The organism is Sporosarcina luteola, from assembly GCF_007991495.1.
In the GTDB taxonomy this organism is placed as follows: domain Bacteria; phylum Bacillota; class Bacilli; order Bacillales_A; family Planococcaceae; genus Sporosarcina; species Sporosarcina luteola.
Map to the genome: position 1 here is coordinate 1 of NZ_BJYL01000007.1, position 57671 is coordinate 57671.

57 protein-coding genes, 2 pseudogenes and 2 other annotated features (1 of these 61 running past the window's edge) are annotated in these 57671 nt (G+C 43.2%); of the genes and pseudogenes, 55 read left to right on the forward strand and 4 right to left on the reverse strand.

What is annotated here, in order from left to right:
* The 12 genes from SLU01_RS03065 to SLU01_RS03120 form a co-directional block, all read left to right on the forward strand.
* A partial coding sequence (locus tag SLU01_RS03065; protein WP_218029689.1) for a tetratricopeptide repeat protein occupies nucleotides 1–1128 on the forward strand: 1128 nt, incomplete at its 5' end.
* 102 nt (nucleotides 1129–1230) lie between these two features.
* The gene (tig, locus tag SLU01_RS03070; protein WP_147055237.1) at nucleotides 1231–2517 is read left to right on the forward strand and encodes a trigger factor; all 1287 of its coding nucleotides are present in this window, start codon (nucleotides 1231–1233) and stop codon (nucleotides 2515–2517) included.
* 146 nt (nucleotides 2518–2663) lie between these two features.
* Nucleotides 2664–3932 (forward strand): ATP-dependent protease ATP-binding subunit ClpX, encoded by a 1269-nt coding sequence (clpX, locus tag SLU01_RS03075; RefSeq protein WP_147055239.1) that lies wholly within the window; start codon nucleotides 2664–2666, stop codon nucleotides 3930–3932.
* A 135-nt stretch (nucleotides 3933–4067) separates the two neighbouring features.
* The gene (lon, locus tag SLU01_RS03080) at nucleotides 4068–6377 is read left to right on the forward strand and encodes an endopeptidase La (RefSeq protein WP_147055362.1); all 2310 of its coding nucleotides are present in this window, start codon (nucleotides 4068–4070) and stop codon (nucleotides 6375–6377) included.
* Nucleotides 6374–6955 carry a ribosome biogenesis GTP-binding protein YihA/YsxC gene (gene yihA / locus SLU01_RS03085; RefSeq protein WP_147055241.1) on the forward strand — a complete coding sequence of 194 codons (582 nt, stop codon included), beginning with the start codon at nucleotides 6374–6376 and terminating at the stop codon, nucleotides 6953–6955. The genes lon and yihA overlap by 4 nt, the downstream gene beginning before the upstream one ends.
* A gap of 220 nt (nucleotides 6956–7175) precedes the next feature.
* On the forward strand, nucleotides 7176–8531 hold the full coding sequence (gene hemA, locus SLU01_RS03090) for a glutamyl-tRNA reductase (protein ID WP_147055243.1): 1356 nt from the start codon (nucleotides 7176–7178) through the stop codon (nucleotides 8529–8531).
* A 123-nt stretch (nucleotides 8532–8654) separates the two neighbouring features.
* Entirely contained in the window at nucleotides 8655–9485 is an 831-nt protein-coding gene (gene ccsA, locus SLU01_RS03095; RefSeq protein WP_147055245.1) for a cytochrome c biogenesis protein CcsA, read from the forward strand.
* 24 nt (nucleotides 9486–9509) lie between these two features.
* Complete coding sequence (hemC, locus tag SLU01_RS03100; protein WP_147055247.1) at nucleotides 9510–10439, forward strand: hydroxymethylbilane synthase; 930 nt, start codon at nucleotides 9510–9512, stop codon at nucleotides 10437–10439.
* Entirely contained in the window at nucleotides 10432–11196 is a 765-nt protein-coding gene (locus SLU01_RS03105) for a uroporphyrinogen-III synthase (protein WP_147055249.1), read from the forward strand. Before hemC ends, SLU01_RS03105 begins: the two co-directional genes overlap by 8 nt.
* The gene (gene hemB / locus SLU01_RS03110) at nucleotides 11193–12173 is read left to right on the forward strand and encodes a porphobilinogen synthase (protein WP_147055251.1); all 981 of its coding nucleotides are present in this window, start codon (nucleotides 11193–11195) and stop codon (nucleotides 12171–12173) included. Before SLU01_RS03105 ends, hemB begins: the two co-directional genes overlap by 4 nt.
* The gene (gene hemL, locus SLU01_RS03115; RefSeq protein ID WP_147055253.1) at nucleotides 12174–13466 is read left to right on the forward strand and encodes a glutamate-1-semialdehyde 2,1-aminomutase; all 1293 of its coding nucleotides are present in this window, start codon (nucleotides 12174–12176) and stop codon (nucleotides 13464–13466) included.
* 155 nt (nucleotides 13467–13621) lie between these two features.
* Nucleotides 13622–14308 carry a hypothetical protein gene (locus SLU01_RS03120; protein WP_147055255.1) on the forward strand — a complete coding sequence of 229 codons (687 nt, stop codon included), beginning with the start codon at nucleotides 13622–13624 and terminating at the stop codon, nucleotides 14306–14308.
* Here the strand turns inward: SLU01_RS03120 and SLU01_RS18515 are convergent.
* A complete protein-coding gene (locus SLU01_RS18515; RefSeq protein ID WP_147055257.1) occupies nucleotides 14258–14449 on the reverse strand; it encodes a YszA family small membrane protein in 192 nt (63 codons plus the stop codon). The two genes, SLU01_RS03120 and SLU01_RS18515, sit on opposite strands and share 51 nt — an antisense overlap.
* A gap of 67 nt (nucleotides 14450–14516) precedes the next feature.
* Nucleotides 14517–14738, forward strand: a binding site (T-box leader).
* Between the two features lie 71 nt (nucleotides 14739–14809).
* Between SLU01_RS18515 and SLU01_RS03130 the strand changes: the two genes are divergently transcribed.
* Entirely contained in the window at nucleotides 14810–17455 is a 2646-nt protein-coding gene (locus SLU01_RS03130) for a valine--tRNA ligase (protein ID WP_147055259.1), read from the forward strand.
* A 103-nt stretch (nucleotides 17456–17558) separates the two neighbouring features.
* Here SLU01_RS03130 and SLU01_RS03135 read toward each other — a convergent pair whose 3' ends face one another.
* Nucleotides 17559–18353 (reverse strand): ATP-grasp domain-containing protein, encoded by a 795-nt coding sequence (locus SLU01_RS03135; protein ID WP_147055261.1) that lies wholly within the window; start codon nucleotides 18351–18353, stop codon nucleotides 17559–17561.
* Nucleotides 18350–19216: an ATP-grasp domain-containing protein gene (locus SLU01_RS03140; protein ID WP_147055263.1), complete on the reverse strand. Its 867-nt coding sequence runs from the start codon at nucleotides 19214–19216 to the stop codon at nucleotides 18350–18352. Before SLU01_RS03140 ends, SLU01_RS03135 begins: the two co-directional genes overlap by 4 nt.
* Nucleotides 19217–19278: 62 nt before the next feature.
* Here SLU01_RS03140 and SLU01_RS03145 point away from each other — a divergent pair, with 62 nt between their 5' ends.
* The 42 genes and pseudogenes from SLU01_RS03145 to SLU01_RS03350 all read left to right on the forward strand — a co-directional run bounded on the left by SLU01_RS03145 (nucleotide 19279) and on the right by SLU01_RS03350 (nucleotide 57602).
* Nucleotides 19279–20484: a bifunctional folylpolyglutamate synthase/dihydrofolate synthase gene (locus tag SLU01_RS03145; RefSeq protein WP_147055265.1), complete on the forward strand. Its 1206-nt coding sequence runs from the start codon at nucleotides 19279–19281 to the stop codon at nucleotides 20482–20484.
* A gap of 91 nt (nucleotides 20485–20575) precedes the next feature.
* The gene (locus tag SLU01_RS03150; RefSeq protein WP_147055267.1) at nucleotides 20576–22279 is read left to right on the forward strand and encodes a sensor domain-containing diguanylate cyclase; all 1704 of its coding nucleotides are present in this window, start codon (nucleotides 20576–20578) and stop codon (nucleotides 22277–22279) included.
* 29 nt (nucleotides 22280–22308) lie between these two features.
* On the forward strand, nucleotides 22309–24039 hold the full coding sequence (locus SLU01_RS03155) for a sensor domain-containing diguanylate cyclase (RefSeq protein WP_147055269.1): 1731 nt from the start codon (nucleotides 22309–22311) through the stop codon (nucleotides 24037–24039).
* Nucleotides 24040–24195: 156 nt separating this feature from the next.
* Nucleotides 24196–24609, forward strand: a complete 414-nt coding sequence (locus SLU01_RS03160; protein ID WP_170232562.1) for a prepilin-type N-terminal cleavage/methylation domain-containing protein — start codon at nucleotides 24196–24198, stop codon at nucleotides 24607–24609.
* On the forward strand, nucleotides 24599–24994 hold the full coding sequence (locus SLU01_RS03165) for a type II secretion system protein (RefSeq protein WP_147055273.1): 396 nt from the start codon (nucleotides 24599–24601) through the stop codon (nucleotides 24992–24994). Before SLU01_RS03160 ends, SLU01_RS03165 begins: the two co-directional genes overlap by 11 nt.
* Before the next feature lie 10 nt (nucleotides 24995–25004).
* Nucleotides 25005–26198, forward strand: a complete 1194-nt coding sequence (locus tag SLU01_RS03170) for a hypothetical protein (RefSeq protein ID WP_147055275.1) — start codon at nucleotides 25005–25007, stop codon at nucleotides 26196–26198.
* Between the two features lie 56 nt (nucleotides 26199–26254).
* On the forward strand, nucleotides 26255–27628 hold the full coding sequence (locus tag SLU01_RS03175; RefSeq protein WP_147055277.1) for a VanW family protein: 1374 nt from the start codon (nucleotides 26255–26257) through the stop codon (nucleotides 27626–27628).
* A 24-nt stretch (nucleotides 27629–27652) separates the two neighbouring features.
* Nucleotides 27653–29311 (forward strand): GspE/PulE family protein, encoded by a 1659-nt coding sequence (locus SLU01_RS03180; protein WP_147055279.1) that lies wholly within the window; start codon nucleotides 27653–27655, stop codon nucleotides 29309–29311.
* Nucleotides 29312–29322: 11 nt separating this feature from the next.
* Nucleotides 29323–30360: a type IV pilus twitching motility protein PilT gene (locus SLU01_RS03185; protein ID WP_147055281.1), complete on the forward strand. Its 1038-nt coding sequence runs from the start codon at nucleotides 29323–29325 to the stop codon at nucleotides 30358–30360.
* A gap of 2 nt (nucleotides 30361–30362) precedes the next feature.
* A complete protein-coding gene (locus tag SLU01_RS03190; protein WP_147055283.1) occupies nucleotides 30363–31574 on the forward strand; it encodes a type II secretion system F family protein in 1212 nt (403 codons plus the stop codon).
* A 120-nt stretch (nucleotides 31575–31694) separates the two neighbouring features.
* Complete coding sequence (locus SLU01_RS03195) at nucleotides 31695–32132, forward strand: competence type IV pilus major pilin ComGC (protein ID WP_147055285.1); 438 nt, start codon at nucleotides 31695–31697, stop codon at nucleotides 32130–32132.
* Between the two features lie 40 nt (nucleotides 32133–32172).
* Nucleotides 32173–33126, forward strand: coding sequence for a type IV pilus biogenesis protein PilM (gene pilM, locus SLU01_RS03200; protein WP_147055287.1), 954 nt, complete (start codon nucleotides 32173–32175; stop codon nucleotides 33124–33126).
* Nucleotides 33127–33128: 2 nt separating this feature from the next.
* Entirely contained in the window at nucleotides 33129–33752 is a 624-nt protein-coding gene (locus SLU01_RS03205) for a PilN domain-containing protein (protein ID WP_147055289.1), read from the forward strand.
* Entirely contained in the window at nucleotides 33745–34428 is a 684-nt protein-coding gene (locus SLU01_RS03210; RefSeq protein WP_147055291.1) for a pilus assembly protein PilO, read from the forward strand. Before SLU01_RS03205 ends, SLU01_RS03210 begins: the two co-directional genes overlap by 8 nt.
* The gene (locus SLU01_RS03215; RefSeq protein WP_147055293.1) at nucleotides 34425–35180 is read left to right on the forward strand and encodes a prepilin peptidase; all 756 of its coding nucleotides are present in this window, start codon (nucleotides 34425–34427) and stop codon (nucleotides 35178–35180) included. The genes SLU01_RS03210 and SLU01_RS03215 overlap by 4 nt, the downstream gene beginning before the upstream one ends.
* A gap of 89 nt (nucleotides 35181–35269) precedes the next feature.
* The gene (locus SLU01_RS03220) at nucleotides 35270–35950 is read left to right on the forward strand and encodes a hypothetical protein (RefSeq protein ID WP_147055295.1); all 681 of its coding nucleotides are present in this window, start codon (nucleotides 35270–35272) and stop codon (nucleotides 35948–35950) included.
* A gap of 96 nt (nucleotides 35951–36046) precedes the next feature.
* Nucleotides 36047–36652 carry a Maf family protein gene (locus SLU01_RS03225; protein WP_147055297.1) on the forward strand — a complete coding sequence of 202 codons (606 nt, stop codon included), beginning with the start codon at nucleotides 36047–36049 and terminating at the stop codon, nucleotides 36650–36652.
* Between the two features lie 20 nt (nucleotides 36653–36672).
* Nucleotides 36673–37149 (forward strand): annotated as a pseudogene (radC, locus tag SLU01_RS03230) (RadC family protein); the annotation flags it as partial.
* 558 nt (nucleotides 37150–37707) lie between these two features.
* A complete protein-coding gene (locus SLU01_RS03235; RefSeq protein ID WP_147055301.1) occupies nucleotides 37708–39519 on the forward strand; it encodes a reverse transcriptase domain-containing protein in 1812 nt (603 codons plus the stop codon).
* Nucleotides 39520–39624: 105 nt separating this feature from the next.
* Nucleotides 39625–39831: pseudogene (locus tag SLU01_RS03240) on the forward strand (JAB domain-containing protein); the annotation flags it as partial.
* A gap of 236 nt (nucleotides 39832–40067) precedes the next feature.
* Nucleotides 40068–41084, forward strand: a complete 1017-nt coding sequence (locus SLU01_RS03245) for a rod shape-determining protein (RefSeq protein ID WP_147055303.1) — start codon at nucleotides 40068–40070, stop codon at nucleotides 41082–41084.
* A 19-nt stretch (nucleotides 41085–41103) separates the two neighbouring features.
* A complete protein-coding gene (mreC, locus tag SLU01_RS03250) occupies nucleotides 41104–42000 on the forward strand; it encodes a rod shape-determining protein MreC (RefSeq protein ID WP_147055305.1) in 897 nt (298 codons plus the stop codon).
* On the forward strand, nucleotides 41997–42515 hold the full coding sequence (gene mreD, locus SLU01_RS03255; protein WP_147055307.1) for a rod shape-determining protein MreD: 519 nt from the start codon (nucleotides 41997–41999) through the stop codon (nucleotides 42513–42515). The genes mreC and mreD overlap by 4 nt, the downstream gene beginning before the upstream one ends.
* 21 nt (nucleotides 42516–42536) lie before the next feature.
* Complete coding sequence (minC, locus tag SLU01_RS03260; protein ID WP_147055309.1) at nucleotides 42537–43208, forward strand: septum site-determining protein MinC; 672 nt, start codon at nucleotides 42537–42539, stop codon at nucleotides 43206–43208.
* A gap of 2 nt (nucleotides 43209–43210) precedes the next feature.
* On the forward strand, nucleotides 43211–44008 hold the full coding sequence (minD, locus tag SLU01_RS03265) for a septum site-determining protein MinD (RefSeq protein WP_147055312.1): 798 nt from the start codon (nucleotides 43211–43213) through the stop codon (nucleotides 44006–44008).
* Nucleotides 44009–44313: 305 nt separating this feature from the next.
* Nucleotides 44314–44865 (forward strand): M23 family metallopeptidase, encoded by a 552-nt coding sequence (locus SLU01_RS03270; RefSeq protein WP_147055314.1) that lies wholly within the window; start codon nucleotides 44314–44316, stop codon nucleotides 44863–44865.
* A complete protein-coding gene (locus SLU01_RS03275) occupies nucleotides 44862–45476 on the forward strand; it encodes a site-2 protease family protein (RefSeq protein WP_147055316.1) in 615 nt (204 codons plus the stop codon). The genes SLU01_RS03270 and SLU01_RS03275 overlap by 4 nt, the downstream gene beginning before the upstream one ends.
* Nucleotides 45477–45518: 42 nt before the next feature.
* Nucleotides 45519–45592: a sequence feature (ribosomal protein L21 leader region), on the forward strand.
* A gap of 13 nt (nucleotides 45593–45605) precedes the next feature.
* Entirely contained in the window at nucleotides 45606–45914 is a 309-nt protein-coding gene (rplU, locus tag SLU01_RS03280) for a 50S ribosomal protein L21 (protein ID WP_147055318.1), read from the forward strand.
* A gap of 6 nt (nucleotides 45915–45920) precedes the next feature.
* Complete coding sequence (locus SLU01_RS03285; RefSeq protein WP_147055320.1) at nucleotides 45921–46247, forward strand: ribosomal-processing cysteine protease Prp; 327 nt, start codon at nucleotides 45921–45923, stop codon at nucleotides 46245–46247.
* Nucleotides 46248–46259: 12 nt separating this feature from the next.
* Entirely contained in the window at nucleotides 46260–46550 is a 291-nt protein-coding gene (rpmA, locus tag SLU01_RS03290; RefSeq protein ID WP_041075331.1) for a 50S ribosomal protein L27, read from the forward strand.
* A gap of 200 nt (nucleotides 46551–46750) precedes the next feature.
* Entirely contained in the window at nucleotides 46751–47269 is a 519-nt protein-coding gene (locus SLU01_RS03295) for a Spo0B domain-containing protein (RefSeq protein WP_170232563.1), read from the forward strand.
* A 12-nt stretch (nucleotides 47270–47281) separates the two neighbouring features.
* A complete protein-coding gene (gene obgE, locus SLU01_RS03300) occupies nucleotides 47282–48580 on the forward strand; it encodes a GTPase ObgE (RefSeq protein ID WP_147055324.1) in 1299 nt (432 codons plus the stop codon).
* A 46-nt stretch (nucleotides 48581–48626) separates the two neighbouring features.
* Nucleotides 48627–49082: a transcriptional regulator ThrR gene (gene thrR / locus SLU01_RS03305; protein WP_147055326.1), complete on the forward strand. Its 456-nt coding sequence runs from the start codon at nucleotides 48627–48629 to the stop codon at nucleotides 49080–49082.
* Nucleotides 49083–49227: 145 nt separating this feature from the next.
* A complete protein-coding gene (gene pheA, locus SLU01_RS03310; protein ID WP_147055329.1) occupies nucleotides 49228–50109 on the forward strand; it encodes a prephenate dehydratase in 882 nt (293 codons plus the stop codon).
* Nucleotides 50110–50290: 181 nt separating this feature from the next.
* Entirely contained in the window at nucleotides 50291–51538 is a 1248-nt protein-coding gene (locus SLU01_RS03315; RefSeq protein ID WP_170232564.1) for a LysM peptidoglycan-binding domain-containing protein, read from the forward strand.
* 7 nt (nucleotides 51539–51545) lie between these two features.
* On the forward strand, nucleotides 51546–52412 hold the full coding sequence (locus tag SLU01_RS03320; protein ID WP_147055332.1) for an aminoglycoside phosphotransferase family protein: 867 nt from the start codon (nucleotides 51546–51548) through the stop codon (nucleotides 52410–52412).
* A 131-nt stretch (nucleotides 52413–52543) separates the two neighbouring features.
* On the forward strand, nucleotides 52544–53149 hold the full coding sequence (ruvA, locus tag SLU01_RS03325) for a Holliday junction branch migration protein RuvA (RefSeq protein ID WP_147055334.1): 606 nt from the start codon (nucleotides 52544–52546) through the stop codon (nucleotides 53147–53149).
* Between the two features lie 33 nt (nucleotides 53150–53182).
* Nucleotides 53183–54187, forward strand: coding sequence for a Holliday junction branch migration DNA helicase RuvB (ruvB, locus tag SLU01_RS03330; RefSeq protein ID WP_147055336.1), 1005 nt, complete (start codon nucleotides 53183–53185; stop codon nucleotides 54185–54187).
* A 125-nt stretch (nucleotides 54188–54312) separates the two neighbouring features.
* Nucleotides 54313–55353, forward strand: coding sequence for a tRNA preQ1(34) S-adenosylmethionine ribosyltransferase-isomerase QueA (queA, locus tag SLU01_RS03335; protein ID WP_147055338.1), 1041 nt, complete (start codon nucleotides 54313–54315; stop codon nucleotides 55351–55353).
* 39 nt (nucleotides 55354–55392) lie between these two features.
* On the forward strand, nucleotides 55393–56532 hold the full coding sequence (tgt, locus tag SLU01_RS03340) for a tRNA guanosine(34) transglycosylase Tgt (protein WP_147055340.1): 1140 nt from the start codon (nucleotides 55393–55395) through the stop codon (nucleotides 56530–56532).
* Nucleotides 56533–56570: 38 nt separating this feature from the next.
* Nucleotides 56571–56843, forward strand: coding sequence for a preprotein translocase subunit YajC (gene yajC / locus SLU01_RS03345; RefSeq protein WP_147055342.1), 273 nt, complete (start codon nucleotides 56571–56573; stop codon nucleotides 56841–56843).
* Between the two features lie 117 nt (nucleotides 56844–56960).
* Nucleotides 56961–57602, forward strand: a complete 642-nt coding sequence (locus SLU01_RS03350; RefSeq protein ID WP_147055344.1) for a DUF421 domain-containing protein — start codon at nucleotides 56961–56963, stop codon at nucleotides 57600–57602.
* Here the strand turns inward: SLU01_RS03350 and SLU01_RS03355 are convergent.
* Nucleotides 57596–57671, reverse strand: partial view of a putative polysaccharide biosynthesis protein gene (locus tag SLU01_RS03355; RefSeq protein WP_147055346.1) — the end only. 1442 nt of this gene lie beyond the right edge of the window; 76 of the gene's 1518 nt are visible here — the last part of the coding sequence; its start codon lies beyond the right edge, outside the window; the stop codon is at nucleotides 57596–57598. The two genes, SLU01_RS03350 and SLU01_RS03355, sit on opposite strands and share 7 nt — an antisense overlap.

Sequence of the window (57671 nt, forward strand, 5' to 3'; positions counted from 1 at the left end):
CCCCCCGGAAAGCGTCCGCCTGAAGCGGAAATCCGTTTATATGAACACTTACTATTTGTTTTACGTATGACCGAATATTTCATTTCCGAATTGAAAATGCTATATGCTATAGTGGATAAGGGAAAGAAGGTGAGACCAATGAGACATCGATATGGAAGGATATTAAAAAAGGATAATGTAGTTGTGTTCCCTGGATCTATGGAGCAACTCATTGAAAAAGGGTTGGACGCAGTCGAAGATACGGAATACGCAGAGGCTGTGGCGGCTTTTAAACAAGTTTATCGTTTTGATCCCGACAATGCTCGGCTGTTAGCCCCTTATGCAGTTGCATTATATGAAACGAAAGACTTTGAAAAGGCGAAAGAAGTGGCTGCCAAATTACTCCATAGCGGTACGACAGAATATCTTGACGCTATGGAACTGTATTTAGCAATTAGTATCCAATTACAGCATTACGAAGAAGTCGAAATGACAATTGATGCTCTCCTCGACGAAGACATCGTACCGCCAGATATGAAAAAGAAATTCAAATATTTACAGGATCTGAACGAAAGACTGTCCTCTAGATATAGTCGTGAAGATGAAGAGCCGAGAGTATTGGTTGATGTCTTCACCTTCGAAGAATTCATGGGAAAAACAACTGAAATTCAACAAGAAATGCTAGCTGCTTTTGAAAAATGTGAATTGGATGCGGCTACGAAGAAGCTTCTTTGTCACATAGTCGAAGAAGAGGAATTACATCCGATGGTGATTTCATATGCACTTGTCCTTTTAAGAGATGCGGGTTACGACGAGGGAGTCATCGTTCCAAAATTCGGTATAGCGAAACTTGTGATCCCTGTTGAGCTTGAACTTCCAGGCCAAGATGATCGTTCTATTGAAGTAGTCGACAACATAAGCAAGCTTTATGAAAAGGATCCTTCGCGCATGCAATTGGCGATCGACGCAAGTCAGCGATATGCAATTTTCGCCTATCCATTCACTTGGGAAGGATATTCGACTGAGGAAGTCGCTGATGCATACAAACAATACATAGAGAGCATGTTCACAGGGGAACCGATGGAAGTTACAGATTTGAATTCTTTAATCAGATACGTTGATGGGCTAACCGACGAAGAGGTTCATTAAATCTGTTGAAAGATCGAAAGACTATGATATACTGTAAGGGTTGTAAATTGAGTATTAACGTGCGAAAATATACTGGTCATAATGATTCGGAGGGTTTTAATAATGTCAGTTAAATGGGAAAAAGAAGAAGGAAACAAAGGGACACTTACAGTTGAAGTTCCTGCAGAAACAGTAGACGCTGCACTTGACGCAGCATTCAAGAAAGTCGTTACAAAAGTACAGGCGCCAGGTTTCCGTAAAGGTAAAATGCCGCGTAAAATGTTCGAAAGAATGTACGGCGTTGAATCACTTTATAATGATGCATTAGACATCATTCTACCTGAAGCTTATTCAAATGCACTTGATGAGGCTGATGTAGAGCCGATTGCACAACCAGAAATCGAAATCGATGAAATGGAAAAAGGCAAAGCGCTTGTATTCAAAGCGCATGTTACATTGAAGCCTGAAGTTAAACTAGGCGAATATAAAGGCCTTGAAGTGACACGTCAAGAAACAGAAGTTACTGACGAAGAGATTGAAGAGCAATTGAAAGATCGCCAAAAGGCTCTTGCTGAAATGGTCGTTAAAGAAGACGGTGCTGTTGAAAATGGCGACACAGTCAACTTGGACTTTGAAGGATTCGTTGATGGCGAAGCTTTCGAAGGGGGCAAAGCAGAAGGATACGATCTTGAAATCGGATCTGGTTCATTCATCCCTGGATTTGAAGAGCAAGTTATCGGCATGAAACAAGGCGAAGAAAAAGACGTCGAAGTTTCTTTCCCTGAAGAATACCACGCTGCAGAATTAGCTGGAAAGCCTGCTGTATTTAAAGTGAAAGTACATGAAATCAAGTCGAAGGAAGTTCCTGAGCTTGACGACGAACTTGCAAAAGAAATCGACGAAGAAGTTGAGAGTCTTGAAGCTCTTCGTGCAAAAATGAAAGAACAAACGACTGAAGAGAAAAAAGGCGCATCTGCAACAGCTTTACGTGATGATCTCGTAGAAGCTGCCGCAAGAAACGCTGAAATTGATATTCCTGAAGTAATGATCGATTCTGAAGTGGATCGTATGATGGATGAGTTCGGACAACGCCTTCAAATGCAAGGTATGAATCTTGAACTTTACTTCCAATTCTCCGGTCAAGATGAAACAGCTTTACGTGGACAAATGAGAGACGACGCACTTAACCGCGTACGTGTTTCACTTACACTAGAAGCAATCGGCGCTGCAGAAGATATTAAAGTAACAGAAGAAGAAGTTAATGCAGAGCTTGAAAAAATGTCAGAGCAATTCGGCATGGAAATTGACCAAATCAAAACGACTTTAGGCGGAACTAAGGTCCTTGAAAACGACTTGAAATTCAACAAAACAGTTGAATTCCTCGTTGAAAACGCAAAAATCACTGAATAATTGTAGATGAATTATACAAGGTGCGGTTTTCCGTACCTTGTTTTTCATAGGTGTAATATGCCCGATGGGAAAAGATGATAAGTTCTAATTAGTTGATTATAAGCGGGGAATCTTGTAAGATTGTCACTTGAATAGGGGTGAGCTTGATGTTCAAATTTAATGACGAAAAAGATAATCTAAGTTGTTCTTTTTGTGGGAAAAACCAGGACCAAGTGAGGAAACTTGTCGCTGGTCAAGGTGTTTATATTTGTGATGAATGCGTTGAACTATGTGCAGAAATCGTCGAGGAGGAAGTAGGCCTAGATGAGCACTTCGAGCTGAAGGACGTTCCGAAACCACGTGAAATCCAAGGCATACTTGATGAATATATTATTGGCCAAGATCGAGCAAAGAAGTCTTTGGCTGTAGCTGTTTATAATCATTACAAGCGGATTAATACGAATAGCAAGGTAGATGACGTAGAAATCGCTAAATCCAATATCGTATTGATTGGACCTACTGGTAGCGGTAAAACGTTATTGGCCCAAACTTTGGCACGTATATTGGATGTTCCTTTCGCAATTGCGGACGCAACTTCTTTAACGGAAGCCGGATATGTCGGTGAGGATGTGGAGAATATCCTATTGAAGTTAATTCAAGCTGCCGATTTTGATATTGAACGAGCAGAAAAAGGAATTATTTATATCGATGAAATCGATAAGGTTGCCCGTAAATCAGAAAATGCATCGATCACTCGTGATGTTTCTGGTGAAGGTGTACAACAAGCGTTGTTGAAAATTCTTGAAGGTACTGTAGCAAGCGTTCCACCTCAAGGAGGGCGGAAGCATCCGCACCAGGAATTCCTGCAAATCGACACGACAAATATCCTTTTCATCGTCGGTGGTGCATTTGATGGTATGGAAGAAATCATTAAGCGCCGTACGGGGCAAAAAGTGATTGGATTTGGAACGAATACGGAAGAGGCGACAGGTGAGGAAGCATCATTGCTTTCAAAGCTGATCCCGGAAGATTTGCAGCGCTTCGGACTAATTCCGGAATTCATTGGCCGGTTGCCGGTTATTGCAACACTTGAGCCTTTAAGCGAAGACACGCTCTATCAAATATTGACGGTTCCTAAAAATGCCATCGTTAAACAGTATCAAAAAATGGTTGAACTGGATGGCGTTGAATTACGGTTTGAAGAAGATGCTCTTCTTGAAATTGCTAAAGAAGCGATTGAGCGCAAGACGGGTGCCCGTGGATTGCGTTCCATCATCGAAAACATCATGTTGGATATTATGTACGAACTGCCATCGCTTGATGAAGTTACAGAATGCATCATTACGAAAGATTCCGTCCTGCAGAAATCAAGCCCGATTTTGTATCGAGAAGATGGGACACAGCTGGATCTCGATCAAGAGAAGAACACGGCATGATAATTGGAGGAATAAAGCCGACTCCGGCGATGCGATCTTTTCGCTCATCGGTTGTCGGCTTTTTCCACCTTATATGAACATAATAATTGGACATACATAACTTATGGAGGTGGCTTCCGCTTGCAAAATCTTAAAATGCAAAACGTACCTTTATTACCTTTGCGCGGGTTGTTAGTTTACCCGACGATGGTTTTACATATTGACGTCGGGAGAGAGCGCTCCGTCTTTGCGGTCGAACACGCAATAGCGAATGATAATTTAATTATGCTGGCTTCCCAAAAGGATACTGCTGTTGAAAGTCCGGATGCTGATGATCTTTACAAAGTCGGTCTATTGGCACATGTGAAATCGTTGACAGCCCTAAACAACGGTACATATCGTTTGTACATCGAAGGTATTGAGCGGGCAGAATGGTCGAATTATGAGGAAGCGGATTTATATCCAGTCGTTGACGTCGTAAGGATTCCCGATGATACACGTACTGATGCAGAAAGTATTGCACTTATGCGTGCTTTACTGCCGTATTTCGAAACGTTCACAGCTTATTCGGGGAAAGTATCTGAAGAGACATTCGATTCGATCGCATCCATCGAAGAACCGGGAAGGCTGGCCGATATGGTCGCTTCACATCTTCCATTGAAGCTCTCAGCAAAACAGGAAATACTTGAAATTACTGATGTGAAAAAGAGACTGGAATTTCTAATTGCCAAACTTCATGATGAACAAGCAATTCTTGAACTGGAACGTAAAATCAATAATCGTGTGAAAGAAGCGATGGAGCGTACACAGAAAGAATTTTATTTGCGTGAGCAGATGAAAGCGATCCAGAAAGAACTTGGCGATAAAGACGGAAAGAATATAGAAATTGTGGAGCTAACCGAAAAGATCGAGAAAGCTGGCATGCCTGAAAATGTAAAACAGGCTGCATTTCGTGAGCTTGATCGATATGAAAAGGTGCACTCAGCATCAGCTGAAAGCGGAGTTATCCGAAATTATATCGATTGGCTAATCGCGTTGCCATGGTCTGTCGCTTCGAAGGATCAATTGGACATTAAAAGATCCGAAACGATATTGAACCGTGATCATGAAGGGTTGGAATCCGTAAAAGAACGGATATTGGAATATTTGGCTGTGCGTCAAATGACAAACTCTCTTCGTGGACCGATCCTTTGCCTGGACGGACCGCCTGGTGTCGGTAAAACGTCATTGGCACGGTCCATTGCGGAGTCATTGGGACGGAAATTTGTCCGGATTTCACTTGGCGGCGTCAGGGATGAATCTGAAATACGCGGACATCGTCGTACGTATGTTGGTGCGATGCCTGGCCGCATCATCCAAGGTATGAAAAAAGCCGGAAAAATCAACCCCGTTTTCCTACTGGACGAAATTGATAAAATGTCTAATGATTTCAGGGGGGATCCTTCCTCTGCGATGTTGGAAGTGCTTGATCCTGAACAGAATTCCACATTTAGTGATCATTATATAGAGGAACCGTATGATTTATCGGATGTTTTATTCATTGCTACTTCCAATGATCTAAGCTCCATTCCTGGCCCTTTAAGAGACCGGATGGAAATTATCTCGATACCGGGCTACACAGAAATCGAAAAGCGTGCCATCGCGAAAAACCATTTAATCCCTAAACAATTGAAGGAACATGGCTTAACGAAGTCTCAAGTGCGCTTCAATGATGAAGCGATTATGAATATTGTCCGGTATTATACACGTGAAGCGGGTGTGCGTGGTTTGGAACGCGAAATCGCCCGGATTTGCAGAAGAGCGGCAAAGCAGATTGTAACTGGGGAAAAGAAAAGTGTCACAGTCAGTTCGAAATCGCTTGAAACACTGTTAGGGAAAAGAAAGCATAGCTTTGGACAAGCGGAGAAGAAAAATCAAATTGGCGTAGCGACCGGGCTAGCTTACACGACCGTAGGCGGAGATACGCTTCAAATTGAGGTTTCATTATCACCTGGAAAAGGTAAATTGATACTGACAGGAAAATTAGGAGATGTTATGAAAGAATCCGCGCAGACTGCACTGTCCTATGTCCGGTCGAAGGCGGAAGAATTCAATATTGATCCAGATTTCCATGAATCAAGTGACATCCATATACATGTCCCAGAAGGAGCCGTGCCGAAAGATGGTCCATCGGCGGGAGTGACGATTGCAACGGCTTTAGTTTCATCGTTGACGAAGCGCCCGATTCGCCGTGAAGTAGGAATGACAGGAGAAATTACACTTCGGGGCAGGGTTTTACCAATTGGCGGAGTGAAAGAAAAGTCGTTAAGTGCACATCGCGCAGGGCTTACAACAATCATTTTACCAGCGGCGAATGAACGAGATATTGAAGATATACCAGAAAGTGTACGTAGTGAGCTGACATTCAAGCTTGTTTCGGATGCTGAAGAAGTTTTAGCGATTGCATTGGAGGAGGCACCCGAATGAAAGTGAACCAAGTTGAAATGATTATGAGCGCAGTGAGGCCGGAACAATACCCAGATGACGGCTTCCCAGAATTTGCGTTAGCAGGACGCTCAAATGTTGGGAAATCATCATTTATCAATAAAATGATCGGACGAAAAAGTTTGGCTCGCACTTCCTCAAAACCAGGAAAGACTCAAACGTTGAATTTTTATAAAATCGAAGAAAAACTTTTTTTCGTCGATGTTCCGGGATACGGTTATGCAAAAGTTTCCAAGTCGGAGCGGGAAGCATGGGGGAAAATGATTGAGAGGTATTTGACAGGCAGAGAACAGCTGCGTGCAGTCGTCCTCATCGTCGACCTTCGTCATCCGCCAAGCAAAGATGATTGCATCATGTATGACTTTTTGGGACATTATAATCTCCCGACAATCGTCATTGCGACGAAAGCAGATAAAATCCCTAAAGGCAAGTGGGAAAAGCATAAGAAAATTGTCAAAGACACTTTGCACATGCGCGCCGGCGATCCGTTAGTCCTCTTCTCCTCTGAAAAAGGGATCGGAATGGACCAAGCCTGGTATGAAATAGAAAGCAGAATGTAATGCATCTTTTACGTGAATGATGAGAAACCTAAAGTAGAGGAGGAATTTTATAATTCACCCTCTGCTTTTATTTTTTCACTCACATTAATTATAATCATTATAAAAACTACAGACAAACCATTGATAATTCAAGAGTTAGTCACAAACTTTAACTGAAAAACAAAAGGAAATATGTTATAATCGGATATGTTAAAAAGAACGGGAGAGGTGTGAACACCTAATGTATACAATCGTGGTCGGTGTCAACCACCGGACGGCTCCAGTAGAAATCAGAGAAAAATTATCGTTTGCTGAAGATCAATTGTCATCAGCAATGCAAGCTCTTCAAAAAGAAAAGAGCATATTGGAAAACATTATCATTTCTACATGTAATCGTACCGAAATCTATGCAGTAGCCGACCAAACTCATACAGGCCGCTACTATGTAAAACGATTTTTAGCGGATTGGTTCAAAATGGACCTGGAAGAATTATCGCCTCATTTACTTATATATGAAAACGATGCAGCAATCGAACACTTAATGAGAGTCGCTGCAGGAATCGATTCAATGGTCCTCGGCGAAACGCAAATCTTAGGACAAGTCCGGGACAGCTTTCTAAAAGCACAGGAAATCGGCACGACTGGCACAGTCTTTAATGAATTATTCAAAAAGGCCATTACGCTAGCGAAACGTGCCCATTCTGAAACAGCGATTGGAGAAAATGCTGTATCCGTTTCCTACGCTGCAGTCGAACTCGGAAAGAAGATCTTTGGTTCATTGAAACATAAACATATCGCCATTCTCGGTGCTGGAAAGATGGGCGAATTGGCAATTAAAAACTTGCACGGCAGCGGGGCGGGTAAGGTCACCGTTATCAATCGTACGTTAACGAAAGCAGAAGCGATGGCTCAGCAATTCGGCGGGGTTGCAAAGCCAATGCAAGAATTGCAATGCACTTTGTTGGAAGCCGATATATTAATCAGCTCAACAGGCGCATCCGATTTTGTCATCGATTTTGAATTGATGCAGTTTGTTGAAAAACTTCGAAAAGGGAAACCAATTTTCATGGTGGACATTGCAGTGCCCCGTGACTTGGACCCTCGCATCGGAGATTTGCCAAATGTATTCCTTTACGATATTGATGACTTACAAGGAATCGTTGAAGCAAACTTGGCAGAACGTAAACGTGCAGCCACTGAGATCGGTTTGATGATTGAAGGGGAAATCGTCGCGTTTAAAGAATGGATTGCGACTTTAGGAGTAGTACCGCTCATATCCTCATTGCGGGAAAAAGCCCTTACAATCCAGGCAGAGACGATGGAGAGCATCGAAAACAAAATGCCGAATTTAACTGAACGTGAAAAGAAAGTATTAAATAAGCATACCAAATCAATCGTCAATCAATTGTTGAAGGAGCCGATCCTTCAAGCGAAAGAGCTAGCGATGGACAGCAAGGCCGAAGAGAAATTGGCTTTGTTCAAACAGATCTTTGGTCTAGTTGAAGAAGCGGAAGAATTGGATTTGCGTCGATCGGAACATGAGACACGCAGTGAAAACGCAAGACCTACAATTGGACAACCTGATTTGACATTTTGATTTTAATCGCATTCATCCCGCGAGTTCAAAAGTCGCGGGATGAATGCTGATAATACCTTGACACAGGGTCGGCAAAAAGATTGAAATGATTTTTATCTTCTCGTGAAAGGCAGAGGTTGCCTCATGGCCGAAATGACTCTGGCGAGATTCCATGAAGTGATTATCGTCCTTTATGCGGTTAGTCTTGTATTTTATTTCATTGACTATTTGAATAGTAATAAAATCGCACATCGTAGTGCTTTTTGGATTTTGTCTGTCGTCTATATGATGCAAAGTGGATTCCTCATAGCGCAAATAATAGAAACACAGCGATTTCCGATCCTTTCCCTATACGAAGGGATCTATTTCTATGCTTGGCTGCTAATTTCATTGTCGATGATTCTTCAAGTGTTTTCGAAAGTGGGATTCGCCGTCTTCTTTTTAAATGTCATCGGATTCATTTTCATGACAATCCATACATTCGCTCCCTTGCAGATTGAAAAATCTCCGGTTGGCGAATCACTCATTTCCGAGTTGCTTTTCATCCACATTACATTTGCCATTTTGTCGTACGCGGCATTTGCGATGTCATTAGTTTTTGGGATTTTATATTTACTTGTTTATAAACTACTGAAAAAGAAGAAATGGACGAAGCAGTTCGGTCGGCTGCCTTCACTTCACCAATCCATGACGGGGATGAAAGTATCGATCTATACAGGAATACCCTTATTGTTCATCAGCCTTGTTTTAGGAACGCAATGGGCATTTATCGCATTAGATGATTGGGTGTTGTCCGATATTAAAATCATCGGGTCATTCCTCGTTATTATTCTTTATAGTTTACTATTGTTTTTGCAAAGAAACGGAAAGTTGAAAGTGAATGATTTTGCTTGGGCGAACATCTTCGCTTTTCTTTTTGTCATCATTAACTTTTTCCTTGGAAGCAGATTGTCACAATTCCATTTCTGGATTTAACTTAACAGCGGAAGGAAGATCAGATTGAGAAAAATCATCGTAGGTTCAAGAAGGAGTAAGCTTGCTTTGACGCAAACGAATTGGTTCATTGACCAAATGAAAGCTGCAGGCGCACCATTTGAATTCGAAGTGAAAGAGATTGTCACAAAAGGAGACAAAATTCTCGATGTCATGCTTTCAAAAGTGGGGGGTAAAGGGTTATTCGTCAAGGAAATACAACAAGCCCTTTTCAATAAAGAAATCGATTTCGCCGTCCATAGTATGAAGGATATGCCAGCAGTTCTTCCTGAAGGGCTGACAATCGGATGTATTCCACCACGGGTCGATCCTCGGGATGCATTCATCTCGAACGGCCATGTTAAATTCATGGACTTGCCTGTAGGAGCAATTGTCGGTACATCGAGTTTGCGCCGCAGTTCGCAACTATTATTGTTGCGTCCTGATTTGGAAATCAAATGGATCCGCGGTAATATCGATACACGATTGCAAAAATTGCAGGACGGGGAATACGATGCGATCTTGCTTGCGGCTGCCGGATTGAAACGGATGGGCTGGAGTGATGATGTCGTTACTGAGTATATGTCAGTAGAAGACTGTGTCCCTGCTGTTGGACAAGGGGCGCTCTCGATTGAATGCAGAAGCGATGATGAAGAGTTATTGACGGAGCTTGCGAAGATATCTGATGATAAAACATGGAAAGAAGTAGACGCAGAGCGGACGTTTCTTTTTGAAATGGACGGGTCATGCCAAGTTCCAATTGCCGGTTTTGCTCAATCCGTAGGCGAAGAAATTGAATTTACCGGCTATATTGCTTCTCCGGACGCAAAACAAGTGTTTAAAAAGGCAGTCCGTGGGAAAGATGCGAAGGAAGTCGGAAAAGAAGTTGCGAAAGTGCTGCGCTCAGAAGGAGCAGCGGAAGTTATTGAGAAAGTGAAGGCGGAAATGGATGCCTGAGTATGGTCCTTTAAAAGGAGAGACCGTTATTTTCACGGGGACGGCGAAATCGCTGGAAGTTTTCGATCTCGTTAAGCAATATGGAGGTGTCCCTCTCTCCATCCCGCTGATCCAAGTGAAAGAAATTAAAGATTCAACTGATGAAGTTAAGCTGAAAACTTGTGGAGACTTTGATTGGTTAATCTTTACGAGTCAAAGCGCGGTGAAAGCTTTTCATTCTAAAATGGATTATTTCAATGTCTCAGTAATTGATATTCCGTCTAAAATTGCCGCTGTCGGAACCCAGACAGCCGCAGCACTCGAGAAAATCGGATTCACGGTTAAATTTATCCCTTCTGTTTTTAGTGCAGATGTATTTGTAAAGCAATTCAAGCCTGTGGAAAGCAAAGAAATGAAAGTTCTATTCTTGAAAGGATCTCTCGCGGGTAGCATTATCCGCGAAGAATTACCATTTCATGTGGAAGAATGGACAATATATGAGACAGGTGCTAAACATGATTCAATTGAATCTCTAGTTGATATAGTGAAGACTACAGAAAAATGCAGTGTCCTATTTGCCAGTCCTTCTGCTGTCCGTGTTTTTAAAGAAAGTGCGGTGCCTGTTATCGGTTGGGAAGGTTATACAATCGGTGCAATAGGGCATGTCACTGAAAAGGCGCTGCTTGAAGCAGGGGCAAAAGTAGATGTGAAACCCGAAATTTATACGCTGAAGGAACTCGTCGAATCTTTGGCGAGAAGAAAGGATGAATTCCAATGACCCAATTACAATTCCGACGTAATCGCCGCTTGCGCAATTCAACTACTTTGCGTTCGATGGTTAGGGAAACTATTTTACAAAAAGAGGATTTCATTTATCCCATTTTCGTGATCGAAGGAGAAAATGTGAAAAATGAGATTAGCTCAATGCCCGGTATTTATCAATTCTCGCTTGACCGTTTAATGGAGGAAGTGGATGAAGTCGTTTCACTAGGAATCCCTTCCGTCATCCTTTTCGGTATCCCGGCAGAGAAAGATGATGTCGGTACTGGCGCATATGATAACGAAGGAATCGTTCAACTTGCTACAAGGTTGATCAAAGAAAAGCATCCTGAGCTTGTCGTCATTGCGGACACTTGCCTATGTGAATATACCGACCATGGACATTGTGGGGTCGTTCATGGCGATAAAGTATTGAATGATCCTTCGCTCGAATTATTGGCGAAAACTGCAGTGAGTCAAGCGGCGGCAGGAGCAGATATTATTGCGCCTTCCAATATGATGGACGGTTTTGTCATCGCCATCCGCGAAGCATTGGATGCTGCAGGTTTTGAAGATATCCCGATCATGTCATACGCGGTGAAATATGCTTCCGCATACTACGGACCATTCCGCGATGCAGCAGACTCGGCTCCTCAGTTCGGGGACCGTAAGACGTATCAGATGGACCCTGCTAACCGGATGGAAGCAATGCGCGAAGCGGAATCCGATGTCATGGAAGGAGCCGATTTCCTCATTGTTAAACCGGCATTGTCTTATTTGGACATTATGCGTGATGTAAAAAATAATGTATTGCTTCCTGTCGTTGCTTATAATGTCAGCGGGGAATATTCCATGGTGAAAGCCGCCGCACAAAATGGCTGGATCAATGAGAAGGAAATCGTTTTGGAAACTTTGACAAGTATGAAACGCGCAGGCGCGGATCTGATCATGACATACCATGCAAAAGACGCAGCGCGTTGGCTGGAGGGGAAATAATTGGGAAAAAGTTATGAGAAGTCCAAGCAAGCATTTGCCGAAGCCGTCAATTTATTGCCTGGGGGTGTTAACTCACCAGTACGGGCATTCAAATCAGTTAATATGGATCCGATCTTCATGGCAAGCGGAAAAGGGCCGATGATTACCGATATCGACGGCAATGAATACATTGACTACGTCCTATCTTGGGGACCTCTTATTTTAGGGCATACCGATCCAGAAGTTGTAGCGGCCATCAAAAACGTTGCTGAAACAGGTACAAGCTTCGGAGCGCCTACACTGTTAGAAAATGAATTGGCGAAGATTGTTATTGAGCGTGTTCCTTCCATCGAGGTTGTCCGTATGGTCTCTTCTGGGACCGAAGCGACAATGAGCGCGTTGCGTCTAGCTCGTGGATATACGGGACGCAATAAAATCTTGAAGTTCGAAGGGTGCTACCACGGTCATGGCGATTCGTTGTTAATTAAAGCCGGTTCAGGCGTCGCTACACTCGGTCTGCCGGATAGCCCGGGAGTTCCTGAAGGGATTGCGAAGAACACGATTACAGTACCTTATAACGATCTTGAAGGTGTTAAACTAGCGTTTGAACAATTTGGTGATGATTTGGCGGGTGTAATCGTTGAACCCGTTGCCGGCAATATGGGCGTCGTCCCACCAGAACCAGGATTCCTTGAAGGATTGCGCGAATTGACCGAGAAAAATGGCACATTACTCATTTTTGATGAAGTAATGACTGGATTCCGTGTCGATTACAACTGTGCGCAAGGGTATTTCGGAATCACACCTGACCTCACTTGCCTTGGCAAAGTAATCGGTGGCGGTCTTCCTGTTGGAGCATACGGCGGCAAGCGGGAAATAATGGAGAACATTGCACCGGCAGGAACTGTGTATCAAGCAGGTACGTTGTCCGGAAATCCGTTAGCGATGACTGCGGGCATTGCGACTTTGTCGAAATTGACGCCTGCTTCATATGATTATTTCAAGAAGTTGGGCGACCAGTTGGAAGCTGGTTTCCGTGAAGCAGCAGAGAAATATAATATTCCTCATACTGTGAACCGTGCCGGCTCCATGATCGGCTTCTTCTTTACAAATGAAAAAGTGCTTAATTATGATAAAGCAAAAACAGCGGACCTGGAATTGTTTGCGGAATACTACCGCTTAATGGCAGAAGAAGGGATTTTCCTTCCGCCGTCCCAATTCGAAGGCATGTTTCTTTCGACTTCCCATACGGAAGAGCATATTGAAAAGACCGTTCAAGCTTTCCATCGCGTGTTCGCAAAGCTCGCGCGATGAATTCCTGTTCCATCCATTGTCGCATTGCCGATGATGGGTGGTTTTTTTACATTGCACGGATAATCAATGAGCTTCCCTAAATAACGGCTATTCCTTCTACCCCTCACGCTAGCTGCATACAATGGCAAGTGAATGAGATAAGGAGGGAACGTGAATTGAAGAATTTACAATGGAAAATGGAAGAGACATTTTATTTCCCGACGAACATAGGGGTTCCGTCAGATGGCAGTGCTGTAAAAGTGAAAGCTGGTTTTACAGAAAAGCGCTCAGATGACTCTGTGCGGTTGAATGGCATTTACCATATCGCGGCCCAAGTGACTTTTGATGAAGGGGAGCGAACTGAAGAGCTGCCTGAAGAAGTCGTGTATGTCGATGATGTGGAGTTGGATGGACGTTCGGGATATTTTGAATATGCTGTTCCGCTTCACGTCGATTTGCCTCCGGAAGTTGAGCAGCCTTTGCATATTGAGACGACAGATGTACGGGCAACCGCAGACGGGAACGGAGCGTTGACAGTTGCTTGGTATGTCAATTGCTCGTATTCAGATGCCTCATCCGGAGAGCTTGCTGTTAAAGAAGTGGTGGAAGAAAAGCAAGACACAGCGACCGCGGAACTGCCGCCGCAAGAGAAAACCGATGTAGCGCAAAAACAGGAGTTCCTGCAAGCGACCGCAGAGCATGTCCATGAGGAGACAGTTGCAATGCATGACAGCAGCTCATGGAATGATCATGATGATATACTGTCATACATTGCGGGGTTGCCGGATGAGTGGACAACGACGAGTTTCCGTTCAAATGATGTTTTTGTAAAGCAGGAAAGCTATTCCACAGAGGAGGCATAATAGCAGGAAATCACCTGTGGTAGGGACAATCAAAAGCCTTAGCAACTGGAAGACACAGATCGGTATGATGATGGTTTTACAATAAAACCTGGTCTTTCTTAACCAAGGCGGCAATAAATAAGGGTTGTATCCTTTTCTCATACTAACTTCCTTTCGTAATATACTTGACGAAATCTCCTTGAGTAGCATACAATGTTGATAACTATATAATGATGCATTGATCGGGAGAGTACGCGATTTTCATTTATCCAAGAGAGGGCGCCATTGCTGGGAGGGCCTATAAATGTATTGCAGAAAGTCACCCGTGAGCAGTTTCCGTGAAATGTAAGTAGCGGAAGCCGGTTTGAAACCGTTATTTGTTATTGAGGCACATACGTAATTTGTATGTGCGAATAAAGGTGGTACCACGGATAACTCCTTCGTCCTTTTTGACGAACGGAGTTTTTTTGTATTCACTTTTATTCCGAAAGCTTTATGTGCAACTAAAGAGGAGGAGTTCGTATGTCAACAGAAAACATGTCAATGCCGACGAAATATGAGCCGCAGTCGATTGAAGCGGGCCGTTACGAATGGTGGCTGAAAGGGAAATACTTTGAAGCTCAGCCGGAAAGCGGGAAAGAACCTTATACAATCGTCATTCCACCGCCGAATGTTACGGGCAAGCTTCACTTAGGCCATGCTTGGGATACGACATTGCAAGATATTCTCATCCGGATGAAGAGGATGCAAGGCTATGATGCATTATGGCTTCCTGGAATGGACCATGCCGGAATCGCGACACAAGCGAAAGTGGAAGAAAAGCTTCGTGCGGATGGAAAGACCCGTTATGATCTTGGCCGCGAAAAATTCCTAGAGGAAACATGGAAATGGAAAGGTGAATATGCTGGCCATATCCGCGCACAATGGGCTAAATTAGGTCTCGCACTTGATTATTCAAGAGAACGGTTCACGTTGGATGAAGGATTATCGAAAGCGGTCCGTGAAGTTTTCGTAAAACTTTATGAAAAAGGCTTCATTTACCGCGGTGAGTACATTATCAACTGGGATCCTGCTACGAAGACGGCTTTATCAGACATCGAAGTTATCCATAAAGATGTTCAGGGTGCATTCTATCATATGCGCTATCCACTGGCGGACGGAACGGGCAGCATTGAAATTGCGACGACACGCCCCGAGACAATGCTAGGGGATACAGCAGTAGCTGTACATCCTGAAGACGATCGCTATAAGCATTTGATCGGCAAAATGGTTAAATTGCCAATCGTCGGTCGTGAAATTCCAATCGTTGCGGATGATTATGTCGATATGGAATTCGGTAGCGGAGCTGTGAAGATTACGCCTGCACATGACCCGAACGACTTTGAAATCGGCAACCGTCATGACTTGCCTCGCGTTCTTGTTATGAATGAAGACGGCAGCATGAATAAGCTTGCTGGCAAGTATGAAGGAATGGACCGTTTCGAGTGCCGGAAAGCAATCGTCAAAGATTTGCAGGATATGGATGTTTTATTCAAAATCGAAGATCATTTGCATTCTGTTGGGCATTCCGAACGTAGTGGAGCAGTCGTTGAGCCGTATTTATCCACACAATGGTTCGTTAAAATGGCGCCGTTAGCTCAGGAAGCGATCAAACTTCAGCAAAGGGAAGGAAAAGTCAACTTCGTTCCGGAACGTTTCGAAAAGACGTATTTAAACTGGATGGAAAACATTCATGACTGGTGTATTTCACGTCAGCTTTGGTGGGGCCACCGGATTCCTGCCTGGTACCATAAAGAAACTGGCGAGATTTACGTAGGGCACGAAGCGCCGGAGAATATCGATAATTGGAAGCAGGAAGAAGACGTACTTGACACATGGTTTTCATCTGCGTTATGGCCGTTTTCAACTATGGGCTGGCCGGATCTTGATAACGAAGAGTTCAAACGCTATTACCCAACAGATGCTCTTGTTACAGGATATGACATTATCTTCTTCTGGGTTTCCCGAATGATTTTCCAAGGTATTGAATTTACGGATCAACGTCCGTTCAAAGATGTTCTCATCCACGGTCTCGTCCGTGCAGAAGATGGACGGAAGATGTCGAAGTCGCTAGGCAACGGAATTGACCCGATGGAAGTCATTGATAAATACGGCGCGGATGCGTTGCGCTACTTCCTGGCAACAGGTTCATCTCCAGGGCAGGACCTTCGTTATTCAACTGAAAAAGTTGAAGCAATCTGGAACTTTGCGAATAAAATCTGGAACGCATCCCGCTTTGCTTTAATGAATATGGACGGGATGACGATTGATGAAATCGATCTTTCAGGTGAAAAGTCTGTAGCAGACGCTTGGATTTTAACGCGGTTGAATGAAACGATCGAACAAGTGACGAAGCTCTCCGATAAATACGAGTTCGGCGAAGTTGGCCGTGCATTATATAATTTCATTTGGGATGACTTCTGCGACTGGTATATCGAAATGGCGAAACTGCCATTGTATGGTGAAGACGAAGCGGCGAAGAAGACGACACGTTCGGTTCTCGCTTACGTTCTCGACAACACGATGCGCCTGTTGCATCCATTAATGCCTTTCATTACAGAAGAGATTTGGCAAAACCTTCCACATGAAGGCGAGTCAATCACAGTGGCGGCTTGGCCGGTAGCAGATGCTTCTTTGACGGATTCTGCAAAAGCATCGGACATGAAGCTGCTCGTCGACCTCATCCATGCAGTTCGTAATATTCGTGCGGAAGTGAATACGCCGATGAGCAAAAAAGTACCGCTCTATATCGCTGCAAAAGATGAAGCGACCGTTTCCGTATTGGAAGCAAATCGCAATTACATCGAACGTTTCTGCAATCCGGAGACACTTGAAATCGGCGTCGGCATTTCAGCGCCAGGCAAATCGATGTCAGCTGTCATTACGGGAGCTGAACTATTCTTGCCGTTAGAAGGATTGCTCAATCTAGACGAAGAGATCGAGCGATTGAAGAAGGAACTGGCGAAATGGGAAGGCGAAGTGAAACGCGTTCAAGGAAAGCTTTCCAACGAGCGGTTCGTTTCAAAAGCTCCAGAAGCAGTCGTTGAAGAGGAACGCGCAAAAGAGAAGGATTACTTGGAGAAGAAGGCAGCGGTAGAGCGCCGGATTGAAGAGTTGAAAGAGATTTAAGTTGAAGAAAAAAGTTGGCCCTCCGTTTGCGGGAGGCCAACTCTTTTTTTATGGTACGCTCATTTATTCTGCGAACGGCTCATTAAATTGCACAACGGCTCGTTTAATCTAATAAATTTCTTTTGATAAATACCATCAGTTTCTCCGCAATAGAAAAATCATGTGTCGCATACAGTGATCGAGCGCCGACGGGGTCTTCGATTTCATTCAACATCCAACCGCCGTCTGGCAATAAAAGAAAGTCGATGCCAATATAATCACTTTTCAGCGCTCGTGCTATCTTGTGAACCTCTTTTTCCTGCCAAGACGAAAGCGTGTATTTCTCCACTGAACCGCCGAGAGAAAAATTCGACTTAAAGGATTCATTCCCGATCCGCTTCACAGCTCCTAGTACTTCCTCGCCAAGCATGAACACCCGAACGTCCGTTGAACCGGATTCTATGTAGGGCTGGGCAATCAAACCTCTTCCAGCAAACCGCTTGAAAAACTGCTCAGCTTCCACAGCTGTTTGGCATAGAAACACTTCATTGCCGCCATGTCCATCAATTGTTTTTAAAACAATGGGGTAGGAGGGAATATCCCGAATAGACTTTACCCATTTAGTTGGAACAACGGAAATCCCTAACAAAGTGGCAAGTTCAAAAGTCCGCAATTTATCATTCGTGATTTTATTGACTTCCGAACGATTGAATATCCGGTATCCCTCTGACTCCCATTTTTGTGAAAGCGCCGCATTGCGGTGGCGGAATAAAATGAAATCCGCAACATCATCCGGTTCTTCCTCATCTACCAGCAATGTTAGTGTAATATCCAACTTTGCCGCCTGCTCCATTAAATCATCAATGAAGCCCCGATTACGCTCCGCTTCCTCTGATGAATAATAAACATGCCCTTTCATGCCAATTCACCTAAAATATACTCGATCATCTTGTCGGCAACATTAATGCCGGTTACATTGTAAATATTTCGGATATGTGCGGCTGCATTTACTTCGCAGACGAGCGGCATTTCATTGTCGCCGTACAATAGATCGACACCCGCAAATTCTGCACCGACTGCTTCGGCAGCGCGGATTGCCAATTCCTTTTGTTCTTCTGTTAACTCGATCACGCTTGCCACGCCGCCATTCGTAATATTCGCCCGGAAATCCGTCTCAGATGAGCGATACATGGCAGCGACAATTTCTCCACCAACGATATTTACGCGAATATCCCGTCCCCGGCTCGTTTCAATGAACTGTTGGAACACATAATCGACACCGCGAAGTTCATCCACTTTCGCATAGAAATCCTCTTCCGTTTCAATTAAATAAACCTTCATGCCAAATGAACCGTGTCCTTCTTTAATAATCATAGGTAGCCCTAGCTTCTCTAGAACTTTTTCATAATACCCTGATTCCGCAATCGTGAATTTTGGATAGACTTTAGGTGCGATAATCGTTTGTGGCATTGCAATATTCTTCTTCGCAAGCTGTATATACTGTTTCGCTTTATTATCACAAGTCTCGATCACTTCCGGGTCATTGAAAACCGGAATGCCAACATTTTTTAGAAATGTTGCCAGAAGAATATCCTTGTCCAAAAATACGACAAAATCTGGACGGGCAGCTACCTCTTCATCCAATATCATCATCACTTCATAGTTTTTCTTCAGTTCCGCTTTCAGTCCGGCACGCTCTGCAGCTTCCTTTAATAAATCCGCTTGATCTCTAAATTTATCACTCGTTAAACTTCCATTATAAATGACCCAACAACTTTTCATATCGTTCCCCCTGGCCGTGATATACTTTACCTATGCTGATTTTATCATAAGGAGTGAGTGTTTTGATTCCAAAATTTGACGAGTATAAAGAACGGTTTGAACTATATAGTGATGATGTCATAAAACCCGGACTCGACAGCATCCGCGCGGCGCTAAAGAAAGTCGGGAACCCTGAAAAACACTTGCAGGTCATCCATGTGGCGGGAACAAATGGAAAAGGCTCCACAATCGCTTTCATGGAATCCATTTTGAAAGAACATGGATTTTCAACAGGAGTATTTTCTTCACCAGCATTGATCGATGTTCATGACCAAATCCGCATCAATGGAATCCCAATTAGCGGAGCGGAAATGGACAAGTCATTCATTCGTATGAAAGAGGCAGGGCTAAGCGGAATGCTTACTGACTTTGAGTTATTGACAGTTGCCGCATTTCTGACGTTCGAAAGGATTTTACCTGATTATATTCTCCTTGAATGTGGAATGGGCGGCGAATTGGATAGTACGAATGTCGTAATACCACTCGTTTCGGTTATAACATCGATCGCGCTAGACCACGTCGGCTTTCTGGGTGATACGATCACAGAAATTACAGGACAAAAGGCTGGCATCATAAAAGAGAAGATGCCCGTTGTCACCGGCGTATTGCCTAAAGAAGCAGAAGTCGTTGTTCACTCGAAGGCAGCGGAAATGAACAGTGAATTATTCATCTATGGGAAGGACTTCAAGATGATTGGGGAAGTATTTGAAGGAGGCTTAAAAACCGTTATTCCTGATAGAAGAATGAAGGGGCCACACCAGGCAATCAATGCAGCTGTCGCCATCGAAGCACTTTGGATAGCTGGTGTTTCACTAGAAGAAAAACATGTGGCGAAAGGTGTTGCGAATGCATCCTTGCTTTATCGCTTCCAAGAGATTGCGCCTGGCGTATTTGTGGATGGCGCGCATAATCCTGCAGCAGCCAAGATGCTAACTGAAACGATCCGAACGGAATTTCCTGGTGAAAAAGTAGATTTTGTCATAGGCATGTTGAATACAAAGGACATAAAGAAGACGCTTGATGAATTGATTCCCGTCGCTGCTTCCTTCACTTTCGTTACTTTTCCCCATCCCCAAGCAGCTACTGCTGAGGAATTAATGGCCAGTTGTCAGTATAATAGAAAAAAGATGACAAATGACAATGGTGATACTATAATACTAAGAGAAGGAAATGATAGGAAGAAAATAGTCGCAGGTTCACTTTATTTACTCAGTAGCCTTTTGAACTAACTAGGTATATGAATGGAAATTCATAAGTTGATTGAAACAATACTTTATCATTTCTCTTATTTCTGATATATTTTGTAAGGGGTGTATCTGGGTGGCTGAAAAAAAGTGGATTACAATTGTTCATTTTATCATATGGTTACTCATCGTTCCGCCTGGAATGATTTATTTGCTTGCCAATCAGATGCCCGATGAAATCAATGTCAGTTACTTAATTCTATTTGTTATTTTTGGTGTGTTGACCGTCTTATTCCCAATCAAATTGAATGGCGAACCCGTAACTTTGGTCATGTGGGTCACATTGCCTGCATTTCTTATGTACGGTTTAGCTGTCGAATTAGTTGTCATGCAATTGGCAATCGTGGCTACTCTTTTTGCTGTGAAAAGTAAGGTCAACATCTTTCAACGATTTTTCTTTAATTCGATCATGTTGTTTATTTTATCTGTCGTTAGCGCATTGGCGTTTTACGTTGTCGGTGGAAAAATAGGTTCGATGGAATTTTGGTATGTCCTTATGAGCGCTGCAGTTTTTAGATTGATCTATACGACAACGAATATTGGCCTATTAAAAACATATTTCCAAATGAGGGGACTTAAAAATCCATTAACTATAAAAGACATTGCATATGAGTATGCGAGCATTATTCTCATTCTACCATTAGCGCTCACATTTTATTTTCTATTGAATTTAGTCGGGATTTCCTCGTTTTTATTGTTAGGATTTCCATTTTTCGTTACCATTACGATCATCCGTCTATATGGCCGTTCAGAAAAAGTCAATGACTCCATAAAAAGAGCTGGAGAAATCGGAAGCGAATTATCGGTGTTGACAGATGACAAATATGTAACTGAACAGTTCATAAAAAAAAGTACAGAGCTTTTTAACGCAAACTTTGCTTTCCTCTTCAAAAACCATAATAACTGGTTAGAACTTGAAAAAGCATACGAAAAAAACAATTTTGTAACACGTGAATTTGGTTCGATTCAGCCAGGAGAAGGTATTGCAGGAAAAGTGCTGGTAAGTAATGAGTCGGTCATCTATACGAAACGTAAAGATTGGCTGCAAAATGCAACAGTTTTTGCTCCAGACGACTTGGAAAGCATCCTTTGCATCCCATTGATTCATAACAATAAGACGAATGGCATCCTTCTATTAGGCTCCAATCGTCGATCAGCCTTTAAGGATTACCAATTAAAAATTTTGGATCTCCTCGGCTCGTATTATATCGTATCACTTGAAAAAGCACGTTATGTCCAAGAGGCATTATTGAAGAGCGAAAGATGTGCGTTGACGAAACTTTATAACTACCGCTATTTAGAAGAAAGACTGCATTACGAAATGAACCGGATGCAAAAAGGGGATATTCAGGATTTATCCGTCGTCATGCTCGATATCGATCATTTTAAAAAAGTAAATGATACGTATGGACATCAAAGTGGAAATGACATTTTATACAGCCTGGCGAGAATTCTGGAAGAGCAATTGCCTGATTACGGAACGGTTGGCAGGTATGGCGGTGAAGAATTTGTCTACATCATGCCGGACTTCACTAAACAGGAAGCAGTTGACTTTGCAAATCGTCTCCGGCTGCTTATTAGGCAACATGCGTTTTCGATTACTTCTGATTTAAGTATGGATAAGCAATCGATTGACGTTTTTATCACTTCCAGTGTCGGCGTCGCAAATGCGCCAACAGATACAGATGAAGCGATGGCTTTACTACGAAATGCAGACAGGGCCTTATATATAGGAGCGAAGCAAGCAGGGAGAGACAGAGTGGCTGAGTATGTGAAATGATATTTGTCGGAGGAAGGGGGAATTAGACGGTGAAAGTTACTAGCGAGCAAAGAAAAGTAGTATATTTACTGTGGTTTCTAATCGTGCCGGTTGCTTTTTATATTGCCTATAGCTACTTCCCATCCAATGACTACAATTATTTAAACTTGGCAATAAGTCTACTGATAATGATTGCAATTACGAGGCTGGCCATTACGGTACAAAACATGCTTATAACATTGGAAAAATGGATTATCTTTTCAATGCTTTTCCAATACGGATTATTTACTGAGATGATCTTTATGCAAATAGCTCTGTTGACTATTTTGTTCACTTCCAAATCATCTACACCAAAATTATTTCGGTACACATTCAATTCGATTCACTTCGTTATTATTTCCATAGTAAGTGGAGCGATTTATTATGCATTTGGCGGACCAATTGGACAAATTGAATTAAGTGAGCTGGTTTTAGCAGGATTTATTTATGCATCGGCATACTCACTAATCAATAGCGCACTTTTTTATATTTCCTATAAACTCTTGAAAACTGACACGTCAGTCATGAAAAAGGTCACTTTGTGGGATTACATTGTATCAATTCTTCTTTTGCCATTTGCAATCGTGTTCTGTCTTCTTCTTCAACAGTTTGGAAACGGAGCGTTCTTATTAATAGGCATTCCATTTTTGCTCGTGCTCGTTGTTACTAGGAGTTATATGGAATCCAACCAATTAAACGACATTTTAGCTTCTGCTGCAGAAATTGGACATCAGCTTGCGGATCGTCTAGGCGTAGAAGATGTCCTTCGAACATTCGTCGAGAAAATTAAAGGTGTAATCCCTTATGAAAGTGCTTACATAGTCGACTTGCGAATGGGAGAAAACCTTTTGATGCTTACTTTTATGGAAGGTGAGTTCCGTAGCGAAGAAGTAAATCGATTTTCATTTCCGTTAAAGAAAACGGAGAACGATGGATTGGATTTGGATGCTACTAAAGTGTTTTTGAATAAAAAAAGTATTTCCTCTTTAATTGGATATAAGTTTGCTCATTCAGTGGAAAGTGTAATGACAGCACCCATAAAAAGGAATCAAAAGACAGAAGGATTTTTAATTCTAACTTCCAACCAAAAATACGCATTTGAAGATGGACAAGCTAAAATGGTAGATTTGCTGACCGGGTATTTCGCTACCGCAGTGGAAAAAGCCGGATATTATGAAAGAACCGTAGAAAAAAGCATGCGCTGCGGCCTTACTCGTTTGCATAACTTCCGTTACTTGGAAACTCAACTAGACGAAGAAATGATCCGGTATCATACAAGCGAAATTTCAACGTTATCTGTCATTATGCTCGATATCGATCATTTCAAGGCAATCAACGATACATATGGCCATCAAAGCGGCAACGATCTCCTATGTGCGTTTGCGGATCTATTAAGAGGCTACCAAGCAGAGGGCGTCACTTTGGCTAGATACGGTGGGGAAGAGTTTGTAATGGCCCTACCGAATTATTCAAAGGCAGAAGCTGTGGAACTGGCTGGAATGATCCGAAAAGATGTCGAAGAATCCAGCTTCCATATCATCCCCGACTTATCAGAAGACAGGGAACCTACAATTGTTCAGATGACAGTGAGCATCGGTGTTGCTAGCATTCCAGATGATGCAATGGGTGGTAAAGACTTGTTGAGGAATGCGGACAGGGCGCTGTATATTGGAGGAAAGCAGGCAGGGAGAAATCGTGTTGGCGTCTATGAAGAAGAGAGCGAAGTTAATATAATAAGTTAAAGGCCGATGAAAATCGGTCTTTTTCTATGATTTTTTTACTATTTTTGCGGGATAGTTGATTAGTTCTTGCGATTTTTGTATGCTGTAAGTAATAGATGAGTTTTAATATTATAGGTTAGGTGTATGATAATATAAAACTTGAGAAGTGGTGAAGATGTGAAATTACTAAATAAAGAGGGCGGCTTAACTTTAGTGGAAATTTTAGTAGCGATAATACTTATTTCTATCATACTACTTTCTTTTTTTACTTTTTTTACTCAGTCAACAAAGTTTACCCAGCATAACAAGGCGAAATTAACTTCTGTTGATATTGCTGAACAAGTAGTAGCTGACCTAAGAAGAATTGATTCACCTGAAGATTTACTGCAAATGGGGTATCACAAACAAGATAACACCTATATAAAGGAAAATACTGATCTTGCTAGCAAAGTAGAAATTGATTTCGAAGAGAATACAATTGAATCTGAATTAAGGTTAGCTAAAGTCACTATATATTCTTCGAAAGAATTAAAAAGGCCGCCATTTAAAACAGAAATGTATATAAAAGAAGGGAATTCATATGAAAAATGAACGTGGTTTAACATTGGTTGAACTATTAGCATCCCTTGCGATATTTGGAATAATTTTAGCGTTAATTGGAAGTATTTTAATAACTGGGATAAAAACTGCTAATCGAAATACATTAAATCAGCAAATGCAACAGGAAGCAAATTATATTACAGAGGTTGTTCGAAAAGAGTATTTGAGAAAAAACGATAAAAATATAATGGATAATACAATAACGTTTAATGTGGATAATGATGTGTTAAAAATGAATGGGACAATTATATCTAGGGATTACCAATATACAGTATCAAATATTGTTCGGACTGATAATCCAACTCGTTTTTCACTGACAATTGAGAAGGACGGATTACATTATAATGTAAACACAACGTTCAGTAAACTCGAATAGGGGTGGTTAGATGAAGCTAATGAAAAGCGAAAATGGTGGAGCTTTAATCACTGTTTTATTAATCCTGGTGATATTTACTATATTGGGAGTTGGATTACTTGCATTAAATCTGTCTGCCGCAAAACAGTTTAATAAAAAAGGTGAAAATCTACAGGCTAGACATCTGGCTGAAATGGGTGTTATACATTACCAAACAGAAGTAGCTAGTGCGGTTGAAGAATATAATGCTGACAAAAGCTTATATACCAAATATAAAGACGGAAAGATAGATAAAGAGGCTACACGGAGGCAGTACAGAGAAGGTTTGTGTGGAGTCGTAAGCTCAACACAAGTAGACGTAAATGAGTTTAATAGCGAAATAGGTCAGTATTTATTTATGGGAAAAAGTATGAACTGCCCAGACAAAGAAGATTTTGTAGAGTTAACCTTCACTAGTGAAGGTTTAACTGAAAAAGCTTCACGGGCAATTGAGGCTAGAATAAGGGTAGTACCCAACAATTCAGGGGATGGGTCTCCAGGTGATCTTATTCCAGATGCCACACCCCCAGAACAACCGCGATTTATGGATAACGAAGCACCACAAGTCACCTACCTGCATGAAGTTGAGAATTTGCCGGCTTATAGGGTGGTTTACGGCATAACAAATAAAAACCCCTTTAGTACCAACTCGAATGTTAAACTTCTTGGAGCAGTTGACATGGCTGCCAATTCAGTTTGGACATTTAAGAAAAATTTGTTAATAGCTGGAAGTGCCAGTATGAAGACGCAAGGCATAAATAAAACTAATTTAACAGTTAATGGAGATTTATTCATCGGTGGGGCGATACACATGGCCAATCATAATGAACTTAATGTTGACGGGAATCTTTTTATTATGGGGAATTCAAAGTTTGGGACTGATTCAATAGTTAATGTAGGAGGAAATGCATTGTTCGACCTAGTCGAGGAAGTTGAACCGCATGTAAATATTACGATTCAACAAAATGCGTTTTTTAAGAAACCCTTAAGCAGAGTTAAGAATAATTCAAGTTTTTGTGTAAGAGGAGACATTTTTTTGTGGAATAATGGGTGGGCTCCTTATTTAACTGATGATGAAGGATATAGGTGGTTCGATAAGGAATGTCTAGGTACTTCCCCTATAGTATCTGAAGATGAGGAATGGATTGTCTTGCCAGAGGTAAATCCGGATTACAAAGTCGACTAAAGTTTTATTTTTTGAATTATTCGGTTGCCATACTTATAGAATAGAGGTTGACCACAATGAAAAACAAACACTATTTTTCTACGTATCTATTAGTGATAATTGTCATCTTAGCTTTTACGGTTACAAATAAAGCTTTTGCGAATAATGTTTTGTTTATAAATAATAAAGCGAAATTCGGTGACCATACTTTCATTGGGCCGTTTAATATATCAAATGAAAAAACACGTGAGGCAAAATCTAAACTCATAGCAGATTTATCTGATCTTCAAAGTAAATTGGATGTAAATTTGATATATCAAGACATCCAATTCTCACTTATACCGGAAACAATCACGTTTGATATCGACAAGAGTCTTGCAAATGTGAATTCAGGACAGGACAACCCAATCATTGCATCAGTATCACGTGGCGGATTAAATACGGTCCTTACACAACAATTGCCCCAATTTCTATTCACGGAAGAAACGGTCGATTTGATTGCTGAAGGCGTTGAAAAAGAATTGCAAACTGGCATTATGCCCAGAAACATCCATATTACAGACTATCTACCTGCCAATGAAATACCTATTGTAGAAGTCGCTTTATCTGAATATAATATTAGCGGGACATCTGGGCCTTTTAAAAATGCTATACAAGCATTAGATAAATCTGTCGTACAGCCATTAGAGATGTTTTCTATGATGGAATTGCTGACGAGCTCAGAAATTGGGATGCTTAGTGACGAGGAAATGTCATTGCTTTCTTCCATGCTGTACACGGCAGTTCTTCAAACGAATTTTCAAATCGATGAGCGCAATATAAGTACGCTTTTATCTCCAATTATCCATCCGGGTTACGAAGCGGCGATGAATCAAACATTAGGCCTTGATTTTAAGTTCACGAACCCGAACAAATCGGACTTTACAATCCATGCGAATTGGTCTAATGGAAAAATACAACTGTCCATTGAAGGTCCGCCATTCTATTACTCTTATGAACCCGTAATTGAACGCATAGATACGTACAAACCAAGAACAGTCCGCCAATACAGCGCATTTGTGAATGATGGACAAGTAATCGTTTCCCAGGAAGGCAAGGAAGGTATGGAAGTTGTTGTCCGAAGAAATATTTCACTTAATGGGAAAGTCATTAATACTGAGGATGTTTCAAAAGACTTTTATGCCCCAATTCATCGGATTGAAATGCTACCCTTGACAAAGGCTGATGCCTCTACCGGCGAATCTACTGGTGGAAGTGATGTTGGTAATGAGAGTTTTGAAAATGACGAGGTACAGTTTGATGATGGTGAATCCAACACGGAGACGGATCCCTCCACTGGAAATGGAACAGGACAGGCAACAGAATCCGGAACAACAACGACTGGAACAGAAAGTCAGAACGAAGGAAAACAAATCTATGACAAGAGCGGAATGCCTATTGGAGGCAAATGATCTTTCAGCGAAGGGGGAACTCAAATGGCAACAACACGGAAACGGCTTGGCGATTTGCTCGTCGAGTCAGGTCTAATTACCGACGCTCAACTTCAAACTGCCTTAGCAGATAAGCCGAAGGGCCAGAAAATAGGGGATGCTCTACTTCAACGCGGTTATATTACTGAACAGCAACTAATAGAAGTGCTGGAGTTCCAACTCGGAATCCCTCATGTCAATTTATTCAGGTATCCCTTTGACCCGAAACTGTTCAATATCGTACCGAAAGAGTTTGCGAAACGAAACCTTATCGTGCCATTGAAAGCGGAAGGGGACAGACTGTTTGTTGCGATGTCCGATCCCATGGATTATCTATCGGTTGACGATTTACGTCTGTCGACAGGTTTTCATATCGAAACTGCGATCGCTTCCAAAGATGATATTTTACGGACGATCTCCAAATACTATGAAGATGAACTTCTTGAAGATTTCTTCATTGAACAGCCTGAGGAAACGAGGGAACAGCAAGATGAGTTAACTGATCTTGATTCCCCGATTGTCCGTCTCGTCAATCAAGTGCTTTCTGCTGCTATAACGCAAAAGGCGAGCGATATCCACATTGACCCGCAGGAGCATCAAGTTGTCATCCGGTTTCGTGTCGATGGGATGTTGAAGACTGAACGCTATTTGCCGAAACATATGCAAGCGATGCTGACTGCTCGGATTAAAATCATGTCCAGCCTTGATATAACAGAGCATCGGGTTCCGCAGGACGGGCGGATCAAAGTAACGATTGACTTCAGGCCGATCGATCTCCGCGTATCCAGCTTGCCTACGGTTTATGGCGAAAAAATCGTCATGCGGATACTTGATTTAAGCAGCTCGTTAAATGATATGTCGAAATTAGGCTTCAGCCCGTTGAATCTGGAACGGTTCATGAAGGAAATCGAAAGGCCAAATGGCATCGTATTAATTTCCGGACCGACTGGTTCTGGTAAATCATCTACACTATATGCGGCGCTTAATAAATTGAACCAAGAAGAAGTGAATATTATCACTGTCGAAGATCCGGTTGAATATCAGCTTGAAGGCATTAATCAAATTCAAGTGAATCCAACGGTCGGTTTGACATTCGCGAATGGTTTGAGGTCGATTTTGAGACAAGACCCTGATATTGTCATGGTCGGTGAGATTCGTGACCGGGAGACGGTTGAAATCGCAATCCGGGCCTCGCTCACAGGGCATTTAGTACTCAGCACAATCCATACGAACGACTCGATTGCTTCCATCACGCGTTTGATTGATATGGGGGTGGAACCTTTCCTAGTGACGGCATCAGTCAATGCAATCATTGCGCAACGTCTGATTAGGCGTGTATGCCGCGATTGTGGACGGGAAATGCCTACTTCGAATCGAGAGAAAGAGATTTTCGCAAAACGTGGCATGGAGATCGAAACGATTGTCCGTGGGTCCGGCTGCGCATCATGTAATATGACCGGATACCGGGGAAGGGTTGCCATTCACGAAGTGCTAATTATCGATGATGCTATGCGTGAAGTGATTAATAACCACGGTACACCTGCACAACTGAGGGAAATCGCGATACGTAATCAAACTGTCTTTCTCATTGATGACGGATTGGCTAAAGTAAAACAAGGAATCACGACAACGGAAGAAGTGCTCCGTGTAGCGCTCATTGAATAGGGGTATAGGCTATGAATGAAACTATTGATCATATTTTGGCGAAAGCTTTTGAATTAAAGGCATCGGATATTCATTTGACAGTCGGTGTTCCTCCGGTGTTTCGTATCCATGGAGATTTGAAGCGTTTCGGGGATGTACCGCTTGATGATACCTACACAGAAGAAGCAGCTAAATCAACAATTCCTCAAAAGTTGTTTACTGCATTCCTTGAAAAAGGACAAATCGATTATTCCTATGAATTACAAGGAATTGCCCGGTTTCGTGTCAATGCATTCCAACAGCGGGGTTCGATATCACTTGCATTCAGGACCATTCCGACTAACGTTCCTTCAATCGATGACTTACAAGTGCCCGGCGCACTGAAGACGCTGGCGCAGACTCCGCAAGGACTTATTTTAGTAACTGGGCCTACTGGATCAGGAAAGTCGACTACACTTGCTGCGATGATTCGGTATATGAATGAAACATCTCGGAAGCATATTATCACCCTGGAAGATCCAATCGAGTATGTGCATTCGCATCAATCATCGATTATCGATCAACGTGAAGTTGGTTTTGACACAAGTTCATTCGCGGACGGATTGCGTGCTTCATTACGTCAAGATCCGGACGTCATTCTTGTCGGAGAGATGAGAGATTTGGAAACGATATCAACTGCAATAACAGCTGCTGAAACAGGCCATCTTGTTTTGGCGACGCTACATACTTGGAGTGCTGCTTCAACAATCGACAGGATCATCGACGTATTTCCGCATGGCCAACAAAGTCAGATTCGAGTACAGCTTGCTGGCGTATTAACAGCGGTTCTTTCACAAAGACTTTTCCCGACTGTCAATCGAAGTGGCAGACGGGTGGCGACGGAGCTGATGATCAATAATTCGGCGGTTTCCAATCTGATCCGCTCTGAGAAAGTACATCAAATCCCGAATATCATTCAAACGAACCGGGCAATGGGCATGCATATGATGGAAACTTCCGTGAAACAGCTGCTGGATCAAGGATTAATTACTTATGAGGCGGCAATGCCATATATCGAAGGTGTTGAATAACGATGGCGAGATTCAAATATGAAGGACGAGACGCAAGGTCTAAAAGATCAGGCGTCATAGTAGCGGTGAATAAACGGGAAGCTGCTTTGAAACTGAAAGGCCAAGGAATTCGAGTGACCGATTTGACTGAACAAGCTGAAACTGTCCTGACGAAGGAAATTCATATCGGAAATCCTATCAAACGGACACAGTTTATTATGTTTCTACGCCAGTTTTCAACTTTGCTTCGAGCAGGGGTAACTATCGTGGAATCGATCCGTATTTTATCCTTACAAGTCGAATCAAAGCCTTTCCAGAAAATTTTAGTGTCCATCGGGGATGATCTCCGTGGAGGCGGCTCTCTCTCAGAAGCATTAGTAAAGCATCCAAAAGCTTTTGAACCATTGGTCATTAATATGATCAAGGCGGGAGAGATGTCAGGAACTGTCGATGATTCGCTCGATCGTCTCGCGGAGCATTATGAAAAAGCACATATGACTAAGCAAAAGGTCATATCGGCTATGTCTTATCCAATTGTAGTTGGCATAGTAGCAATCGGAGTCGTTATATTCCTGTTGACGTTTGTCGTCCCAATGTTTGTCGACCTTTTTGCGAGCGTCGGTGGAGAATTGCCTGCGCTGACACAGTTTGTATTAGCTGCTAGTGATTTTATGGTCGACTACTGGTATGTTTTCATTCTTGTTGGAGCGGCTATAGTAGTAGGGATACTATTGATGCGTGGTAATGTGGAAGGTAAATATATGCTGGATTCATTCCTCCTTCGCATCCCGGTATTTGGAGATTTAATGAAAAAATCGGCCTTATCAACGATGACGAGAACACTTAGCTCATTATTCAAAAGCTCTGTGCCGATTTTGCAAGCATTGTCGATGACGGAAAAGATTATCGAAAATGAAGTCATTTCACGAGTTGTTGCTGAATCGAGGCTATCATTAGAACGTGGTGGCTCATTGACCGAGCCGATGGCGAATCACTGGGCGTTCCCTCCATTGATTCCCCATATGATCGCAATCGGGGAGCAAACAGGGTCGCTTGATTCGATGCTTGCTAAAGTTGCAGACTTCTATGAGAAGGAAGTTGACGCGGCAACGGATCGAATGAAGGCTTTAATTGAGCCGTTGATGATTATCTTGCTAGCTGGATTAGTAGGTACAATAGTACTTTCGATTCTACTTCCGATGTTTAGTATGTTTACCGAAATAGATAATATGTAGCGAACCTTGTCGAAAAATAAATAGTTATATGGATAGATAGGTTGATAGTTTCATTTTATCTAGTAATTTGGTATTCTTACATTGTACGATAGTAGTAGATATAATAGAGGAGGAATAGAGATGAAAAAATGGTTGAAGAAGCATTTAAAGAATGAAAAAGGTTTAACGTTGGTAGAGCTTTTAGCGGTTATTGTTATTTTGGGTATTATTGCAGCGATTGCTGTGCCGTCGATCGGAAAGGTAATTGATAATACTCGAGTAAATGCTGCAAAAGCTGATGCCATTAATGCGATAGAAGCAGCTAAACTATACTTTGTGGAACATGATACTGAAAAAGATGTTACTTTAAAAGAACTTCAAGATGAAGGTTATATGAAAGACCTTGGTACATTAAAAGCGGATGAAGCTGCTGGTCAGGTTTTTAATGGTGATTCAGGAAATGATGTTAATATTTCAGCAACAGCTAAAACATCAAATGGAAAAACAGTAAAATTCTCTAAAGCTACTATAAAAGAAATTAACGATAAAAAATCAACTAAAGTCGAAGTGAGTGAATAAGTTATACGCTTAAATTTTAATTAAGGAGATTGTTCATCTAATGCCACTATTCAACCGCCGCAAACAGCCGGCCACACTCACAATTGAACAAGACGCCGTTCGTTTCGTCCGGTTGAAGTCGCAAGACCCTCTCGTCGTCGATGTTGCGGAGGAAGTGACACTTCCACCCAACACAATCGTCGAAGGAAAGATTGTCGATGTCGAGAATCTGGTGGTCATTTTAGAAGGAGTCCTTAAGGAGTGGGGCATTGCAAAACGCGATGTCCAGTTCCTTGCTCCTGATACATATGTGTTAATTCGAAAGGTGCCGTATCCGGAAGATGTTGAGCCGGATGAGTTGAAGGGGCATTTTTTCATTGAAATCGGTTCGACGATTTATCTGCCGTTTGATGATCCTGTTTTTGATGTTGTTCCTTGCGATTTAAATAAGGGCACAAAAGAGGCTATCTTGATTGCCTCGAAGGAAAGCATTTTGGATCAATACGAAGATGTGCTCAAAGAAGTGAAACTTACTCCTGTCGTTGCCGATATCGGACCGCTTGCGCTATACCGGCTTGCTTATAAGACGTATCAATTTGCTGGGCATGAGCATGTTCTCATCGCTGATATGCATGATGGTATGTTGACTGTGTCGATTTTCCATAAGCATTATCCGCTATTCATGCGGCCTGTGGATTTGACGCAATCGGCTGACCTTTCGATCGTTACAGATGGACAAGCGGATCTTCATTCCATCACACCGACAACGATTGCGATGGAACTTGAGAAGCTGATGAACTTTTATAGATATAACTTACATAACGGAACGGCTTCTATTACGCATTTGCTTGTCAATGGCGAGTATGCTGAAATGGAAAATTTACTGTCAACGATTCGTGAGAGATTTTCAATCCAAGCGAACCGTTTGCTGAAAACACCGTTGCAACTTCCAGATGGTCGACAATTGCCCGCAACCTTTAATCGTACGATTGGGTTGGCATTGAAAGAGGTGTAGTCATGCTTGTTGATATTAACTTGTTGCCTGAAAAAGAAAGGGAGCGATCGACGCTTCTTATCGCTGCACTTGTCATCATCGGTGTGGCTATTCTTTTTTGGGCAACTCTTTTTATACTTTCCCATCGTTTGTCGAAAGAGACTGTTCAGGTTGAAGCGCAAATTTCCGGAATCCAGGCAAGCCAGGCAACGATTCGGGAAGGTCTTCAGCCTACAACGGACGCTGGCGATCGGGAACAGCTTACAGCTACCGTTGATTGGGCAGAGGCATATCGCTTTGAAACGTTGCCACTTCTCCGTGAACTGATTGCATTATTGCCGGAGCGAGGTTTTTTTGTTTCGTTTGAATTTACAGCCCCCCATGAGTCTAATGTGACTGTTCAATTCGATGATAAATCGGATGCTGCTTATTATTTGACGCGTGTTAAAACTTCAGAAGAAATTGCGAATGCAACGTTGGAATCCTTGACAGCAGTAGAGTTGGATGAAGAGAATGATGCGCAGCTGCTGCCGCGTTTCGAAGCTGTCTATCATATGGAATTCCATGATGAGCGAGGCGTTGTTGTTGAAGTCGATGAGCCTGCAGACGTCGATTTGGAAGAGCAGGAGGATGATCTAGATGCGTAGTCTATCAAAACGTCAAAAAGAAATAGGCTTAGTCATCTTGGCGAGTGTTTTACTGCTTATGCTGGCGGCCTATTCTTATTTCAACATCTATTCTCCCGCGAAAGAAGCGAATGAACGGGTCACTCAAACATTGGCGAATGAACGAGATATCCTATTTGCCTTGCAAAGACAGGAAGCACAGCAAAGTCCGTCCGAAACATCTACTTCACGTCAGTTGCAGCAAAAAGTGCCAGTGAAGCCGCTTGAAGACCTCATTCTTCTTCAAGTTCAGAAAGCGGAAGTAAAATCGGATACATATGTGAATGCAGTGAATTTTTCATTGGAAGAGACATCCATTGAAAATCCGCCGGAACATGTAACAAATGTCCAAGCGGTCATTACGGAAGTGCATTTGGAAACGGATACCTATTCAAAAGTCGACCGATTCATCGAAGAAATCGAGTCAATGGAACGGATCTTCATTATAGATGGGATTGAATTTACTGCACCTGAAGAAATCCGTACCATGGAGCAAGAGACGGAAAATATGGAGATGACTGTTAGATTCCATGCATTTTATCGTCCTGATTTGGAGAACCTTGTAGATGAAGCTCCAAAAGTGGATGCACCGGTGCCTTCGGGTAAGCAGGATCCGACACCGTTCAATCAAATTCCGGGACTGGGGGGAAGCGAATGAGCATTGTTTGGATCGTTCTGTTTTTCATTTACGGCCTCATCTTCGGCTCTTTCTTCAACGTTGTCGGGCTGAGAGTTCCGAAAAAGGAATCGATCGTGTCACCGCCTTCTCATTGTCCAAATTGCAATCGGAAGCTCGGTCCGTTGGATCTGATTCCGGTCTTTTCCTACATAGCCCTCCGCGGGAAATGCAGGGGATGCGGAAATAAAATAAGCCCGATCTATCCTATGATGGAATTATTGACAGGCGCTCTTTTCGCTTTTGCTTACTTTCAACTCGGGTTCAGTAAAGAGTTGATCATCGCGATATTGTTCATTTCGCTGCTTGTCATTATTACCGTTTCCGATATTTCCTATATGCTCATTCCCGACAAAGTACTTCTACCGTTCGCGATAGCGTTTCTGATTCTTAGATGGCTCATACCTACTACTCCATGGTGGGATAGCCTATTAGGAGCCGCAGTTGGGTTTGCTGTGCTTTTTCTCATCGCTGTTGTGTCGAAAGGTGGGATGGGGGGCGGCGATATTAAACTGTTCTTCGTCATTGGACTCGTTCTCGGGACGATGAACACATTACTGACGCTGTTCCTTGCTTCGCTCATCGGCTCCATTGCCGGCATTTATATTGTCATGAAGACGGGCAAGGGAAGGAAAACTCCGGTCGCTTTCGGGCCGTCCATCGCATTGGCGGCTGTTATCTCCTACTTCTTTGGGGCGGACTTTGTCGAATGGTATCAGCAATTATTCATTTAAGTCGATAAATTTTTTAGGACAAGGCGACACACGTCTTGTTCTTTTTCATTCCCGTTTTGATACGGTTACTAAAAACGGGGTGGACTGGCATGAAGTTCAGAAAAAAGTATACAAAAATAACCGTGGCAGCGGCGATGCTCCATGGTGTCCTTATCGGCATTGCAGCAGTGGCAATCGTAGGCTTCATTATCGTCGGAACGAATGGCAAAGGAAAGGAAAAGGCTGTAGAAAGTGATGTAGTGGCAGTCGATCCACCGCTGGAGTCCGAGAAGGCCCCTGCTTCAGGTCCCGCAGTTTCAGCGGGAGGAGAAATAGACGGGGACGCGTTAAAGTTGTTCGCAAAACAGCATGGTGTCTTCTCTTCGGCAGCTTCGGCGCAGGAATTTGTGGCGTTAGATCCAGCCTTGGCAAAAGCAGCGGTTGTGGAAGCGGAGGGGCAGTTTTATGTATGGAGCGTTGTCGGAATTGTTGAGGAAGAAATAGCAGTGAGCGAAGACGAAGGGACGTTCCGGAAACCATTTTTCGCGAGTATGTCTTCTTGTTCTTCCGTTGGTGCGGGACAATTAAGGAAGGCGTTATCCGAGACGGAATTATCGCAAATTAAAATTATGACTACTTCTACGGACGATGGAAATGAAGATGAAAAAATTGCCGACTTCCGCAAGAATTTGGTCGCTGTAACCGCGTTTACATCGGATTTAAGGGTCGTTCGGTTACAATTACTATCGCATTACTCGCATAAAGATGGTTGTGTCGATATAAATTTTTAAGGCCAAAAAACGGGGGATAACCCAATTAAGTCGAATTTATGAAAATTTCCAAATGGCACCTTCTTAAGTATGATAGTAAAAAAGGAGGTAGTTCAAATGGAATTCACAGTAAACGGACCAGTTATTTTAGCATCCGGATCGCCGCGCAGGCGAGAACTCTTAGAAAAATTAGGCATACCGTTTGACTCAATGCCAAGCAATGTCGACGAAAACGTGGAATTGATTGATGGGGATTTCAAGGATTACGTTCAAAAGCTGGCGGTCAAAAAGGGGAGTGCTGTAGCGGAACGTAAACAAGACGCATTAATTATTGCTGCGGATACGATAGTTGTATTTGAAGATGCGGTGTATCCAAAGCCTGCAACAGCGGAGCAAGCCGAGCAATTTTTGAACCAGTTTTCCGGCAAAACCCACTCCGTTTTCACAGGTGTATGCATCAAAGGGAAGGACAAAGAAATCGTTTTCTCCGTTGAAACGAAAGTGACATTCAAGGAGTTGGACGAGGGTCTTATCAAAGCCTATGTAAATTCCGGCGATCCGATGGATAAGGCGGGAGGGTATGGCATCCAAACTGCTGGAGCTCTGCTTGTTGAGAAAATAGACGGCGACTATTTAAATGTTGTCGGATTGCCTTTATCGAAATTGGTGGAAATATTGCGTCGCGAGGACTTGCTCGTTTTGAAAGAGAGTGAGAGTCCTTGACTGTTGAAGTGAAGAAGCAGATGATGATCCGGGATGTACATATCGCGGATAGACCACGTGAAAGGCTTATCCGCCAAGGGGCAGTGAGCTTGTCAAACCAAGAGCTAATCGCCATTCTTCTTCGGACAGGCACGAAGGAAGAATCCGTGTTAATGCTAGCGAACAGTGTATTAAAGACATTTGATAAAATTCAGGACTTGAAGGATGCGACCATTGAAGAAATGATGGCGGTGAACGGCATTGGACAAGCGAAAGCGGTCCAAATTTTGGCTGCTGTTGAACTCGGAAAAAGGATTTATCGGAAGCATACGGAAGGCCGCTATGTCATTAAGTCACCTGAAGACGCTGCCGCCTATTTGATGACGGACATGTCCTCCTTATTACAGGAACATTTCGTCGTCCTCTTCCTGAATGTGAAAAATGAAGTGCTTCATAAACAGACGGTCTTTATCGGCAGTCTGAATTCATCCATCGTTCATCCACGTGAAATTGTGCGTCCATAAGGACTTATAGAAAATCTGTTTTCGCAAAACAGTAAGGGAATATCATAACGCTTTACCCTTATCATTAGTCAACTTATCTGAAAGGGAAACCGGACAGGGAGTGTAGCATGTTGAAAAAGCCGTAAGTTGCTTAATTGCCAAAGCACGACTGAACGGCAAGATGAAACGTATGAACGAGGATGAAAGCTAAACTGCTTGAATGATAGCTCAAGGGGGACTACGGGGACCTTTAGCGGGAGGCAATGATTTACGCTATTTGAAATGTGCATCTTTCTTATAAATTTCGAGAAAGACGATATGATACCATTTCACCTAACTTTCGTATAAAAGTAACGAGCGAACGTCACATCCGACATCATACATGCGATGTTTCTATAAATCTAAATGGAGATTACCTAAGTCAGAATGCCTTTTAGGCTATGCATAATTGATGCTGAATATCTGATAAGGTAACGGAGCTCTCGTAGTAGTCCGAGCTAGGGAAAGCCTAGTACATGGCGAAGGGGAGCAGTTTACAGCGTTAATACCAAATTGGGAAGGAGCGGAGGCTCTATGAGAATTCCAAAAGTAGTATTAAATCGTCTAACTGCCATAGCAAAAGATGAAGACTACGTATTTAAACGACTATATCGTAACCTGTACAATAAAGAATTCTATTTTGAAGCGTATGCGAAACTGTATAAAAATAAGGGCAGCAATACAAAAGGTATCAATGACGATACGATTGATGGTATGAGTGTAAAGCGTATTGAAAAACTCATTGAGAAATTAAAAAATCAAACGTATCAACCAAATCCAGCACGGCGGACGTATATCCCTAAGAAAGATGGAAAAACAAGACCGCTTGGTATTCCTACTTTTGAGGATAAACTAATCCAAGAAGTTGTTCGGCGAATGCTTGAAAGCATTTATGAACCACAGTTTTCGATACACTCTCATGGATTTAGACCAAATCTTAGCTGTCATACAGCGTTAAAAGAGATTCGTAATACGTTTACTGGGACAAGATGGTTTATTGAGGGTGATATTAAAGGGTTCTTCGACAATATAGACCATCACGTGTTAGTTAGCATTTTGCGTAGACGGATTCGTGATGAAAAATTCATCAATCTAATCTGGAAGTTTCTTCGAGCGGGTTATGTGGAAGATTGGGTATTCCATAAAACATATAGTGGTGCCCCACAGGGTGGAATTATCAGTCCTCTGTTATCGAATATCTATTTAAATGAACTCGATAAATATGTGGAACACTATATTGAATGCTATAACAAAGGTAACAAGCGGATACACAACTTAAATTATCATAACCTTGCATCCAAGATTAACTATCGTAAAAACAAAAATAAACGTGATTGGGCGACTTTGTCCGAAGTGCAAAAGAAGGAACGCTTAAAGGAATTAAAAGCCCTTTATAAGGAACTGCAAAGCCATGATAGTAAAGACCTTTTTGATCCAAACTACCGCCGTCTGAAATATGTCCGCTATGCGGATGATTTTATACTTGGCGTTATCGGAAGTAAAAAGGAAGCTGAACAAATTAAGCAGGATTTTACCTTATTCTTGAAAAAGCAATTAAAGTTGGAATTAAGTGCTGAAAAGACATTGATTACGCATAGCAAGAAAAATGCCCGTTTTCTTGGGTACGACATTCGGGTTGTCAGAGATTGGCACCGAATGAAAATGCCAAATGGAACAAAAAAACGCAAGTTTAATTATCAGACAAAACTTTTTGTTCCTCATGAAAAATATATTCAGAAACTAGTACAGTTAAATGCGTTAAAAATAGGACCTAACAACGGTTGGAAACCAGTACATCGACCTTATTTGGTGCATAACGACGACCTAGAGATTATACGTACGTATAACGCAGAAATTGAAGGCTATTACAATTACTATCGTTTGGCCAGTAATGTGCATGTATTACAGTCTTTCCGCCAGACGATGAAGTATAGCATGATTAAAACGTATGCGAATAAATATAAATCGACCGTTAGTAAAACCATCAATAAATTTAGTATTAACGGGGAATTTGGCGTCCGATATCAAACAAAAGAAGGCAGTAAGGTTGCGTTCTTTACAATGCAACGAATGGAAAAAAACGATGAAATTAACCAACCAAGTGTTGATACAGTCGAGAATACATTAGTTTATTCAGGGCGAACTAGCATGATTGACCGTTTACTTGCCGAAGAGTGTGAATGGTGTGCTGTATCAGGTGTTCCGCTTGAGATGCATCACATTCGCAAATTAAAAGATTTACAAGGCAAGAAAAAATGGGAGCAAAGAATGATCGCCCGTAGACGTAAAACGATGGCGTTATGTGTATCATGCCATCATGATTTGCATAATGGCAAGTTAGATTAAAGTAAATGGAAAGCCGTATACTCTGAGAGGAGTACGTACGGTTTGGAGGGGAGTTCTTGGAAACCTAGTATAGCAATATACCAAGGCACCGGGTTCTCACCCTACTACCGGGAGGCCGTAAAACGCTCCGCGGCCTCGATCATCGTCGCGCATAACCATCCGAGCGGAAATCCGGCGCCATCTCCGGAAGATATCGAGGTCACAAAAAGACTCGTAGAAGCTGGCAATATTATAGGGATTGAACTTCTTGATCACGTTATTATCGGTGATCATCGATTCATCAGTTTGAAGGAAAAGGGTTACATGAACTAGCAATTAAATCCTTTATTGGTATCGTTTAATAGAAAAATAACTGCATATACTTGCTTCTCCCTGCTTGCCAATGGGGATTTCCCGATATTTGAGGACCCCTGACGAAAGGTGGCGATAGCATCAAAATGATGTGTATTGCTATTGACACTGTGAATTTGTTCTCCAATCCGTTATAATGTGGTGTATGATTTTAAAGAGACCATATACAAGCGGTCGAATAGAAAGGAAGAACAAATTTGTTTGGATTAGGAGCAAGAGATGTCGGGATTGACCTCGGCACAGCCAATACATTAGTTTTCATTAAAGGAAAAGGGATTGTTCTAAGAGAACCTTCTGTTGTTGCAAAAAATACAATTACGAATGAAATCGTAGCAGTCGGCTCAGCGGCTAAAAATATGATTGGACGGACTCCTGGGTCTATCGTGGCGACTCGTCCGATGAAGGATGGCGTCATTGCAGATTTCGAAATTACGACAGCAATGATCGAGCATTATATGAAAGAAGCGACAAAAGCTGCAGGCAGTGCTTGGAAAAAGCCGAATGTGATGGTTTGTGTGCCATTTGGCATCACTTCTGTCGAACAGCGCGCTGTCATTGACGCAGCTAGACAAGCTGGTGCTAAGGATGCTTTCACAATTGAAGAGCCATTTGCGGCGGCAATCGGTGCTAATTTGCCGGTTTGGGAACCTACGGGAAGTATGGTCGTCGATATAGGTGGCGGTACGACGGAAGTCGCTGTCATTTCTTTAGGTGGCATCGTAACGAGCGAATCAATCCGTGTCGGAGGAGATTCGATGGATGGCGCAATCATTAGTTATATCCGTAAAGTGTATAATTTGACGATCGGTGAACGTACAGCCGAAGCGATCAAAATTGAAATTGGTTCAGCAAAAGTTTCTAATAAACCTGAGAAAATGGAAATCAGAGGCCGTGATTTATTGACAGGTCTTCCGAAAACATTGGAAGTTTCTTCAGATGAAATTGTTGAAGCGCTTCGTGAATCCATTTCACAAATCATTGAAGGCGTCAAGAAGACATTGGAAGCAACACCACCTGAACTTTCTGCGGACGTTATGGAACGCGGAATCGTATTGACAGGCGGGGGAGCATTACTTGAAAACTTGGACAAGGTTATTTCGGACGAAACGAATATGCCTGTCTTCATAGCGGAAGATCCGCTGGATTGTGTAGCAATCGGTACAGGTAAAGCGCTTGATAACTTTGAAGTGATTAAAAAGATGCAAGTTAGGTAAATGAGGGAGGATTTAGGCAATGCCGCGATTTTTTTCAAATAAACGGTTGATTTTATTGCTTGTGGGCGTCATCGTCCTTGTGGCATTGATTTCATTCTCTTTAAAAGACAGGCAGAACGCCACCCTTCCAGAACAAATAGTAAAAGATGTTGTCGGTTTCGGGCAATCGTTATTCTCGAAACCGGCTCATTTTCTTACCGGCACTTTGGATAAAATCGATGGTATATTAAATACATATGAAGAAAACAAGCATTTGAAGGCGAGATTGAAAGAATATGCTTCGACACAAGCGGAGCTGACAGATGTGAAGGCAGATAATGAAAAACTAAGGAAAATCATCGGCAAGGAAGACAGTCTGCGTGACTACAAACCTGTTCAAGCTACCGTTATTTCACGAAATCCCGACCAATGGGAAGAGAAAATCATCATCGACAAAGGTGAGGTCGAAGGCGTCAAGAAGAATATGGCGGTTATCACGTCGAGCGGCCTCGTTGGCAAAGTCGTTCTCGTCACCCCATTCAGGGCGACTGTCGAACTGCTTTCCACAGAGAACCGGGACTTTCGTGTGGCGGCGGTCATCCCTGGAGAAGAATCCATTTTCGGTCTGATTGAAGGATATGATCGGGATCGTGGTGAATTAATCATGAAGAGAATCGATTCTAATTTCGATGTGAAAAAAGGGCAATTAGTCGAATCATCAGGCCTCGGCGGCATTTTTCCAAAGGGATTGTTAATCGGAGAAGTGACGGAAGTTTCAACCGATGATTATGGGTTGACGAAATTGGCGTATATCCGCCCTGCTGCCGATTTCAGTATGTTGGATCATGTCATGGTGGCGAAAAGATCACTCGTCCCTGCAACCGGTACGGATGGAGTCGTTGCAGATGAGGAAGAAGAGGGGGAGGATGGATCGTGATCAGGTTCATAATCCCTCTTATTGCTGTCATATTATTTTTCCTCGAACCGGTCTTCAGCCTTTTTTCACCGGTGATGATCGCTGACGTAAAGTATACGTTAGTCCCCAGGTTTGTTATTGTTTATCTTATTTTCATTACTGTCTATTATAGCCGCCAGCGAGCAATCATCTATGGAATCATACTTGGACTCTTGTATGATATGTATCACATTGATATTATTGGAGTATATACTTTTTTATATCCGGTCATCTGCTATCTTGCAGCATTGATTATCCGGCAAGTCCATCGCCATGTCATCACTGTAATGTTCTTGTCGTTGGTTATGGTCGCACTGCTTGAATTGCTCTCGTTTTTCTTCGCAAGCCTCATTGCATTGACTGCAATCGGTTTCGAAGAGTTCGTTGTCAGCAGACTGATGCCGACAATGATTGCGAATTCAATTTTCGTCGGCATGTTCGGCTACTTGTTCAAGCGTCTGACCAATGAAAGAGGATTGCAAAAGGCCGGAATATAAACAAAATTGTGAGGGACGCAAATGACGAAACAGCACTATGTAACGATAAAAGGGACAAAAGACGGACTTGTTCTCCGACTTGACGACAAATGCGCTTATTCGGACATGATTGCAGAACTCCGCAATAAAGTGAGCGAAAACAGTCTGGAAGGGCTTGCCGAAGTGAAAGTCCACATCGGAAATCGCTTTTGCAATGAAGAAGAATTGAAAGAAATCATGAATGTCGTTCACGAATCACCGCATTTACGAGTTTCCAAAATTCAAAGCGAAGTGATTTCAATTGAAGAATGCAATCGCAAAGTTTTGGAGAAGCAGTCGGAGACGTATATTGGAATCGTCCGTTCAGGACAAGTCGTAAATGCAGATGGTGATCTCGTTGTAATAGGCGATGTTAATCCGAACGGCCGGGTCGTTGCGGCTGGGAGCATTTATATATTAGGAAGATTGAAAGGGATCGCACATGCGGGGGCGACTGGCAATGAAGAAGCAGTAATTGCCGCTTCATGGCTTGAGGCCACGCATTTGATGATAGCGGATAAGCTGGAAACGATGACTGATGAGCTGACAATTTTGTCAGAACATCCCGAGATGGAATGTGCATACATACATCCGAATGGTTTCATTGCCATCGACCGTTTACAGGAGCTTCGGATTCTCCGGCCTAATCTGTCTACATTTAAAGGAGGGAGCTAAGTGTGGGAGAAGCAATCGTAATAACGTCTGGAAAAGGTGGAGTCGGTAAAACGACAACATCCGCCAATCTTGGAACTGCATTGGCTCTACAAGGAAAAAAAGTATGTCTCGTTGATACGGATATCGGTCTTCGCAACCTGGATGTCATCCTTGGTCTTGAAAATCGTATCATCTATGATCTCGTCGATGTAATCGCGGGCAGATGCAAAATCCATCAGGCGCTCGTCAAGGACAAGCGTTTCGAGGACGGTCTCTTTTTACTTCCGGCAGCTCAGACAACAGATAAAAATGCCGTCAAACCAGAAGAAATGAAAGAACTGATCACCGAGTTAAAAAGGGACTATGATTATATTTTAATTGATTGTCCTGCTGGTATCGAACAAGGTTATAAAAATGCTGTGGCAGGCGCAGATCGAGCCATCGTCGTCACAACACCGGAAATCTCTGCGGTAAGAGACGCAGATCGGATCATCGGCTTGCTTGAACAAGAAGACATCGAGCCGCCAAAGCTGATCATCAATCGAATCAAAAGCCGCCTCGTCAATAGCGGCGACGCCCTCGATGTAAATGAGATCACGACTCATTTATCCATCGACCTTCTCGGAATCGTCTTGGATGATGAAAATGTCATCTCTTCGTCCAACAAAGGAGAACCGGTCGTCATGGATCCATCCAACCCCGCGGCAATCGGCTACAGAAACATCGCCCGACGTATTCTAGGAGAATCCGTACCACTCATGTCCTTGGACGAAGGACGGCCTGGATTCTTTGGGAAACTAAAATCATTATTCGCTAAATAAAACCGAACCCTTGACTCCAGGGGTTCTTTTTTTATTTTTATTATTCTGGCAATAATATATTGAAAATTTATTAAGGATTGGAACGGAGGGCGGCGACTCCTGCGGGAAAAGCGTCAGTCGAAGACCCCGCAACGGAGCATAGCGGAGTGAGGAGGCTGATGCGACGCCCGTGGAAAGCGTCCGCCCGAAGTGGAGATCCTGTGGCCATTCCTTAATCCCTTGCAATAAACATCATAGGTCGGGCATTTGCCCATAATATTCATGGTACTCCCGTCATATACTGAGAAAAAAGGTGGTGTGGCGGGGTGAAATGGAAAACAAAATGGATGCTTGCGATCATCATAGCAATTTGCGTATTCGGCTTTGCCAAATTAGAACAAAAAGGATTCATCAACAAACCGGTTACCCAATATATTACAACCGGCAAAGACTTCATCGTTATGAAAAAGTGGGTTGCCTCCATCATCGGCGAAAACGAAAATGATAAAATTACAGTGTCAGCAGATCCTGTAGAAGAGCTGCCATTTGCGGCATACGAATCAATGCAGCCTTACAAGGACGGTGTAATCGTTTCATATACCCATGCAATGCCGATAACTGCGCAAGGAGATGGGCTTGTCGTATTCACGGGATTCACTCGGCAATCGGGAAAAACAGTTACCGTGCTCTATGAAGATGGCGATGAAGTGACATACGGATTTGTCGGTTCGTTCGAGAAACTTCCCTATTCGACTGTAAAAAAGGGGGACACGCTCGCAGTGATGAGTGAAGAAGCGATCTATTTGAAAGTGAAGCGGGAAGGGGTCGTGCTGGAAGCTGAAATCTTAGCTACCTATTTCTCGGAAGACACTAAATGAAGCTCCGCCTTCATCCCGTATTGGCACCCTTATTCCTATTGTTAATCGTCACGGGCGGCTTCGCATACTACGCACTTATCTTCATTTCACTACTCGTCCATGAGACAGGCCATATCATTGCGGCAAGGGCTTCTGGCATGAAAATCCGTTCATGTACGATAATGCCCTACGGAGGAGAGTTGCAAATTCCCGATCGACATCTCTACGGGAAAAAACAAAAAGTACTAGTTGCCCTCGGTGGGCCCGTAGCAACAGCAATTCTCCTTCTGCTTGCATGGATCATTTCTTTTCCAGGTGATGATCAGTTCATACGTATTCAAATAGCCATTTTGATGTTGAATCTTTTGCCTATCCTGCCGCTTGACGGTGGACAGGCTATTAATGCGATTTTGGAGACGGATGCGACGAAATACAAAGTGAGATCCGCATTTTTAATCTATTCGATTTTTATTCTAATAGTGATCATTTTATCTCTCCTTATAGGATTACCAAAAACCACTTTAGCAATCGCGTTAGCGTTATTCTTACTAATCCAAAATATAGCCGCGTACAAGTTCCGGAAATATGAAAAAGCCTATGAGCAATTAAAAAGAAAACAGTTGACGCCATAACTTGTGCATGGTAATATTTTAATGTTATTGTTTGTAGCACCCGTGCTACTGCAACCGCACTGATAAGGTACAAGCATCCGTATGGATCACCTTTGAAGGCGAGTCTGAGTCTAAAGAGGAGGTGCAAGTATGTACGCAATCATTGAAACTGGTGGAAAACAAATCAAAGTTGAAGCAGGTCAAGAGGTTTACATCGAGAAAGTTCTTGGTGAAGCTGAAGAGACTGTAACATTTGACAAAGTTCTATTCGTTGGTGGAGAAAACGTGAAAGTCGGCGCTCCATTCGTGGAAGGTGCTTCTGTAACGGGTAAAATCGTTAAGCATGGCCGCGGCAAGAAAATCACGGTTTTCAAATACAAGCCGAAAAAGAACTACCACAAAAAACAAGGTCACCGTCAGCCATACACGAAAGTTGTCATCGAAGGCATCAACGCGTAAGCCGGCATGATCAAAATCATTATTAATGAACAACAATCCGGCCGTATCAGCTCTTTTGAGATGAAAGGCCATGCCGATTTCGCTGAACATGGAAAAGACCTCGTCTGTGCAGGCGCTTCTGCGGTTTCATTCGGAGCCGTCAATGCTGTCATCGCACTCACTGGCATAACACCGGATATCCATCAAGGATCTGACGGAGGTTATTTGAAAGTGGAATTTCCAGTAACGGAGAAAGACGATGAAATCCAATTGATCGTGAAGGCGATGATTGTTTCATTACAGACGATTGAACAAGATTACGGGCAACATATAAAACTTATTTTCAACCGATAGGAGGTGGCACTTATGTTACGTTTGGATCTCCAGTTTTTCGCATCGAAAAAAGGGGTAGGTTCTACAAAGAACGGTCGTGACTCCGAATCGAAACGCCTTGGCGCAAAACGCGCTGACGGACAATTCGTTTCTGGCGGCTCTATCCTTTATCGCCAACGCGGAACAAAAATTCACCCAGGTGAAAACGTTGGCCGCGGCGGGGACGATACTCTTTTTGCAAAAGTTGACGGCGTAGTTCGTTTCGAACGCTTTGGCCGCGACAAGAAAAAAGTTAGCGTATACCCTGTAGCTCAAGAAGCTTAATGTTAAAACACTAACATTGAAAGGACTGCATCTAACCATGCAGTCCTTTTTGATTTTTATTTTAGTTACTTGGCCAGGTTTAAAGCGCGCGCCTGTAGCGGCAATCCGATATCATATTAGCAGTATGTCTTTTATTTTTTGGCGTAACTCATAACCAAAATGCTATACTGTTTAGTATGAAACATTTTGGCGGTGAGAAAATGGAAACCGAAAAACTGACAGTTGGAAAAGCATTGAAATTTGCACGCCATGATTTTTTGAACGAATTACAGCTAATGCTTCTTTACATGGATCTTGAAGATACACCTAATGCCCGTAGGACATTGTTGGAAGCGACGGAGCGCATGCGCCATATATCGATGCTGGAAAAACTGCACATGCCTAAAACAGAAGTGTGGCTTAGTACATTCGAATGGAACCATACAGTTTTCTCGAAAAAAATAAAATGTAATATAGTCGCGGGTAATCGAGTTGCAGAGGACTATGCTGTCGCGGATTATTTGGAACAATTGATCTGTGCGATTGAAAAGGTCGTTGATCCATTGGAAGAATATATCGTTCATATAGACGTAGGGGCCACTCAGGACGAATGGTCAATTCAATTGACAATTGAAGGTCCGCTATCGGAAATACCGTTAAAATCTCAAACGGTCGAAGGATTTCAAGTGAGTAAAATATGCAAAGATGAGCAATGGACGTTCACACTCAGTGGACAATAGGAGGAAAAATAAATGTTTGTCGATCACGTAAAAGTATATGTAAAAGGCGGCAATGGCGGAGATGGAATGGTTGCGTTCCGACGCGAGAAATATATCGCATACGGAGGACCTGCCGGAGGGGATGGCGGAAAAGGCGGAGACGTCGTTTTCATCGTCGATGAAGGCTTGCGAACGCTTATGGATTTCCGTTACCAACGCCATTTCAAAGCTCCTAGAGGAGAGCATGGAGGAAGTAAAAACATGCATGGAAAAGGCGGAGTGGACATGGTCGTAAAAGTTCCGCCGGGCACAATTGTAAAAGACGTGGAAACAGGTGACATTATTGCGGATCTTGTCGAGCACGGTCAGACTGCAGTCATCGCGAAAGGTGGACGTGGGGGGCGAGGGAACTCGCGTTTTGCAACACCGCAAAACCCTGCACCTGAACTTTCCGAAAAAGGTGAGCCGGGCGTCGAAAGGGAAATAACACTTGAACTGAAAGTGCTTGCAGATGCCGGATTAGTCGGCTTCCCAAGTGTCGGAAAGTCTACTTTATTATCCGTCGTTTCAGCAGCAAAACCGAAAATTGCCGATTATCATTTTACAACGCTTGTGCCGAATCTAGGTATGGTGGAGTTAGACAATGGACAGACATTTGTCCTTGCAGACTTGCCTGGCCTTATTGAAGGAGCGCATGAAGGGATTGGCCTGGGTCATCAGTTTTTGCGTCATATCGAACGGACACGCGTCATCATTCACGTCGTCGATATGTCAGGATTAGAAGGGCGAGACCCTTATGAAGACTTCCTCACAATTAATGAAGAGTTGGAAAGATATAACCTTCGCCTGATGGAGCGTCCGCAGATCATTGTCGCAAATAAGATGGATATGCCTGATGCAGAAGAGAATCTCAAGTTGTTCAAAGAGAAGCTTAATGACGAAGAGGCATTGATTTTCCCGATTTCGGCAATTACCCGAACAGGATTGGATCAGCTTTTATTCGCAGTTACGGATCTACTTGAAACGACACCCGAGTTCCCAATGCATGAAATCGAAGATGAAGATATGGATGAAAACCGTTCTGTTCTTTATAAGCACGAGAGAGAAACAGCTGACTTCAAAATTACGCGTGATGATGACGGTGCCTTTGTCCTTTCCGGTTATACAATTGAACGTCTATTCAAAATGACTGATTTCAACTTCGATCAATCCGTCCGTAAATTCGCGCGTCAAATGCGTGGAATGGGTGTAGATGATGCTCTTCGCGAACGCGGAGCGAAAGATGGAGACACAGTACGTATCCTTGATTTCGAATTTGAATTCCTTGAATAGGACAAGGGTCTGGTTGTTGAATCACTTGTAGGCAAGGAGGCATTTAATGAAGCCATTGGGGGAAGGGCAGTTTTATCTCGTTCGAGAAGATGTGCTCACGGAATCGATGCTGAAAATGTTGGAAGCAAAAAGGCTGTTGGCAAGTGGGGAAGAAAAGACGATCCAAGAAGCGACGAAAAGGGTTGGCTTGTCCCGGAGCGCTTATTATAAATATAAGGACGCTGTCTTCCCTTTCGAATCGATTGCCCGTGAACGTGTATTGACAATATTCATCCAACTGGAGGATCGGAAAGGGTCGCTTGCAATATTGCTGAAAATTATATCAGAAGCGAAGTGCAATGTTTTGACGATCCATCAGACAATACCGGTGCAAGGACGCGCAAACATTACATTGTCTCTAGATGTAACCGAAATGGAAATGAAGATGGAGGAGTTCATGCAAAGGTTGAAAGCACCGAATTTCATAGACTCTGTCCATCTGATCAGCTCGGGTGCACTTTAAAGCTAAAGCGGAGAGTGGCGTTTAGCTGCGACAGGCACTGGAGGGCTTGAACGAAAGGCGTTCTTTGCCTTTAGCTTCAAGACCGAAGTGACCCGAGCAGCTGCCACTCGGAGCTAGATGTAATCAATTTTTGGGGGGAATGAAGATGACAGAAGTGGATTATAAGCCGACGGTCGCTTATTTGGGGCCTGAGGCATCATTTACTCATGTGGCAGCAAAAATCCTTTTTGGAAGCGAGGGCTTAGTGCCCCAACCAACGATTCCTGATTGTATAGAGGCAGTAACTGCGGGACATGTCGCTTATGCAGTCGTACCTCTAGAAAACGCATTGGAAGGCTCAGTGCCGATGACGATCGATTACTTATTTCACGGTAGCGAGTTATTCATCAACGCTGAAATTTCGACTCCAATCGAACAGCATCTAATGGTGAATGAAAGACGGAAGGAAGACTGGAATAAAATCGAATCGGTGCATTCCCATCCACATGCGCTTGCACAATGTCATAAATATTTGCAATACCATTATCGCCGTACGCCATTGATGCAAACAACATCGACAGCTGCCGCAGCCAAATATGTATCTGAAAACCCTGAACTGAACATTGCGGCTATCGGAAATCGTTTGGCGGCTGAAAAATACGGCCTACATATTGCAGAAGAGAATATACATGATTTTCATTTCAATCATACCCGCTTCGTTGTATTGTCATTACGTAAAGGAAATTTGGACGTACAGGGCCAGTCGGAAACTCCGAAAACGACGTTAATGGTGAAACTGCCTGAGGATGATCGTTCTGGGATGCTCCACCAAATATTATCGGTTTTCGCATGGCGTAGGCTTAACTTAAGTAAAATTGAATCAAGGCCGATGAAAACTGGATTAGGAAATTATTTTTTCATCATAGATGTGTTGGAAAACGAAAGTGATCCGATGATGAAAGGTGCACTTGAAGAACTTGCTGCACTAAATTGCACAGTTCGCTCATTCGGTACATATTATACGTTCGAACAGAGACCTTCCCGCTAGTGTGGATGGTCTTTTTTATATATCGGGACTTCTGAAACCGGGCTATTCTTTTGTTATTAGAATGAATAATAGTTCCCTTTTTACAATATACATAGTAAGAGAGAGGGCGCCTTTCACGAATTTACGTCACATAGACGGGCGTTCGTTCATACGATGGATTGATGGAAGGGGGATTTTGTTAGTGGATGTCCATATTGTTGTAAAAGGGGATACGTTGTGGAAGATTGCTCGACAGTACGGTATCCCTTTTGAAGATTTAAAAAGAGTGAATGCCCATTTGGCAAACCCGGATTATATTGTACCGGGCATGAAGATTTTCTTACCAGCTAGAAAGGCCGAAGAGAAACCGGGGATGAACAAGAAGCCCGATAAAAAACCGGGTCAACAGTTGCCGCAGGAGAAGCCGCACCAACCTTTACCACAGGAGAAGCCGACACAACCCGTAAAGCCGCCAATTCCGTTGCCGCAGGAAAAACCACATGTACCTCCTGCTCAGCCGAATGTACCACCAACACCGGCACCGAGACCACCATCACCACCGACGCCAGCACCGAGACCAACACCAGCACCAAAACCGCCAGTGCCAACACCACCAGCGCCAACACCAAAACCGCCGGCTCCTAAGCCGCCAGAAAAACCGCAAGTCCCAGTGCCGCAACCGCCACGGCCAAACTTGCCAGTACAACCATCATTACCGCCGTCAACATCAATTCCAACACCACCGCCACAACCGGCGCCACCAACGCAACCGCCAGTGCCGATACCAATGCCGCCGGTTTCGCACCATATGCCGCCTTACTGTCCGCCGATAATGCCGGTTCCGTGCGGTTGGATGCCGATTTATGACGCGGATTGTTACCCAATGGCGTTTCCTGGCTTTACAAGTCCGTCACCAATGCCGCAAACACCAATGCCACAAGTACCGCAAATGCCTTTAACGCAAACGCCAATGCTCCCTGCGCAGTTGGGCACAAAGCCGCCGTCAATCGATGTACAAGAGCAAGTGGAAGACTTTGAAGAATCACCGATTTATCCTGGAAGAGGCGATGGTGCTGCACCACCTTATCCGTTTAAAGGATGGGAGTTGACGGAGTCTCCGATGTGGCCTCAGCATGAGTCGCCGGAGCATGTTGTCCATTGCCCGCCTGAACAGGCATATATTCCTCAAATGATGTCACCGGAATATCAAACAAATCCATATGGCATGATGTATCCACAAGAACCTTTCGCATTCAGTCAATGTTACCAACCGGTGTATCATTGTGGATGCCCATCTCACCCAGGATTTTTTGCGGGCGGAATGCATCCGAATCATATAATGCCGATGCAAATGCCTATGCCGATGCATCCAATGCAAATGTATCCAATGCAAATGCAGCCGATGCAACAGTTCAACCCGATGCAAAATAACGATTGCGGTTCGTGCTGACCGGCGTATGGCGCTGGAAAAGAATATCCGGAAAGTAAAAGAGAACGTGTGGAAATTGGTGGAAGGTGGATCGGCCTATTCGTTAAAGAAATATAGCCACCGATCAACGGCTGTCAAAGTGAACTATGTCCACCGGCAGCTTCAAGCAATCCAATTTCCACATATCGTACCTTTGATGCCTACGGAAGATCCACTATTTATCATGCAACCATGGATTGAAGGGACAAAGCCGGTCAATTTCAGAAGAAGAATCGATCGGACAGATGCATTTTTGGCTCTTCAAGCATTGCATATGACCAAGGAGCAGATCGATTGGGACGCCTCCCCATATCTGCATAGATATCAGCTTCTTGACAAATGGCAAGAAAGATTAAATCGTTTCATCGACAAACGTCTGCTTTGCGAGAACTACATTGGGAAGAGGGCTGTTGATGAAATTATTCTTTTCGGACAGGAAGCCCTTCCTATTTTAAAAAAGAAGCAGAGGGAGCTTTCGGGTTTTACATTGCTTCACGGAGATATCGTTCACCACAATATTCTCCGTGATGAAAACGGACTAATCCGTTTCATCGATTTCGATCTTGCATGTACGGGACCACCAGGAACCGAACTAGCTCTTTGGATGCATCGGGTCCTTCCGAACATCGGTTACAATCTTGAATTCTTGTTTGCGGAACAAGCCGCTCTGAATAATCTAGACAGTGCCTCGAAATCGATGCTGCTTTATCCGAATGAATTGTTAAGGGAGTGGCTGTATCTTTTGAGCTTGCCCCCGGTTAAGCAGGATAATCTTGCAAGGAAGCTCATCCCATTCACAGAAACCGCCCTCTCCTCATGGCCAAAGCTTTGGTATGATGTAGAACGGATGATGTAATTGAAGCGAAGCAAAGCCGCCTCATCAGCGGCTTATTTTTGTTTGCCGCAATACATCTACATATCCACTTCTGTAGATAGAAAATCCGTTCGTATGCTATAATAGTTTCTATACTTTAGGGGGAGAATGACTTGTATGATTATATAAAAGGGATTGTCACTCGAGTGACGCCGGAATACATAACTCTTGACCAAGGTGGTGTCGGTTGGCAGATTATGACGCCAAATCCGTATGCATTCCACCAAACGGAGGAAATCCAACAAGTTTTCACATACTTACACGTCCGGGAAGATAGCAACACGCTGCTTGGCTTCAAAACATTGGAGCAGCGGGAACTGTTCAAAAAACTTATCACCGTTTCCGGCATCGGCCCGAAAGGTGCACTTGCTATTTTAGCAAGCGGCATCCCGTCCCAAGTAATAGGTGCAATCGAAAGAGAAGATGAAACATTCCTCGTCCAATTCCCTGGGGTCGGTAAAAAAACCGCACGTCAGATGATCCTTGACTTAAAAGGGAAACTTGGTGATTTATTTACTGAAATCGAAATGCCTGATACGGAAGTCACCCTTCTTTCAATGGCAGAAAATGGCGCAATGGAAGAAGCAATCCTCGCGTTGGAGGCACTTGGCTATTCACAACGGGAATTAACTAAAGTGAAACGGGATTTGCAAAAGGAAGACTTGGATACGGAAGGCTATATGAAACTTGCCCTGCGCTTGCTATTAAAACAAACATAATGTTAGCTGAACCGGAAGGAGGAATGGACAGGCATGGAACGTGTCATTTCAAGTGAACAGTCACATTTCGATGATAGCTTTGAGCAATCGTTGCGTCCCCAGACGCTAAAACAGTATATTGGACAAGAGACTGTAAAAGACAATCTGAGCATCTTCATCCAAGCCGCTAAAGGCAGAAATGAAAGTTTAGATCATGTCCTTTTGTATGGGCCGCCTGGTCTAGGAAAAACAACACTCGCGACCGTCATCGCAAATGAAATGGATGTCAACGTTAAAATGACGAGCGGGCCTGCGATCGAAAGACCAGGGGATCTCGCCGCAGTCGTGTCTTCATTGGAACCGGGAGATGTCCTGTTCATTGACGAAATCCATCGATTGAACAGAGCCATAGAGGAAGTTCTGTATCCCGCCATGGAGGATTTCTGTCTCGATATTGTTGTCGGAAAGGGACCTTCTGCCAAATCCATCCGTCTTGACCTTCCGCCATTCACGCTGATAGGAGCGACAACTCGAGCAGGATCACTTTCTGCACCGCTGCGCGACCGTTTCGGCGTACCGCTCCGTCTTGAATATTACGAAGAAGGTCCTTTGAAAGAAATCGTTATAAGAAGCGCGAGTTTGTTCGACGTCACGATTGATGAAAATGCCGCTGTGGAAATCGCGAGACGGTCAAGGGGCACACCTCGAATTGCCAACCGCTTGCTCCGCAGAGTGCGTGATTATGCACAAGTGAGAGGCGATGGCAACATTACGATGAGCATTGCAAAAGAAGCGCTCGAAATGCTGAGAGTCGATTCACATGGGCTCGACAATATTGATCATAAATTGCTTATCAGCATGATTGAGCGATTCCGTGGCGGCCCTGTCGGCATCGACACGATTGCTGCAAGCATCGGTGAGGAATCCGTCACGATTGAGGATGTCTATGAACCCTATTTGCTTCAAATCGGGTTCATCCAAAGAACACCCCGTGGAAGAATCGCGACTGGACTTGCGTATGAACATTTCGGTTACCAAGCACCTGAACAAACAAATTAAATTGGTTTTGATTTATACAATGAAGTTAAATGTTTCAGACTTACCTTAGGATTGGAACGGAAAGCGTCCGCCTGAAGTGGAAATCCGGTTTTGTTAAACTTTGATAGAAGGAGTATTTGTTAATTATGGACGTAAATGATTTTGATTTTGATTTACCGGAGCATCTCATTGCTCAAACGCCTTTAAAAGATCGAACAGCTAGCCGGCTAATGGTATTGGATAAAGAAACAGGCAAAGTGGAACATCGCCAGTTCCGTCAAATTGTCGATGAGCTGCAGCCGGGGGACGTTATCGTATTGAACGATACACGCGTCCTTCCTGCACGTTTAATCGGCGTAAAGGACGATACAGGCGCTTCAATCGAAGTGCTTCTACTAAAAGAGACGGGATCAGATGAATGGGAGACACTCGTCAAACCGGCAAAACGGATAAAGGTTGGTACATTCGTAACATTTGGTGACGGCAGATTAAAAGCCGAATGTACGGGGGTTTTAGACCAAGGCGGCAGGATTTTTAAATTCCATTATGAAGGCATCTTCTATGAAATATTGGATGAACTTGGACAAATGCCGCTTCCTCCTTACATCACTGAATCGCTTGACGATCAATCTCGCTATCAAACCGTCTTTGCGAAAGAGAGAGGTTCAGCGGCTGCACCGACTGCGGGACTGCATTTTACGGAAGCAATCCTTCAAGAAATCAAGGACAAAGGCGTTGGTGTCGAGTTCATTACGTTACACGTCGGCTTAGGGACATTCCGTCCGGTCAGCTCCGACACGATAGAAGAACATACGATGCATTCGGAGTATTACAGCGTCAATGAAAGTACGGCGAACGCCATCAACGAAGCGAAGGCTAATGGGGGAAACATTATCGCAATCGGGACAACTTCTGCAAGGACACTTGAAACGATCGCCTCCCAAAATAACGGTAAAATTATTTCGACAAGTGGTTGGACATCGATTTTCATTTATCCTGGTTATACATTCAGCATACTTGACGGTATGTTGACAAATTTCCATTTGCCGAAATCGACGTTGATCATGCTTATTTCTGCGATGGTCTCACGGGAACATATATTAGCAGCTTATAATGAAGCGGTGAAGGAGAATTATCGCTTCTTCAGTTTCGGTGACGCGATGTTCATCAAACCGTCAAAAAAGTAAACGGGAACTTAACTCCCAAAATAGAAAGGGTCAAAACAAATGGCAGCAATCACTTACGAGCATATAAAAACATGCAAACAGACAGGAGCTAGGCTGGGCATTGTCCATACGCCGCATGGTTCTTTTGAAACACCGGCTTTTATGCCGGTTGGAACTCAAGCGACCGTTAAGACGATGTCACCTGAAGAACTGAAAGAAATGGGCGCGGGCATCATTTTGAGCAATACGTATCATCTATGGCTAAGACCAGGTCACGACATCATCAAGGAAGCGGGCGGCCTTCATAAGTTCATGAATTGGGACCGTCCGATTTTGACGGATTCAGGCGGATTCCAAGTGTTTTCACTGAGCGATTTCCGCAAAATTGAAGAGGAAGGCGTCCACTTTCGCCATCATTTGAATGGGAGCAAACTTTTCCTCAGTCCCGAAAAAGCGATGGAAATCCAAAATGCCCTCGGTTCCGATATTATGATGGCTTTTGACGAATGCCCGCCATATCCTGCGACATATGAGTATATGAAAGCGAGTGTAGAGAGGACATCAAGATGGGCTGAGCGTTGCCTTAAAGCGCATGCCCGCCCTGAAGATCAAGGTCTCTTTGGAATCGTGCAAGGCGGCGAATTCGAAGAGCTGCGCAAGCAAAGTGCAAAAGATCTTGTCTCATTGGATTTCCCGGGTTATGCAATCGGCGGATTGTCAGTCGGCGAACCGAAAGATGTCATGAACCGCGCACTTGAATTCACAACTCCGTTATTGCCGGAAAACAAACCACGTTATTTAATGGGTGTTGGCTCTCCTGACTCTTTAATTGACGGGGCGATTCGTGGAGTGGATATGTTTGACTGCGTACTTCCTACGCGCATAGCTAGAAATGGTACGCTTATGACGAGCGAAGGACGTCTCGTCGTGAAAAATGCGAAATACGAGCGCGATTTTGGACCTTTAGATCCGAACTGCGATTGCTATGCGTGCAAAAACTATAGCAGGGCGTATATCCGTCACTTGATCCGTGCGAATGAAACATTTGGCATCCGTTTAACGTCCTATCATAATCTCCATTTCTTACTTCGTTTAATGGAGCAAATTAGGGATGCGATCCGCAATGATCGCCTTGGAGATTTCCGGGAAGAGTTTTTTGAACAATACGGATTTAACAAACCAAATGCAAAAAACTTTTGAATCTTGTATAATAACCGAGAGAAGAGGGGGGAAATTAAATGAATGGTGATATGTTAGGTACGTTACTTCCAATTATTGCAATGTTCGCGATCATGTGGTTTTTATTGATTCGACCTGCACAAAAAAGACAGAAGCAGACGAAACAAATGCAAGAAAGTCTCAAACGTGGCGATAAAGTCATTACAATCGGCGGCATTCACGGTACAATCGATGCAGTCGATGAAGCATCCGTGTTCTTGAAAGTTGCAGATGGCACAACATTGCAATTTGATAGACAAGCTGTCGGTCGAGTTGTCAATACTGGCGCTTAATCATTCGCGAAATGAAAGAGATAGTTATCCAATGTTTAACACTGGAAACTACCTCTTTTTATTTTTGTATATTGTTGGGCTCCTTATGGCATCCTCTCTTATAGGGGAGGAATCGCTTTGAATGATTTGTTAATTATTGGTTTTAGAACCGTTTTCTTGTATGTGCTCATTTTAATCATTCTCCGTGTGATGGGGAAGCGTGAAGTTGGAGAATTAGGCGTCGTTGATGTCGTCGTGTTCATCATCATGGCGGAAGTGGTTGCTTTTGCTCTCGATTCACCAGACCAAAAATTAAGTCACTCCATATTGCCTATGCTCATTCTTTTAGCGATCCAGCTATTGACGTCATTCTTTTCCTTGAAGAGCAAAAAATTCAGGGATCTCGTAGATGGAGATCCGACGCTGATCATCCAAGACGGCATCATAAAAGAAGAGGAAATGAGAAAGCAACGATACAATTTGGATGACCTGTTCCAACAGCTTCGCGAACAGCAAGTCGGTTCAATACGTGATGTATCCTATGCTTTCTTGGAGCCATCCGGGAATTTATCTGTGTTCACACGCGATGTAACACAGCCGGTACTTGCACTTATTTCCGATGGGATCATTCAAATCCGTCATGTCCAATTGATTGGTAAATCGGAAGAATGGCTCATCCAAGGCTTAAAAGATCAAGGCGTAAATGATGTGAATCAAGTTTTTTACTGTTCATATGAAGAAGGGACACTCCATTTTCAACTAAAAGAGGAGTATCAATAAATTTTAGTTAGCCTTTTAAGCATGAGGACATCATTTTTCTTAATTTGACCGAATAGCAACAGAATGATC

Bases quoted from the DNA above. Each gene is read 5' to 3' on its own strand.
- tig (WP_147055237.1), top strand. From the start codon at position 1,231: ATGTCAGTTAAATGGGAAAAAGAAGAAGGAAACAAAGGGACACTTACA.
- clpX (WP_147055239.1), top strand. From the start codon at position 2,664: ATGTTCAAATTTAATGACGAAAAAGATAATCTAAGTTGTTCTTTTTGT.
- lon (WP_147055362.1), top strand. From the start codon at position 4,068: ATGCAAAACGTACCTTTATTACCTTTGCGCGGGTTGTTAGTTTACCCG.
- yihA (WP_147055241.1), top strand. From the start codon at position 6,374: ATGAAAGTGAACCAAGTTGAAATGATTATGAGCGCAGTGAGGCCGGAA.
- hemA (WP_147055243.1), top strand. From the start codon at position 7,176: ATGTATACAATCGTGGTCGGTGTCAACCACCGGACGGCTCCAGTAGAA.
- ccsA (WP_147055245.1), top strand. From the start codon at position 8,655: ATGGCCGAAATGACTCTGGCGAGATTCCATGAAGTGATTATCGTCCTT.
- SLU01_RS03105 (WP_147055249.1), top strand. From the start codon at position 10,432: ATGCCTGAGTATGGTCCTTTAAAAGGAGAGACCGTTATTTTCACGGGG.
- hemB (WP_147055251.1), top strand. From the start codon at position 11,193: ATGACCCAATTACAATTCCGACGTAATCGCCGCTTGCGCAATTCAACT.
- SLU01_RS18515 (WP_147055257.1), bottom strand. From the start codon at position 14,449: ATGAGAAAAGGATACAACCCTTATTTATTGCCGCCTTGGTTAAGAAAG.
- SLU01_RS03130 (WP_147055259.1), top strand. From the start codon at position 14,810: ATGTCAACAGAAAACATGTCAATGCCGACGAAATATGAGCCGCAGTCG.
- SLU01_RS03135 (WP_147055261.1), bottom strand. From the start codon at position 18,353: ATGAAAGGGCATGTTTATTATTCATCAGAGGAAGCGGAGCGTAATCGG.
- SLU01_RS03140 (WP_147055263.1), bottom strand. From the start codon at position 19,216: ATGAAAAGTTGTTGGGTCATTTATAATGGAAGTTTAACGAGTGATAAA.
- SLU01_RS03165 (WP_147055273.1), top strand. From the start codon at position 24,599: ATGAAAAATGAACGTGGTTTAACATTGGTTGAACTATTAGCATCCCTT.
- SLU01_RS03170 (WP_147055275.1), top strand. From the start codon at position 25,005: ATGAAGCTAATGAAAAGCGAAAATGGTGGAGCTTTAATCACTGTTTTA.
- SLU01_RS03175 (WP_147055277.1), top strand. From the start codon at position 26,255: ATGAAAAACAAACACTATTTTTCTACGTATCTATTAGTGATAATTGTC.
- SLU01_RS03180 (WP_147055279.1), top strand. From the start codon at position 27,653: ATGGCAACAACACGGAAACGGCTTGGCGATTTGCTCGTCGAGTCAGGT.
- SLU01_RS03185 (WP_147055281.1), top strand. From the start codon at position 29,323: ATGAATGAAACTATTGATCATATTTTGGCGAAAGCTTTTGAATTAAAG.
- SLU01_RS03190 (WP_147055283.1), top strand. From the start codon at position 30,363: ATGGCGAGATTCAAATATGAAGGACGAGACGCAAGGTCTAAAAGATCA.
- SLU01_RS03195 (WP_147055285.1), top strand. From the start codon at position 31,695: ATGAAAAAATGGTTGAAGAAGCATTTAAAGAATGAAAAAGGTTTAACG.
- pilM (WP_147055287.1), top strand. From the start codon at position 32,173: ATGCCACTATTCAACCGCCGCAAACAGCCGGCCACACTCACAATTGAA.
- SLU01_RS03205 (WP_147055289.1), top strand. From the start codon at position 33,129: ATGCTTGTTGATATTAACTTGTTGCCTGAAAAAGAAAGGGAGCGATCG.
- SLU01_RS03210 (WP_147055291.1), top strand. From the start codon at position 33,745: ATGCGTAGTCTATCAAAACGTCAAAAAGAAATAGGCTTAGTCATCTTG.
- SLU01_RS03215 (WP_147055293.1), top strand. From the start codon at position 34,425: ATGAGCATTGTTTGGATCGTTCTGTTTTTCATTTACGGCCTCATCTTC.
- SLU01_RS03220 (WP_147055295.1), top strand. From the start codon at position 35,270: ATGAAGTTCAGAAAAAAGTATACAAAAATAACCGTGGCAGCGGCGATG.
- SLU01_RS03225 (WP_147055297.1), top strand. From the start codon at position 36,047: ATGGAATTCACAGTAAACGGACCAGTTATTTTAGCATCCGGATCGCCG.
- SLU01_RS03235 (WP_147055301.1), top strand. From the start codon at position 37,708: ATGAGAATTCCAAAAGTAGTATTAAATCGTCTAACTGCCATAGCAAAA.
- mreC (WP_147055305.1), top strand. From the start codon at position 41,104: ATGCCGCGATTTTTTTCAAATAAACGGTTGATTTTATTGCTTGTGGGC.
- minC (WP_147055309.1), top strand. From the start codon at position 42,537: ATGACGAAACAGCACTATGTAACGATAAAAGGGACAAAAGACGGACTT.
- SLU01_RS03275 (WP_147055316.1), top strand. From the start codon at position 44,862: ATGAAGCTCCGCCTTCATCCCGTATTGGCACCCTTATTCCTATTGTTA.
- rplU (WP_147055318.1), top strand. From the start codon at position 45,606: ATGTACGCAATCATTGAAACTGGTGGAAAACAAATCAAAGTTGAAGCA.
- SLU01_RS03285 (WP_147055320.1), top strand. From the start codon at position 45,921: ATGATCAAAATCATTATTAATGAACAACAATCCGGCCGTATCAGCTCT.
- rpmA (WP_041075331.1), top strand. From the start codon at position 46,260: ATGTTACGTTTGGATCTCCAGTTTTTCGCATCGAAAAAAGGGGTAGGT.
- SLU01_RS03295 (WP_170232563.1), top strand. From the start codon at position 46,751: ATGGAAACCGAAAAACTGACAGTTGGAAAAGCATTGAAATTTGCACGC.
- obgE (WP_147055324.1), top strand. From the start codon at position 47,282: ATGTTTGTCGATCACGTAAAAGTATATGTAAAAGGCGGCAATGGCGGA.
- thrR (WP_147055326.1), top strand. From the start codon at position 48,627: ATGAAGCCATTGGGGGAAGGGCAGTTTTATCTCGTTCGAGAAGATGTG.
- pheA (WP_147055329.1), top strand. From the start codon at position 49,228: ATGACAGAAGTGGATTATAAGCCGACGGTCGCTTATTTGGGGCCTGAG.
- SLU01_RS03320 (WP_147055332.1), top strand. From the start codon at position 51,546: ATGGCGCTGGAAAAGAATATCCGGAAAGTAAAAGAGAACGTGTGGAAA.
- ruvB (WP_147055336.1), top strand. From the start codon at position 53,183: ATGGAACGTGTCATTTCAAGTGAACAGTCACATTTCGATGATAGCTTT.
- queA (WP_147055338.1), top strand. From the start codon at position 54,313: ATGGACGTAAATGATTTTGATTTTGATTTACCGGAGCATCTCATTGCT.
- tgt (WP_147055340.1), top strand. From the start codon at position 55,393: ATGGCAGCAATCACTTACGAGCATATAAAAACATGCAAACAGACAGGA.
- yajC (WP_147055342.1), top strand. From the start codon at position 56,571: ATGAATGGTGATATGTTAGGTACGTTACTTCCAATTATTGCAATGTTC.